Annotated in this window: 50 protein-coding genes and 2 pseudogenes (2 of these 52 running past the window's edge); 25 read left to right on the forward strand and 27 right to left on the reverse strand. The window is 37.1% G+C overall.

The window, feature by feature from the left end:
- Window positions 1-590 carry the 5' portion of a D-Ala-D-Ala carboxypeptidase family metallohydrolase gene (locus PCI70_RS01105; protein ID WP_269913508.1) on the reverse strand. It extends 13 nt beyond the left edge of the window, so 590 of the gene's 603 nt are visible here — the first part of the coding sequence; the start codon lies at window positions 588-590; its stop codon lies beyond the left edge, outside the window.
- A 115-nt stretch (window positions 591-705) separates the two neighbouring features.
- Between PCI70_RS01105 and prfA the strand changes: the two genes are divergently transcribed.
- The 4 genes from prfA to PCI70_RS01125 all read left to right on the forward strand — a co-directional run bounded on the left by prfA (window position 706) and on the right by PCI70_RS01125 (window position 5,067).
- Entirely contained in the window at window positions 706-1,794 is a 1,089-nt protein-coding gene (prfA, locus tag PCI70_RS01110) for a peptide chain release factor 1 (protein WP_269913509.1), read from the forward strand.
- Window positions 1,794-2,606: a peptide chain release factor N(5)-glutamine methyltransferase gene (gene prmC / locus PCI70_RS01115; protein WP_269913510.1), complete on the forward strand. Its 813-nt coding sequence runs from the start codon at window positions 1,794-1,796 to the stop codon at window positions 2,604-2,606. The genes prfA and prmC overlap by 1 nt, the downstream gene beginning before the upstream one ends.
- A 142-nt stretch (window positions 2,607-2,748) precedes the next feature.
- Window positions 2,749-4,065, forward strand: a complete 1,317-nt coding sequence (locus PCI70_RS01120) for an NCS2 family permease (RefSeq protein ID WP_269913511.1) — start codon at window positions 2,749-2,751, stop codon at window positions 4,063-4,065.
- A gap of 3 nt (window positions 4,066-4,068) precedes the next feature.
- Window positions 4,069-5,067, forward strand: coding sequence for an adenosine deaminase (locus tag PCI70_RS01125; protein ID WP_269913651.1), 999 nt, complete (start codon window positions 4,069-4,071; stop codon window positions 5,065-5,067).
- Between the two features lie 12 nt (window positions 5,068-5,079).
- Here the strand turns inward: PCI70_RS01125 and PCI70_RS01130 are convergent.
- Window positions 5,080-5,585 (reverse strand): annotated as a pseudogene (locus PCI70_RS01130) (cytochrome b).
- 125 nt (window positions 5,586-5,710) lie between these two features.
- Here PCI70_RS01130 and PCI70_RS01135 point away from each other — a divergent pair.
- The gene (locus tag PCI70_RS01135) at window positions 5,711-6,064 is read left to right on the forward strand and encodes a hypothetical protein (RefSeq protein WP_269913512.1); all 354 of its coding nucleotides are present in this window, start codon (window positions 5,711-5,713) and stop codon (window positions 6,062-6,064) included.
- Window positions 6,061-6,630 carry a ribonuclease HII gene (gene rnhB, locus PCI70_RS01140; protein WP_269913513.1) on the forward strand — a complete coding sequence of 190 codons (570 nt, stop codon included), beginning with the start codon at window positions 6,061-6,063 and terminating at the stop codon, window positions 6,628-6,630. Before PCI70_RS01135 ends, rnhB begins: the two co-directional genes overlap by 4 nt.
- Before the next feature lie 14 nt (window positions 6,631-6,644).
- On the opposite strand, the gene csrA is transcribed toward rnhB, so the two are convergent.
- The 5 genes from csrA to alaS form a co-directional block, all read right to left on the reverse strand.
- The gene (gene csrA / locus PCI70_RS01145; protein ID WP_269913514.1) at window positions 6,645-6,887 is read right to left on the reverse strand and encodes a carbon storage regulator CsrA; all 243 of its coding nucleotides are present in this window, start codon (window positions 6,885-6,887) and stop codon (window positions 6,645-6,647) included.
- Between the two features lie 142 nt (window positions 6,888-7,029).
- Window positions 7,030-8,310: an aspartate kinase gene (locus PCI70_RS01150; protein ID WP_269913515.1), complete on the reverse strand. Its 1,281-nt coding sequence runs from the start codon at window positions 8,308-8,310 to the stop codon at window positions 7,030-7,032.
- A 208-nt stretch (window positions 8,311-8,518) separates the two neighbouring features.
- On the reverse strand, window positions 8,519-9,667 hold the full coding sequence (locus tag PCI70_RS01155) for a thiamine pyrophosphate-dependent enzyme (protein WP_269913516.1): 1,149 nt from the start codon (window positions 9,665-9,667) through the stop codon (window positions 8,519-8,521).
- A 48-nt stretch (window positions 9,668-9,715) separates the two neighbouring features.
- Window positions 9,716-10,153, reverse strand: coding sequence for a thiamine pyrophosphate-binding protein (locus PCI70_RS01160; protein ID WP_269913517.1), 438 nt, complete (start codon window positions 10,151-10,153; stop codon window positions 9,716-9,718).
- 122 nt (window positions 10,154-10,275) lie between these two features.
- A complete protein-coding gene (gene alaS / locus PCI70_RS01165; protein WP_269913652.1) occupies window positions 10,276-12,906 on the reverse strand; it encodes an alanine--tRNA ligase in 2,631 nt (876 codons plus the stop codon).
- A 167-nt stretch (window positions 12,907-13,073) separates the two neighbouring features.
- On the opposite strand from alaS, the gene PCI70_RS01170 reads away from it, so the two are divergent.
- Window positions 13,074-14,078, forward strand: a complete 1,005-nt coding sequence (locus tag PCI70_RS01170) for a type I glyceraldehyde-3-phosphate dehydrogenase (RefSeq protein WP_269913518.1) — start codon at window positions 13,074-13,076, stop codon at window positions 14,076-14,078.
- On the opposite strand, the gene PCI70_RS01175 is transcribed toward PCI70_RS01170, so the two are convergent.
- The gene (locus tag PCI70_RS01175; RefSeq protein ID WP_442865126.1) at window positions 14,075-14,365 is read right to left on the reverse strand and encodes an AzlD family protein; all 291 of its coding nucleotides are present in this window, start codon (window positions 14,363-14,365) and stop codon (window positions 14,075-14,077) included. The genes PCI70_RS01170 and PCI70_RS01175 overlap by 4 nt on opposite strands.
- Complete coding sequence (locus tag PCI70_RS01180) at window positions 14,362-15,051, reverse strand: AzlC family ABC transporter permease (RefSeq protein ID WP_442865128.1); 690 nt, start codon at window positions 15,049-15,051, stop codon at window positions 14,362-14,364. Before PCI70_RS01180 ends, PCI70_RS01175 begins: the two co-directional genes overlap by 4 nt.
- Before the next feature lie 130 nt (window positions 15,052-15,181).
- On the opposite strand from PCI70_RS01180, the gene PCI70_RS01185 reads away from it, so the two are divergent.
- From PCI70_RS01185 to PCI70_RS01200, 4 genes are all read left to right on the forward strand, one after another.
- Window positions 15,182-15,634, forward strand: a complete 453-nt coding sequence (locus PCI70_RS01185) for an Lrp/AsnC family transcriptional regulator (protein ID WP_269913520.1) — start codon at window positions 15,182-15,184, stop codon at window positions 15,632-15,634.
- 123 nt (window positions 15,635-15,757) lie between these two features.
- On the forward strand, window positions 15,758-16,924 hold the full coding sequence (locus tag PCI70_RS01190) for an ATP phosphoribosyltransferase regulatory subunit (RefSeq protein WP_269913521.1): 1,167 nt from the start codon (window positions 15,758-15,760) through the stop codon (window positions 16,922-16,924).
- Window positions 16,925-16,978: 54 nt separating this feature from the next.
- Window positions 16,979-18,298, forward strand: coding sequence for an adenylosuccinate synthase (locus PCI70_RS01195; protein WP_269913522.1), 1,320 nt, complete (start codon window positions 16,979-16,981; stop codon window positions 18,296-18,298).
- A 114-nt stretch (window positions 18,299-18,412) separates the two neighbouring features.
- Window positions 18,413-19,183 carry a M48 family metallopeptidase gene (locus tag PCI70_RS01200; protein WP_269913523.1) on the forward strand — a complete coding sequence of 257 codons (771 nt, stop codon included), beginning with the start codon at window positions 18,413-18,415 and terminating at the stop codon, window positions 19,181-19,183.
- Between the two features lie 24 nt (window positions 19,184-19,207).
- On the opposite strand, the gene PCI70_RS01205 is transcribed toward PCI70_RS01200, so the two are convergent.
- Together PCI70_RS01205 and crp are read right to left on the reverse strand one after the other, a co-directional pair.
- Window positions 19,208-20,260: an NADP(H)-dependent aldo-keto reductase gene (locus PCI70_RS01205; protein ID WP_269913524.1), complete on the reverse strand. Its 1,053-nt coding sequence runs from the start codon at window positions 20,258-20,260 to the stop codon at window positions 19,208-19,210.
- 51 nt (window positions 20,261-20,311) lie between these two features.
- Entirely contained in the window at window positions 20,312-20,983 is a 672-nt protein-coding gene (crp, locus tag PCI70_RS01210) for a cAMP-activated global transcriptional regulator CRP (RefSeq protein WP_269913525.1), read from the reverse strand.
- A gap of 128 nt (window positions 20,984-21,111) precedes the next feature.
- Here crp and PCI70_RS01215 point away from each other — a divergent pair, with 128 nt between their 5' ends.
- A complete protein-coding gene (locus tag PCI70_RS01215; RefSeq protein ID WP_269913526.1) occupies window positions 21,112-21,531 on the forward strand; it encodes an OsmC family protein in 420 nt (139 codons plus the stop codon).
- On the opposite strand, the gene PCI70_RS01220 is transcribed toward PCI70_RS01215, so the two are convergent.
- The gene (locus tag PCI70_RS01220; RefSeq protein WP_269913527.1) at window positions 21,518-22,306 is read right to left on the reverse strand and encodes a peptidoglycan DD-metalloendopeptidase family protein; all 789 of its coding nucleotides are present in this window, start codon (window positions 22,304-22,306) and stop codon (window positions 21,518-21,520) included. The two genes, PCI70_RS01215 and PCI70_RS01220, sit on opposite strands and share 14 nt — an antisense overlap.
- A 159-nt stretch (window positions 22,307-22,465) precedes the next feature.
- On the opposite strand from PCI70_RS01220, the gene clpB reads away from it, so the two are divergent.
- The 3 genes from clpB to PCI70_RS01235 all read left to right on the forward strand — a co-directional run bounded on the left by clpB (window position 22,466) and on the right by PCI70_RS01235 (window position 26,832).
- Entirely contained in the window at window positions 22,466-25,033 is a 2,568-nt protein-coding gene (gene clpB / locus PCI70_RS01225; RefSeq protein ID WP_269913528.1) for an ATP-dependent chaperone ClpB, read from the forward strand.
- 22 nt (window positions 25,034-25,055) lie between these two features.
- Window positions 25,056-25,451 carry an endonuclease V gene (locus PCI70_RS01230; protein WP_333473515.1) on the forward strand — a complete coding sequence of 132 codons (396 nt, stop codon included), beginning with the start codon at window positions 25,056-25,058 and terminating at the stop codon, window positions 25,449-25,451.
- Window positions 25,452-25,602: 151 nt separating this feature from the next.
- Window positions 25,603-26,832, forward strand: a complete 1,230-nt coding sequence (locus PCI70_RS01235; protein WP_269913529.1) for a DUF945 family protein — start codon at window positions 25,603-25,605, stop codon at window positions 26,830-26,832.
- Window positions 26,833-26,863: 31 nt separating this feature from the next.
- On the opposite strand, the gene rlmKL is transcribed toward PCI70_RS01235, so the two are convergent.
- The gene (rlmKL, locus tag PCI70_RS01240) at window positions 26,864-29,062 is read right to left on the reverse strand and encodes a bifunctional 23S rRNA (guanine(2069)-N(7))-methyltransferase RlmK/23S rRNA (guanine(2445)-N(2))-methyltransferase RlmL (RefSeq protein ID WP_269913530.1); all 2,199 of its coding nucleotides are present in this window, start codon (window positions 29,060-29,062) and stop codon (window positions 26,864-26,866) included.
- Between the two features lie 136 nt (window positions 29,063-29,198).
- On the opposite strand from rlmKL, the gene PCI70_RS01245 reads away from it, so the two are divergent.
- Window positions 29,199-30,179 carry an aspartate carbamoyltransferase catalytic subunit gene (locus PCI70_RS01245; protein ID WP_269913531.1) on the forward strand — a complete coding sequence of 327 codons (981 nt, stop codon included), beginning with the start codon at window positions 29,199-29,201 and terminating at the stop codon, window positions 30,177-30,179.
- Window positions 30,176-31,405 carry a dihydroorotase gene (locus tag PCI70_RS01250; RefSeq protein WP_269913532.1) on the forward strand — a complete coding sequence of 410 codons (1,230 nt, stop codon included), beginning with the start codon at window positions 30,176-30,178 and terminating at the stop codon, window positions 31,403-31,405. The genes PCI70_RS01245 and PCI70_RS01250 overlap by 4 nt, the downstream gene beginning before the upstream one ends.
- Here PCI70_RS01250 and PCI70_RS01255 read toward each other — a convergent pair.
- Together PCI70_RS01255 and PCI70_RS01260 are read right to left on the reverse strand one after the other, a co-directional pair.
- On the reverse strand, window positions 31,402-32,268 hold the full coding sequence (locus tag PCI70_RS01255; protein ID WP_269913533.1) for a GIY-YIG nuclease family protein: 867 nt from the start codon (window positions 32,266-32,268) through the stop codon (window positions 31,402-31,404). The two genes, PCI70_RS01250 and PCI70_RS01255, sit on opposite strands and share 4 nt — an antisense overlap.
- Window positions 32,269-32,329: 61 nt before the next feature.
- Window positions 32,330-34,729 (reverse strand): annotated as a pseudogene (locus PCI70_RS01260) (AAA family ATPase); the annotation flags it as partial.
- Between the two features lie 137 nt (window positions 34,730-34,866).
- Here PCI70_RS01260 and PCI70_RS01265 point away from each other — a divergent pair.
- From PCI70_RS01265 to rpmE, 3 genes are all read left to right on the forward strand, one after another.
- Window positions 34,867-36,786, forward strand: a complete 1,920-nt coding sequence (locus tag PCI70_RS01265; RefSeq protein ID WP_269913534.1) for an AmpG family muropeptide MFS transporter — start codon at window positions 34,867-34,869, stop codon at window positions 36,784-36,786.
- 3 nt (window positions 36,787-36,789) lie between these two features.
- Complete coding sequence (gene gloA, locus PCI70_RS01270; protein WP_269913535.1) at window positions 36,790-37,188, forward strand: lactoylglutathione lyase; 399 nt, start codon at window positions 36,790-36,792, stop codon at window positions 37,186-37,188.
- 194 nt (window positions 37,189-37,382) lie between these two features.
- A complete protein-coding gene (gene rpmE / locus PCI70_RS01275; protein ID WP_269913536.1) occupies window positions 37,383-37,607 on the forward strand; it encodes a 50S ribosomal protein L31 in 225 nt (74 codons plus the stop codon).
- A gap of 38 nt (window positions 37,608-37,645) precedes the next feature.
- Here the strand turns inward: rpmE and PCI70_RS01280 are convergent, their stop codons facing one another.
- Genes PCI70_RS01280 through epmB form a run of 3 tightly spaced genes read right to left on the reverse strand, consistent with a single transcriptional unit; the run spans window position 37,646 to window position 42,443 of the window.
- On the reverse strand, window positions 37,646-39,691 hold the full coding sequence (locus PCI70_RS01280; protein ID WP_269913537.1) for an EAL domain-containing protein: 2,046 nt from the start codon (window positions 39,689-39,691) through the stop codon (window positions 37,646-37,648).
- On the reverse strand, window positions 39,688-41,415 hold the full coding sequence (locus PCI70_RS01285; RefSeq protein WP_269913538.1) for a GTPase: 1,728 nt from the start codon (window positions 41,413-41,415) through the stop codon (window positions 39,688-39,690). The genes PCI70_RS01280 and PCI70_RS01285 overlap by 4 nt, the downstream gene beginning before the upstream one ends.
- A gap of 11 nt (window positions 41,416-41,426) precedes the next feature.
- On the reverse strand, window positions 41,427-42,443 hold the full coding sequence (gene epmB / locus PCI70_RS01290) for an EF-P beta-lysylation protein EpmB (RefSeq protein WP_269913539.1): 1,017 nt from the start codon (window positions 42,441-42,443) through the stop codon (window positions 41,427-41,429).
- A 70-nt stretch (window positions 42,444-42,513) separates the two neighbouring features.
- Here epmB and efp point away from each other — a divergent pair, with 70 nt between their 5' ends.
- Complete coding sequence (gene efp / locus PCI70_RS01295; RefSeq protein WP_269913540.1) at window positions 42,514-43,083, forward strand: elongation factor P; 570 nt, start codon at window positions 42,514-42,516, stop codon at window positions 43,081-43,083.
- 25 nt (window positions 43,084-43,108) lie between these two features.
- Here efp and thiM read toward each other — a convergent pair whose 3' ends face one another.
- A complete protein-coding gene (thiM, locus tag PCI70_RS01300) occupies window positions 43,109-43,909 on the reverse strand; it encodes a hydroxyethylthiazole kinase (protein WP_269913541.1) in 801 nt (266 codons plus the stop codon).
- 9 nt (window positions 43,910-43,918) lie between these two features.
- Complete coding sequence (locus PCI70_RS01305) at window positions 43,919-45,076, reverse strand: hypothetical protein (protein WP_269913542.1); 1,158 nt, start codon at window positions 45,074-45,076, stop codon at window positions 43,919-43,921.
- Window positions 45,077-45,150: 74 nt separating this feature from the next.
- Here PCI70_RS01305 and pepN point away from each other — a divergent pair, with 74 nt between their 5' ends.
- Window positions 45,151-47,679 (forward strand): aminopeptidase N, encoded by a 2,529-nt coding sequence (gene pepN, locus PCI70_RS01310; protein ID WP_269913543.1) that lies wholly within the window; start codon window positions 45,151-45,153, stop codon window positions 47,677-47,679.
- A 47-nt stretch (window positions 47,680-47,726) separates the two neighbouring features.
- Window positions 47,727-48,248, forward strand: coding sequence for a DUF4385 domain-containing protein (locus tag PCI70_RS01315; RefSeq protein ID WP_269913544.1), 522 nt, complete (start codon window positions 47,727-47,729; stop codon window positions 48,246-48,248).
- Between the two features lie 80 nt (window positions 48,249-48,328).
- Here PCI70_RS01315 and PCI70_RS12115 read toward each other — a convergent pair whose 3' ends face one another.
- The 4 genes from PCI70_RS12115 to PCI70_RS01330 form a co-directional block, all read right to left on the reverse strand.
- Window positions 48,329-48,466 carry a hypothetical protein gene (locus tag PCI70_RS12115; RefSeq protein ID WP_333473512.1) on the reverse strand — a complete coding sequence of 46 codons (138 nt, stop codon included), beginning with the start codon at window positions 48,464-48,466 and terminating at the stop codon, window positions 48,329-48,331.
- The gene (locus tag PCI70_RS12120; protein ID WP_333473513.1) at window positions 48,463-48,738 is read right to left on the reverse strand and encodes an SOS response-associated peptidase family protein; all 276 of its coding nucleotides are present in this window, start codon (window positions 48,736-48,738) and stop codon (window positions 48,463-48,465) included. Before PCI70_RS12120 ends, PCI70_RS12115 begins: the two co-directional genes overlap by 4 nt.
- Window positions 48,738-49,718, reverse strand: a complete 981-nt coding sequence (gene tal / locus PCI70_RS01325) for a transaldolase (RefSeq protein ID WP_269913545.1) — start codon at window positions 49,716-49,718, stop codon at window positions 48,738-48,740. Before tal ends, PCI70_RS12120 begins: the two co-directional genes overlap by 1 nt.
- 61 nt (window positions 49,719-49,779) lie before the next feature.
- Window positions 49,780-50,670 carry a LysR family transcriptional regulator gene (locus tag PCI70_RS01330; protein ID WP_269913546.1) on the reverse strand — a complete coding sequence of 297 codons (891 nt, stop codon included), beginning with the start codon at window positions 50,668-50,670 and terminating at the stop codon, window positions 49,780-49,782.
- Between the two features lie 98 nt (window positions 50,671-50,768).
- Between PCI70_RS01330 and aceI the strand changes: the two genes are divergently transcribed.
- Window positions 50,769-51,206 carry a chlorhexidine efflux PACE transporter AceI gene (gene aceI, locus PCI70_RS01335; protein WP_269913547.1) on the forward strand — a complete coding sequence of 146 codons (438 nt, stop codon included), beginning with the start codon at window positions 50,769-50,771 and terminating at the stop codon, window positions 51,204-51,206.
- A 253-nt stretch (window positions 51,207-51,459) separates the two neighbouring features.
- Here aceI and ahpC read toward each other — a convergent pair whose 3' ends face one another.
- Window positions 51,460-52,023 (reverse strand): alkyl hydroperoxide reductase subunit C, encoded by a 564-nt coding sequence (gene ahpC / locus PCI70_RS01340; protein WP_269913548.1) that lies wholly within the window; start codon window positions 52,021-52,023, stop codon window positions 51,460-51,462.
- A gap of 274 nt (window positions 52,024-52,297) precedes the next feature.
- On the opposite strand from ahpC, the gene hrpA reads away from it, so the two are divergent.
- On the forward strand, window positions 52,298-56,104 hold the full coding sequence (gene hrpA / locus PCI70_RS01345; RefSeq protein WP_442865133.1) for an ATP-dependent RNA helicase HrpA: 3,807 nt from the start codon (window positions 52,298-52,300) through the stop codon (window positions 56,102-56,104).
- A 28-nt stretch (window positions 56,105-56,132) separates the two neighbouring features.
- Here the strand turns inward: hrpA and proP (PCI70_RS01350) are convergent, their stop codons facing one another.
- Window positions 56,133-57,587 (reverse strand): glycine betaine/L-proline transporter ProP, encoded by a 1,455-nt coding sequence (gene proP / locus PCI70_RS01350; RefSeq protein WP_269913550.1) that lies wholly within the window; start codon window positions 57,585-57,587, stop codon window positions 56,133-56,135.
- Window positions 57,588-57,657: 70 nt separating this feature from the next.
- On the reverse strand, window positions 57,658-57,671 hold the 3' end of the coding sequence (gene proP, locus PCI70_RS01355) for a glycine betaine/L-proline transporter ProP (protein ID WP_269913551.1). 1,471 nt of this gene lie beyond the right edge of the window; the window shows 14 of its 1,485 coding nt (coding positions 1,472-1,485); its start codon lies off the right edge, out of view; it ends in the stop codon at window positions 57,658-57,660.

The raw sequence follows: 57,671 nt of genomic DNA on the forward strand, positions 1-57,671 counted from the left end.
TTAGAGCACATCGATGACGGAGCTTTATGATTTGCGCCCCAAGTACGATAGCCTTGTGTATCAATATGAATTTGCCCTGTTGGATAAACGCCTAAACCCATATTGTATTGCTGACCATATTTTTTCCAAAAGTGGCATAACTTAACTTTAGTGGTATAAATTTTTGCTCGATCTAGTAATGTTGGATTTTCTTTTCCAATTCTAAAATCAATTGCGGCATTAGTTACATGGCTCGACATTCTTGCACCGCCTGCACAACGGTTTAAAAAAGGTGAACGGTAGCTTGAGGTCACTTCAACAGCAGGAATAACGCGTTGTAATTTGAGTTGTTGCATCAGTTTGTAGGTTGGAATGGCATTTTTCCAAACCGATTTATGAGGCACATCAAATTCGGTGTAGTGACAACGTTGCCAATCCCGTGCAGAGCGAAGCATTTGAGCATCGGGTGCAGGAAATTGAGTGTTATTTTGTTTTAAAAACGCTTTATATTGATTAACACGGGTTTGATTGCTTTTTAACCATACATCATAAGATGAAGCATAAGCACAAGAACAGATGAGTCCAAATAGGGTAAAAATTCGAATAAGCATAATTGTGGTAAAGTAAAAAAGCTAAAGATGTTATAATATAACAGTGAGGATGCAACCTACTTTATGTAACGGCTTATGCTAAAATGATGGGTAATTATTAGTTTGAGATTAAAAAATGAAAGAATCGTTACGTTTACGATTAGATCAGCTATGTGATCGCCATGAAGAATTAACCGCATTATTGGCAGATATCGAGGTGATCTCTGATAACAAGCGTTTTCGTAAGTTGTCACTTGAACATAATGATTTAACAGAAATTACAGATGTATGGAAAAGCTATACACAGGCTGAAGAAGACATTCAGACCGCAGAAGTGATGCTAAGCGATGCTGATTTTAAAGAAATGGCGCAAGAAGAAATTAAAGAGAATAAAGCGTTAATAGAACAGTTAGAAGATAAACTTAACATTTTAATGATTCCAAAAGATCCAAATGATGCCAATGCTGCTTACTTAGAAGTTCGTGCAGGTACAGGTGGAGATGAAGCTGCGATTTTTTCGGGTGATTTATTTAGAATGTATAGTAAATATGCTGAAACACAAGGATGGCGTGTTGAAATTCTTTCTGAAAATGAAGGTGAGCATGGGGGCTATAAAGAAGTCATTTGCCGTATTAATGGCGAAGGCGTTTATGGTCGCTTAAAATTTGAAAGTGGTGCGCATCGTGTGCAACGTGTACCTGCAACTGAATCGCAAGGGCGTGTACATACATCAGCATGTACTGTTGCAATTTTACCTGAGGTCGATGTAGATACAACAGTTGAAATTAATGCATCTGATTTACGTATTGATACGTACCGTGCATCGGGCGCGGGTGGTCAGCATATTAACAAAACTGACTCAGCTGTGCGTATTACTCACTTACCAACAGGTGTGGTGGTTGAGTGTCAAGATGAGCGTTCACAGCATAAAAACAAAGCTAAAGCGTTGGCACTACTTGCATCACGTTTAGAAAATGCAAAACGCCAAGCGCAAGAAAATGCAACGTCCGAGATGCGCCGTGATTTAGTCGGTTCGGGTGATCGTTCAGAACGTATTCGTACTTATAACTATCCGCAAGGTCGCATGACTGACCACCGTATTAACTTAACTTTATATAAGTTAGATGCAGTGATGGAAGGGGATTTGACAGAACTGCTTGATAGCTTGCATCGTGAATACCAAGCAGATCAGCTTGCGTTACTTGCACAGGAAAATGGCGGTTAATGAACGTTGCAGAAGCACTTCAGTATTGGGGTGAAGCAGATAGCTACGAACGTCAAGAATCTTTATGGTTGCTTGAGCACTTACTAGGTTGTTCTGTTCTTGAGCTAAAATTTAAGACAAAGCAATCTTTAACAGCAGAGCAAGAATGTTTGTTTTTAGATGGGCTTAATCGTTTAAAGAACAACGAACCGTTGGCTTATATTACAGGTTCACAGCCATTTTGGACGTTAGATCTTAAAGTCACCACCGATACATTGGTGCCACGACCCGATACCGAAATTTTAGTTGAGACAGTACTTGGTTTACCACTTGGTGACATCTCAATGCTTGATTTAGGTACGGGAACAGGCGCAATTGCATTGGCACTTGCAAGTGAGCGACCAAATTGGCAAGTTCTTGCAACAGATATTTATGAGCCAACTTTGCAGGTGGCTCAATTTAATGCCCAAAAACATGGTTTAACACAGGTAATGTTCGCTTGTAGTGCATGGTTTAGTCAACTTGATGCGCAAAAGTTTGACTTGATTGTGTCAAATCCGCCGTATATAGATCCTATTGATGATCATTTAAGTCATTTGGTCACAGAGCCACAACGTGCTTTAACCAGTGACGATAATGGTTTGGCAGATATTAAAGAGATTATTACTCAAAGCCCAAATTGGTTAAAATCACAGGGGTGGTTAGTACTTGAGCATGGTTATGATCAAGGGTTGCAAGTTCAAGCATTACTAACCAAAGTAGGATTTTCAAAAGTTAAAACTATACAAGATTATGGAAAAAATGACCGAGTAACTTTAGGGCAGTTAAATTAAGTTGATGTATCAGTTGGTGTTTCTGTTATACTTTTGTTCTTGCTAAAAAAAGCTGCTTTTGCAGCTTTTTTTGATCTGTATTTCTCCAAATGGCATTAAATTTGCTAATTCTGGAGCAAGTAAAATCTAGATAGAGGCTATTATGGCGACTCCTCAACCCTCATTATTAGAGCGTCTTTTTCAGCTAAGTGACAATAAGACTTCTGTAAAAACAGAAGCAGTTGCAGGCTTAACAACGTTTCTAACGATGTGTTACATCATTATTGTAAACCCACTTATTTTGTCTGCAACAGGCATGGATCATGGTGCGGTCTTTGTTTCTACATGTATTGCAGCAGCAGTGGGATGTTTAGTGATGGGGCTTGTCGCTAACTATCCAATTGCACTTGCACCTGGAATGGGACTAAATGCTTATTTTGCTTATTCGGTTTGTATTGGCATGCATGTGCCATGGGAAACTGCTTTAGCTGCTGTGTTCATGTCGGGTATTGTATTTATTCTCATTAGTTTGGTGCGTATTCGAGAGCTGATTGTTAATTCAATTCCAATGTCACTGAAATTTGCAATTGGTGGCGGTATTGGCTTATTTTTGGCATTAGTAGCACTCAAAAATGCGGGTATTATTGCGCCAAACCCTGCAACAACAATGGGCTTAGGTGATTTAAAAGATCCAAAAGCACTTTTAGCAATGCTTGGCTTTTTAATGATTGTCGTAATGCATCATTTACGTGTACGTGGCGCAATTATCATTAGTATATTGGTGGTAACGGCTATTGCTACTTTCATGGGTTTAAATGAATTTAAAGGGGTAGTGGGAGCAATTCCATCTATTACACCAACACTATTTAAAATGGACTTTTCAGGTCTGTTTACAGCAGGTATGGTTGGCGTTATTTTTGTTTTTTTCCTTGTCGATTTATTTGATTCAACAGGCACGCTTGTGGGCGTTGCACATCGTGCTGGTATTATCAAAGATGATGGACACATTCCACGTCTTAAAAAAGTATTGATGGCAGACTCAACTGCAATTGTTGCAGGTGCTGCTTTAGGTACATCATCAACAACACCATATATTGAATCAGCATCTGGTGTTGCTGCAGGCGGACGTACAGGACTCACAGCAGTCTTTGTTGCAATTTGCTTTTTAGGTTGCTTGTTCTTATTTCCATTAGCACAATCTGTACCTGGGTTTGCCACTGCTCCTGCGTTATTGTTTGTGGGCGTTTTGATGATTCAAGGAATCACCAAAATTGAATGGAATGATATTACAGAAGCTGTCCCTGCATTTTTAACAATTGTATTTATGCCATTTGCATATTCAATTGCAGATGGTATTGCAATGGGCTTTATTAGTTATGCACTAATTAAATTATTTACAGGTAAAGCAAAAACTGTCCCTTGGATGGCATGGATTATTGCATGTTTATGGGTATTAAAATTTGCATTATTTGGGGGTTAAATGATGAATCAACTTGAACTTATTCGTGCTTTACCAAAAGCAGAATTACATGTGCATATTGAAGGAACATTTGAGCCCGAGCTTATGTTTGCAATTGCACAGCGTAATAATATAGAAATTCCGTATAAATCAGTTGCCGAAGTCAAACAAGCGTATAATTTCCAGAACTTACAGTCTTTTTTAGATATTTATTATGCTGGTGCAAAAGTTTTAATTCATGAACAAGACTTTTATGATTTGACATGGGCATATTTAGAAAAATGTCATGAAGACCATGTGGTACATACTGAGATTTTCTTTGACCCACAAACGCATACAGACCGTGGCATTGCATTTAAAACAGTACTCGATGGTATTTTGCGCGCATGTCAAGATGCAAAAGAAAAGTTAAGTATCTCTTCTCATTTGATTATGTGTTTTTTACGTCATTTAAGCGAAGAAGAGGCATTTAAAACATTAGAGCAAGCATTACCATACAAAGATCAAATTATTGGAATTGGCTTGGATTCAAGTGAAGTGGGGAATCCACCTGCTAAATTTGAACGTGTATTTGCAAAAGCGCGTGAAGCAGGATTTTTAATTGTCGCTCATGCAGGTGAAGAAGGACCTGCAGAATATGTGTGGCAAGCCTTAGATTTGTTAAAAGTAAACCGTATTGATCATGGGGTAAGTTCAGAGCAAGATCCTGTATTAATGCAACGTTTAGCAAAAGAGCGTATGCCTTTAACAGTATGCCCATTAAGTAATTTAAAGCTTTGCGTTGTTGATGATATGCAACAACACAACATTAAACGTTTGCTTGAGCAAGGGTTGTGCGTAACAGTAAATTCAGATGATCCATCTTATTTTGGTGGATATATGAATGATAACTTTGTTGCCATTTATAATGCGCTCAATTTAAGTGCAGATGATCTCAAAAAACTTGCGATTAATTCTTTTGAAGCTTCTTTTATTGATGAAAAAGAAAAGAAAAAATGGATCGATCAAATCAACGCACTGTAAAGTGCGTTTTTTTTAAAGCATTTTTTTCAATATATTATCTTTGTCAAAAAAATGGTGTTTGAGTGCAGCAAGTATATGTAATAAAACGAGAGCACCTGTAATCCATGCAAAATAAATATGAAAAGGTTTGAAGAATTTAACTAAGTCTTGATTTTTATTAATGAGTTGAGGCAAATTAAATAAATACATAACAGGTGCAGGATGCCCTGCTGTCCAACTAAATAAACAACCAGACAAAGGTAGTAAAATTAAAACGAGATATAGTAAAAAGTGAACAATATTAACAATCTTTTTTCTGAATGTGGAAATGGGCGAATGTAACGCCAAGTAATGCGAAAGATAAAAAGGAAAATAATCAGCGTTGCAATATTTTTATGTAATGTGATTACATCACCTTTAAAGTTTCCATCGACTGCATAAGTTAAAAAATTACCGCTATAAAAACCAATTAACCAAGCCAAAATAAAGATAAATGCTGTGCTCCAATGTAAAAAGCGCGTCAATTTAGGATGTTTCATAAATACATAAAAAAAGTGTTATATACGTCAAATTATAAAAATAAAATATCCATTTGCCAGCTATAAAAATGAGACACTGTGTTTTAAACATGGCAAAATATTAAGCTAGTGAAAGAAGGTGAAATATGAAAAAAATTTTATTAATTGCAATGGGGCTTGGTTTGACAGGCTGTGTGGCAGATGGTAGCTCACAAACTCAACAATTAGGTATGAGTGCAGTAAAAATTGCTGTAAATGCAAAATGCAATTATGAGTTAAATCAGTCAAGTGCATGGCAAACAGCAAGTAAACTAATGACGCAAGAAAAACAACAAACACTACAAAATAATATTTGTGGGTGTGTAAGTGATAAAGCACCACAAAGTGTAACCGCTGTTGATTTGGCAAATGCAGCATTTGATCCAAATTTACGTACAAAAGTAGTCGCAACGGCTGTAGATAAAACAATTAGCCAATGTATGACAGAAGTACTTAAATGATTGCAGGTGTTGATGAGGCAGGACGTGGTCCTTTAGTTGGTTCAGTTGTGGCTGCTGCAGTGATCCTAGATCCTGATCGTCCTATTTTAGGGTTAAATGATTCTAAAAAGTTAACTGAAAAAAAGCGTGAAATGCTCTTTTTAGAAATTAAAGAAAAAGCGTTAGCATGGTCTATTGCAGAAGCAAACTATCAAGAAATTGATGAATTGAATATTTTACAAGCGACTTTTTTAGCAATGAAACGTGCAGTAGAAGGTTTGAAAGTAACTCCACTTAATGTCATTGTAGATGGCAATCAAATCCCAAAAGGAATTGAAATTGCATGTGAGGCAATTATTGGTGGAGATGCAACCCATCCTGAAATTAGTGCAGCGAGTATTTTAGCAAAAGTAACGCGTGATCGTCAGATGGTTGAATTGGATGCAAAATATCCACAATATGGTTTTGCCAAACATAAAGGTTACCCAACAAAAGCCCATTTTGCTGCAATAGAAGCATTTGGGGTGATTGATGCACACCGTAAAAGTTATAAACCCATACAACATGCATTAAAAAGCGACCATTAAGGTCGCTTTTTAAATTAACGATTAAACTTTTCTTGATCAAAAAAAGCGGGTTGAAAATCTTGATCAATCTGTTGTAAATGCTCGTGCATTGCACGCTCATGTTGAATACGTTGGTAAATTTCTTCACGATGTACAGAAACTTCTTTTGGAGCGTTAACACCAATGCGTACTTGGTTGCCTTTGACACCTAGTACCGTCACACTGACTTGATCCCCAATCATTAAAGTTTCTCCGACACGTCGAGTCAGAATCAGCATGTTTATCTCCTTGCTAAACGCTAAACCTGCGAGGAATACTTGTAAAATATTGCGCTAATATAGCAGAGCCACCATATATAAAATAGGGTGACTTGAAAATTTATAGTTAATCCATATAGAAAATATGGATTTTATGTCTAAATTATGCGCGAGCGCTACTAATACCTTGTTCGCGGTCTAATCCAAATGTAGTATGCAATGAACGTACAGCAAGTTCTAAATAGTTTTCATCGATAAGTACAGAAATTTTAATCTCTGATGTAGAAATCATTAAAATGTTGATGCCTTCTGATGCCAAAGATGTAAACATTTTGCTTGCCACACCTGCATGTGAACGCATGCCTACACCAACAATTGAAACTTTAACAATATCGTTGCGAACCGTAACTTCACGTGCATTGATGGCTTTTGCAGTTGTATCTAAAATTTCTTTTGCACGCACAAAGTCGGTACGATTTACAGTAAATGTGAAATCTGTTGTACCATCTTCTTCGATATTTTGAATAATCATATCGACTTCAATATTTGCTGCACTGATTGGTGCTAAGATTTTAGAAGCAATACCAGGTTCATCAGGTACACCTAAAATAGTCAATTTTGCTTCGTCACGATTAAAAGCGATACCTGAAATGATTGGCTGTTCCATATTTTCTTCTGCCTCAGTGGTAATAAGTGTGCCTACATTTTGTTTAAAGTTTTCGTCAAATGCACCATCGTTGTCATTATCAAAACTTGAAAGAACACGCAATGGAACTTGATATTTACCTGCAAACTCCACAGAGCGAATTTGTAAAACTTTAGAACCCAATGATGCCATTTCAAGCATTTCTTCAAATGAGATACGATCAATTTTCTTTGCTTTAGGTGCAACACGTGGATCAGTGGTATAAACCCCATCAACATCTGTATAAATTTGGCATTCATCCGCTTTTAAAGCGGCTGCAAGCGCCACACCTGTCGTATCTGAACCACCACGACCAAGCGTTGTAATATTACCATCAGCATCAATCCCTTGGAAACCTGCAACAACAATTACTCGTCCTGCATCTAGGTCTTCAGATATATTATGTGTATCAATTTCTTCAATACGTGCTTTGGTAAAAGAACTATCCGTTTTAATACAAACTTGACGACCTGTATAAGACTTTGCATCTACACCCAAAGAGTGCAACGCCATAGCTAACATAGAAATAGTTACTTGTTCACCTGTAGACACCATCTGATCAAGTTCACGTGGTGCAGGTGTTTCGGTAATGGCTTTAGCAAGACTTAACAGTCGATTGGTTTCGCCGCTCATTGCTGATACAGCCACAACAACCTTGTGACCATGATCGTGCCAACGTTTTACACGACGAGCAACATTTAAAATGCGCTCGGGTGTTCCCATTGATGTCCCACCATATTTTTGAACAATTAATGCCATTCCGCTTAAACCCTTATTACTATAGAGATAGACAGTAGTGCAGATTTTTGTTTTCCTTATTATGTACATCGCAATGTACATAAGTGAAAAGTACTAAATCCATTAGCAAGCCATAAACTTTGTACTGAGTATATAGCAAGCTAAAAAGTTGAACAATCGTAAAAAGAAACGAATGCTTTTAAATTTATCTCGTTATAAATCATAATGCTTAATTACGATCACCATAATCATAAAGGTTTGCAAGTTTACCAAAACCCTCTAAAGTTTCTGGCATATCAAGCGGATCGAATATAACTTCAACTAAGATAAGATGGTCATGTTTTTTGATATCAATTAAGCAATCTTTTAATTCTGATAAATGAGTTATTTTATACTTTTTGATTGTAGTTTGCGGGTTAAATACATCCGGAAGGTTTAAATACTGCCAATTCTCAATATTATTATAAGAAGAGTGAGTACCTAAAATAGCACGTTCGATAGTGTAGCCTTTATTATTAATAATAAAGATAATAGGTTTAAAATTGAACCGCAATATTGTAGATAGCTCTTGAACCGTTAATTGTAGTGAGCCATCACCAATGAATAGTATTTGGCGTTTTTGTGGTGCAGCAAAAAGCGTTCCTAAAAGTGCAGGCAATGTATAACCGATTGATCCCCAAAGTGGCTGCGATATATATGTAATCTTTTTATCTAAGTTTAAAGTTGTAAGGGCAATATTTGAAGTTCCCATTTCACCTAAAATAATATCTTGATTTTGAATAAATTTTGCAATAACAGGCCAAAAATTTTTATGCTGTAAAACATTTGAAGTAGATACTTCAGGATTAATAGATTCATGTAATGAAATTGGTGCTTTTGGATAAATTTGAATATGCTCAAAAACCTTTTTAAAGCTTAAGTTATAAAAATGCTGATTATTAATATATGTATGATCTTCAAATAAATTAATAAAATTATTTTTAGGAGTGGGGATGGAAAAAAACTGTGTCGTAATATCAGAAAACTTTGCCCCTATTCCTATAATTAGATCAGCCTCTTTAATAAGCTTTAAAGATCTAGTAGAGCCAAAAACACCATGGCAGTTAGCCGTATTTTCATTCATTAAAAATTTTGCAGTTGACATACAAATAAATGGAATATAAGTGTCTTTAAAAAACTGTTCTAAAATAGGGATCAATTTCCAGCGTTCTATTGCTTTATCTAAGATAAAAACAGGTTTTTTAGCTGTATTCACTAAAGCTTGTAAGTGTTCGGTAAAATCTTTATTTTTCTGTGAAAATGTATCTTCAGGATAAAACTTAAGAGAACTATTATCATATTCAACACTATGATTGATAATATCGGATGGAATTTGCAATAAAACAGGTTTTTTCGAAGTTATACAAATTTTAAAGAGTCGATCAATTTATTCAACTGCATTTTGTGGGGTGATATATGCCTGATCAATTGTAAACTCAGATAAACACTTGGATATATTTTTATAATTTCCATCTACTAACGTATGGTGCAGTAGTGCATGATTTTGTATGGCATGCAATGGAGGAACTCCCGATATATGAATGAGAGAAACATCTTCAGCATAGGCACCTGCAATACCATTGATTGCACTTAAATCACCAACCCCATACGTTGTAATTACAGCACCAACCCCATTTATTCTTGCATATCCATCTGCTGCATAACTTGCATTTAATTCATTACAGTTACCAATAAATTGTAAAGTCTCATCTTTTTCTAATAATTCTAAAAAATCGAGGTTAAAATCTCCTGCAACACCAAAGAGATGTTTGATATTAATTTCTTTTAAACGTTTTTTTAGAAAATTTCCTATTGTAATTGGCATTTTATTTTCCTTAATTATAAATATAAGGTAAATAATTTATTCTATTGTGTTAGATGGGTAATAAGTATTTTTGTAATCTTAAATAAATATGGCACTAATAAGTGCCATATTTGAAAGTTTTTCTATTTTTGTTCAAGCCAAGCAGGTAGTGCTTGAAGAACAGAGTTAAACTTCTCATTAAGTGGCGCGCCACCTTGTGCTAAATCAGGCTTACCACCACCTTTACCACCAAGTTCGGTTGCTAGGTGTTTAATAATATCGCCCGCTTTTACTTGAGTTATATATTGTTTTGCAACAGAAGCAAGAAGGCTTACTTTTTCACCTTCTACACCTGCAAGTACAATCACAGCATCTTCTAGTTTAGATTTAACGCTGTCATGTAAGTGACGAAGCGATTTTGCATCTACATTTTGAACAATTGCAACTAAAGTTTGACGTTCTTTAATTTCTACAACTTGGTTCATAAGTTCAGAGGCTTGGAAATTCGCTAACTTTTGATTAAGTTGTTCAATTTGTTTTTGCAATACAGTTGTATGCTCAACAGTTGCTTGTACTTTATCAAATGTTTGATCTTTCTGTGCTTTTAAAATGCTATTAATTTGATAAATTGTTGAGTCAGCTTTTTGGGCAGTTTCAATCGCTTTTTGACCTGTTACTGCTTCAATACGGCGTACGCCTGCAGCCACACCGCCTTCGGAAGTGATTTTGAATAAGCCAATATCACCTGTACGATTAACATGGATACCACCGCACAACTCAATAGAGAAGTTCTTGTCATCAATAATTGAGCCCATGCTAAGAACACGTACTTCATCGCCATATTTTTCGCCAAATAACATCATTGCACCTTTTTCTTTGGCACTTTCAATGTCTAAAAGCTCGGTGCTTACAGCAGTATTAGCAATTACCTCTAGGTTTACAAGGCGTTCAATTTCTTGGAGTTGTTCAAAGCTAACAGGTTGTTCATTTGCAAAGTCAAAACGTAATACGTCTGATGCAACAAGAGACCCTTTTTGTTGTACGTGATTACCTAAAACCTGACGTAACGCGGCATGTAAAAGATGTGTTGCAGAATGGTTGCGCGCAGTAGCTGCACGTAAATTTGCGTCTACATGTGCATTTACATGTTGCTGAACTTCTAAGCGACCAACAGTGACAATACCTTGATGTACAAATGCGTTACCTGATTTTTTAGTATCTTGAACTTCAAAAATACCTGTATCATTTTTAAATGTACCTGTATCGCCAATCTGGCCGCCACTTTCTGCATAAAAAGGTGTTTGATTAAGTACAATTAAGGCTTCTTCACCTTCATTAATTGTCTCAACTTGTTCGCCATCTTTATAGATTGCAATAATCTGACCTTGACCTTGAGTTGCATCGTAGCCATCAAACTGTGTCGTACTGTCTACTTTAACAATACTGTTATAGTCGATATTAAATTTACCTGCATCGCGCGCACGTTGACGCTGTGCTGCCATTTCAGTTTCAAAACCTGCTTCGTCAATAGTAAGTTCACGTTCGCGTGCAATATCAGCTGTTAAGTCAGCAGGGAAGCCGTACGTATCGTAAAGTTTAAATACAACTTCACCCGGAATAACGTTAGTTTTAAGTTGAGCTAATTCAGTTTCTAACACTTTTAAACCTTGCTCAAGGGTTTTAGCAAATTGCTCTTCTTCTTTGAGTAGTGCTGCTTCAATACGTTCGCGGTTTTCAATGAGTTGTGGATAAGCGTTACCCATCACATCAATAAGAGGTTGTAACATTTTGTGGAAGAAACTTCCTGTTGCCCCAAGCTTGTTACCATGACGCACAGCACGACGGATAATACGACGTAATACGTAACCACGTCCTTCATTGCTTGGTGTAACACCATCGGCAATTAAGAACGAGCATGAACGAGCATGATCGGCAACAACGCGTAAAGACGGCTGTCCTTGATCTTCGATACCTACAATTTGTGCTGCTGCTTTAATGAGGTGTTGGAATAAATCAATATCGTAGTTTGAGTTAACGTGTTGTAAAACAGCAGAAATACGCTCTAACCCCATACCTGTATCTACAGAAGGCGCAGGAAGTGGATGTAGTTCGCCATCAGCAGTACGGTTAAACTGCATGAATACGTTGTTCCAAATTTCGATGAAACGGTCACCATCTTCTTCAGGGGTACCTGGTAAACCACCCCAAATGTGCTCGCCGTGATCATAGAAAATTTCTGAACATGGCCCACAAGGACCTGTATCGCCCATTGCCCAGAAGTTGTCTGATGCGTATTTTTCGCCTTTGTTATCGCCAATGCGAATAATACGGTCTGGCGTTAAACCAATATCTTTGTGCCAAATATCAAATGCTTCATCATCTGTATGATAAATCGTCACATACAAACGGTTTTTATCTAAACCTAAAACGTCCGTTAAAAATTCCCATGCAAAATGAATGGCGTCTTTTTTAAAATAATCGCCAAATGAGAAATTACCAAGCATTTCAAAGAAAGTGTGGTGACGCGCAGTATAGCCAACGTTGTCTAAATCGTTATGTTTACCGCCTGCACGTACGCATTTTTGTGATGACGTGGCACGTGTGTAAGCGCGTTTATCTAAGCCCAAAAAGCAGTCTTTAAACTGGTTCATACCTGCATTATTAAAGAGTAATGTGGGGTCGTTTGCAGGCACGAGAGAACTCGAGGCTACACGCGTATGACCTTTGGTTTCAAAGAAATGCAAAAAGGCTTCACGAATTTCAGCTGATGTCATAAAACGTGTACTCACTAACAAGTCACTCCAAAATATATGTATAAGAATAACCATAAATTATAGCGAAAAATTAGGTTTAGACCAATGTTAGTTTTAAGATGAGCCAGTAGTGAGCATTAAAGCTGAATCGTGTATGATCGGGTTTTATTTAAATAAAGGGAATAATCATGCAACAAATCGCAATTAATGGGTTTGGACGAATAGGGCGTAATGTCGTTCGTGCATGGTTTGAAAACCCAAAACCATTTTCGATTGTTGCTATTAATGACATTGCTGATATTGAAACCCTACGCCATTTATTTTTATACGATTCTACACATGGGCGTTTTGATGGTACGGCAGATATTATTTATGAAAAAGAGCATACATATTTAAATATAAAAACTAAAAATCACGAAATGCAAGTTGAGTTTTTTCAAGAAGCTAACCCTGAACAACTTGCATGGCAACACATTGATGTGGTGCTTGAATGTACAGGTTTATTCCGTTCTTATGATGATGCGTCTAAGCATTTAACGGCAGGTGCAAAACGTGTCATTGTAGGGGCTGCCCCATTTGATCGGGTTGATGCCGCAATTGTGTATGGTGTTAATCATCATGAAGTCAAAGCGACAGATAAAATTATTTCAAGTGTTTCTTGTACAACACAAGCGTTAGTACCGTTAGTTAAAGTCATTGAAGAACATTTTGGAATAGAAAGTGCATTAATGACAGAAGTACATGCGGTGACTGCCGACCAAATGGTGCTTGATCATGCTCATCGTGATTTACGCCGTGCGCGCGCATCGGGTTATAACATTATTCCCACGACTTCAAGTGCATTAGGTGCACTCAAACAAGTAATGCCACAAATGGAGAACCGTATCAATGGTTATTCTATTCGTGTACCAACGATTAATGTTGCTGCTATTGATTTAACTTTTGTATCTCAAACTGAATTAACTGCAGAACAGATTAATCGGGTGTTCAAGCAAGCTGCACTACATTCTGAAATTATGGATACAACAGAAGAATACTTGGTTTCAAGTGATTTTAATCATTCACCTTATTCACTTATTGTTGATTTAACACAAACAATGGTGGTTGGACGTCAAGCAAAAGTTTATGCGTGGTACGACAATGAGTGGGGCTATGCAAATCGTTTATTAGATTTATGTGCCTCTTTTAATTAAGGAAGCATATAACGTAAAATTGCAGTTGCAAACATGCTGATAAAAACGGTGGGCAATAGCGAAAAACGTGATGCTGCAATAAGCGTAATGATAATTGCACAGAGATCAGCAGGGTTGTCTTTGACAAAATAAGGTGCAATCACCGAAATTAAAATACAACCCGGCACAACCTCTAAGATTTGTGTTTGTTTAGGCGTAAGTGTTTTATTTTTAAGGCAAGCATAACCTAAAACACGCGTTAAATACGTGGTAAGTGCAATACAAAAAATGGCTAAAATAGTACTCATTCTTCTGATGCTCCTAAAAATACAGCAAAAGCAATACCCGAAAGCGCACCAATAGGAACGTACCACCCTTGTGGTAAGTATAAATAAGCAAGTGCGGCGGTAATTAAACTGATCAGCCATGGTCGAGCCGCTTGTATGCCTTGCCACATTCCCCGTAATAAAACTAAAAATACCGCAGGAAATGCCATATCAAAACCAAAACGATTGATATCTCCTAAAATGGGACCAATATAACCGCCAAGGGTGGTAAACGTGAGCCAAACAATATACAGCGCAAAACATACACCTGCATAAAAACGTAAATTAAAGCCCTGCTGTTTAGCATCTTGCAATCCTGCTGCCCAACTTTCATCACACATAAAAAATAACGCGGTATAGGCTTTTTTATTGGGTAAGTGTTTTAAGTGAGGTACTAAACTTGCACCCATCAATAAATGCCGACTATTCACTAAAAAGGTAATAAAAATAAGCATAAGAAATTGTGGCGGATTGCTCCACATTTCTAAAATGGCAAACTCTGAGCCTCCTGCAAAATTAAGCCCTGTGAGTAGTGGAAGCTCAATTAAATTAAAACCTTTTTGAGTGGCTTGTGTACCTAAGACCAAAGCAAAAGGAATAATACCAACCAACATAGGTACAGAGACTTTTAAGCCACGAATAAAATCTTGATGGGTGGACATTGGCATACAATAGAACAAAAGTAAAAACGCTATTTTATGGTAACTCAAGGAGTGAAAGGCACTAAAATTCACTTTTATTTGCTTTAAATTGGCATGCAATTCTACAATATAGAAGAAAGACAGCATGGGGTGCCAAATGGATCATATTGATAAGAAAATTTTGCAAGTATTACAACAACATGGCAAGTTACCCAATAATGAACTTGCAGAACAGGTTGGGTTATCGCCATCGCCGTGTTTACGCCGTGTTAAGCATTTAGAAGATGAAGGTATCATTCAAAAATATGTAGCATTAGTTGATCCATTAAGCGTGAATTTAGGGCTAACGGTATTTGCAAGGATTTGGTTACGTGGGCAAGACGAAAAAACTGTGAATGAATTTGTTGAGGCGGTAACAGCCTTTTCTGAGGTAGTAGAATGCCAACTCATTGCAGGTGAGTGTGATTTCTTTTTGCGAATTGTTGTTGAGGATTTAGAAGCTTATCGTAAATTTCAGATTCAACATTTAAGTAAAATATCAGGAATTCAAAATGTTAAAACCGAAATTCCTTTGCAACAAATTAAGCAAACCACTGCTTTACCACTGTAAATAAAATTTGTTTAAAACACAGGTGCATGGTAAAAAGTATCATGCTACACTTAGATAAATCGGGTGTGTTCCCGATTTTTTTATGCGAGTTAATTCGCTTTGACCAGATTTTAGGTTTGAGACATGCCAATATCAGAGACATGGTTGCTACCTGATGGGGTGGCAGATGTATTACCAGAACAAGCACATATTATTGAGTCACTTCGTCGACATTCTCTCGATTTCCTCGCATCACGCGGATATCAATTGGTATACACACCATTTATCGAATATATTGAATCTCTTTCATCATTGTCTGAAGCTAATCAAGATTTAGACCTTGTTAGCTTTAAAGTAATTGATCAATTATCGGGTCGTTTACTTGGTGTGCGTGCGGATATTACACCACAAGTGGCACGGATTGATGCCCATGTTCATCCTGTTGATGGCGTGGCGCGTTATTGTTATGCAGGCACAGTTTTGCATACTAAACCACAAAACTTTAGTTCGTCTCGTACTCCATTACAATTGGGTGCAGAACTTTACGGACATGACAGCATTGAAGCTGATGTAGAAATGATTGATGTGATGTTAGGATTGCTTGAAAATGCAGGTGAACTTGAGCATACACATTTAGATTTAGGACATGTCGGCTTATTTAGAAGTTTAGTTAAGCATGCAGGTTTAGATAAGAATACAGAACGTACATTACATGATTTATATCAGCGTAAAGCGTTACCTGAACTTGAAGAACTAACAAAAACTATTGCAAGTGGACAAGACTTTTATGCGCTTGGTCGCTATGCAGGTGATTTAGATGCGTTACAAACGCATTTAAGTGCAGATATTTTAAACGATAAAACATTTAAAAAAGCATTTGATGATTTAAAACAAACCGTACATGCCATTCAAAGCCGTTGGAATGGTTTGCATATTGGTATTGATGTGGTTGAGTTACGTAGTTATCACTACCATACCGGCTTAATGTATGCCGTATATGCACCAAACCGTGCAGCACCACTTGCACAAGGTGGGCGTTACGATGGTATTGGACAACATTTTGGGCGTGCACGTCCTGCGACAGGTTTTAGTTGTGATTTATATGCTTTATGTGCAGGACAGTTTGCAGAAATTCAAACTGTGGTTGCACCTAAAGGATTGGAACAAACACTCATAGAGGCAATTACAGCCGCACGCCAACAAGGCTTACGTGTTGTACAGCTTTTAGGTGACGATGATTTAAGCTCTGTGCCTTTAGCAACCCACCAAATGGTAAATGCGAATGGGCAATGGGTGATTGAATCTGTTTAAGTGCAAACTTAAGCAGATTTTTTTATTTTAACAGCATGATGTGATGAGGCTATTATGGGCAAGAATGTTGTGGTACTGGGTACCCAATGGGGCGACGAAGGTAAAGGAAAAATCGTTGACCTGCTCACTGATCAGGCGGCTGCGGTTGTTCGCTATCAAGGTGGACACAATGCAGGGCATACGCTTGTTGTAGGTGGTAAAAAAACGGTCTTACATCTTATTCCATCGGGTATTTTGCGTGAAAACGTATTGTGCTTAATTGGTAATGGTGTTGTGCTTTCGCCTGCTGCCTTAATTAAAGAAATGGATATTCTAGAAAAAGAAGATGTGCCTGTTAAAGATCGCCTTCGTATTTCGCCAAACTGTCCATTAATTTTACCAAACCATATTGCGCTTGACCAAGCGCGTGAACTTAAACGTGGCAATGCAAAAATTGGTACAACAGGGCGTGGTATTGGGCCAGCGTATGAAGATAAAGTGGCACGCCGTGCAATCCGCGTTGCAGATTTAATTCGTGGTGGCGAAGCATTAGAGCAACAATTACACGAAATGTTAGAGTTACATAACTTTCAGTTAACGCAATTTTATGGTGTAGAAGCTATTGCGTTTGATGATGTGATGGCACTGTGTAATGAATGGCGTGAAGTTTTACGTCCACTTGTGATTGATGTCACTGAAACATTGCATGAGTTCCGTAAAGCGGGCAAACCAATTATGTTTGAAGGTGCGCAAGGTTCTTTACTTGATATTGACCATGGTACTTATCCATATGTAACCAGTTCTAATACTACAGCAGGTGGCGTGAGTTCGGGTTCTGGTTTGGGGCCTTTACACTTAGATTATGTGCTTGGTATTACAAAAGCGTATACCACGCGTGTGGGCAGTGGACCATTCCCAACTGAGCTTGTATATGACGCTGCAAATGATACAGGTGATGCTGTAGGTAAACACTTAGGTGTTGTAGGTAATGAGTTTGGTGCTTCAACAGGTCGTCAGCGCCGTTGTGGTTGGTTTGATGCTGTTATTTTGCGCCGTTCGGTAGAAGTAAACTCATTAAGTGGTATTTGCCTAACAAAACTTGATGTTTTAGACGGCTTAAAAGAAGTTAAAATTTGTGTGGGCTATGAGGATGCAGATTCAGGCTGTGTTGGCTCATCAGATGCTATTTCTTTTGAACACTTAAAACCAATTTACGAAACTTTACCAGGTTGGGAAGGGACGACATTTGGTTTAACTCGTATTGATCAACTTCCAAAAAATGCCTTGGCTTATGTTAAGCGTTTAGAGGAGCTAGTAGGTTGTCCTGTTGATATTATTTCAACGGGTCCAGACCGTGATGAGACGATTATTTTACGTCATCCGTTCTCGGCATAAGCCTAATAAAACCGCAGTTTAGACTGCGGTTTTTTATAAACAAAATTATAATATCTCTTTGTTTTGAATTTATATATGATTTTCCCATAAATTAAGCATGATGGGATTAAAATCATGAAGTTACATCTTATTGTAATGATGTGTATAGTGGGTTTAAGTGGCTGTACCACAATTGCAGATATGTCAGGTGCAGATTCTGCAACATTAAATGCAACATCGGCACAAAGTTTTAGTAAAATGCGCCAAGATGCCCAGCAAAAAGGTACATTAGATACGTCTTCAAGTACTTATAATCGTATTAATAGCGTTCTTGTACGTATGGAACCTTATGCCAATCAAATTAATCAAACAGGACAAGCATTTCAATGGCAGCTTGCTGTTATTAAATCTGATACAGTAAATGCTTATGTTGCGCCTGGTGGTAAGGTTGTCTTTTATACAGGTATTGTCAACAAACTCAACCTCACTAATGATGAGATTGCGGCAGTAATGGGACATGAAATGACCCATGCATTAGAAGAGCATTCAAAAAATAAACTTGGTGCAGATGCGCTAACCAATCTTGCAGTAGGTATTGGTAAGTCTTATGCAGGTAATAACATTGGACAATTTGGTTCTGCGGCAATTGACTTAGGTAAGCAAGTGGGTGTTGGATTACCTTATTCGCGTAATCTAGAAACACGTGCAGATTATGGTGGTTTAATGTTAATGGCAAAAGCAGGATATAATCCACAAGCTGCATTAACGTTGTGGCAAAAAATGAATAGTTTAGAGGGAGCAGGTGGTCCTGTGTTTTTATCAACACATCCATCAAATGGACAACGCATAGAAGCAATGCGTAAGAACTTGCCTGCTGCTATGGCAATATATAATAGTCGGAAATAAAAAAAGGGGGTACCTCCCCTTTTTTTATGGTGCAGGATTAGGCTGTTGAATGTGCACTTGTTCAATTTCAGCTAAAATTTCATGGCTTAGCTGAATTGAAAATGCGCCAATATTTTCTTTAAGTTGTTCTAAATTGGTTGCACCAATAATTGTACTGGTGACAAAGAACTGTTGCTTAATAAAAGCTAAAGCCAACTGCGTGAGAGTGAGCCCGTGTTTTTGTGCAATTTGTGCATATTGCTCAGTTGCCCAATCACATTGAGGGTTGGTGTATCGTGTAAAGCGCGAAAATTTCGTGATACGTCCATTTTGAGGACGTGCCCCATGACGATACTTCCCTGTAAGCATACCAAATGCAAGCGGTGAATAAGCCAAAAGCCCAATATTTTCGTATTTAGAAATTTCTGCCATGCCTACTTCATAGCTACGATTTAGTAGACTATATGGGTTTTGTACAGTTACAAATTTACTCAGATTAAGTTTTTCTGCAACCTGTAAAAACTTCATTGTTGCCCAAGGCGTCTCGTTAGATAGTCCAATATAACGAATTCTTCCTTTTTTAATTTCTTGTTCTAAAGTTAATAAAGTATCTTCAAAGCGTGTCGCATGATGGTTTTCTGCGGTTGCCATCTCATTATTATAGCCTAAGTGACCAAAGAAATTGGTTGTGCGTTCTGGCCAATGGAGTTGATATAAATCAATATAATCTGTTTGCAAGCGTTCTAGTGAGCCATCAATGGCTTGTGAAATATAGTGTTGATTAAAACGTGTTTGCCCATCACGGATATGACCACCACCAAAAGCAGGACCTGCAATTTTAGAAGCTAAAAAGACGTTATTGCGTCCACCGTATTGTTTAAACCACTCACCTATAATACGCTCTGTTGCCCCTTGTGTTTCGGATTTGGGTGGCACAGGATACATTTCGGCAGTATCCCAAAAGTTGACACCTTGTTCTAGGGCATAATGAAGTTGCTGAAATGCTTCAGGCATGGTGTTTTGTTCACCAAAGGTCATTGTACCTAAACAAATTTCTGGAACCTCAATATCTGTATTAGATAAACGATTGTATTTCATATAGATCTCCAGAGTTAAAAAAAGCAAATCAAAGGATTTGCTTTGGAAAATTTATTCTTTTGTACTTTCTAGGGCACTATCGTAAATTAAAATTGCTTTTCCTTCGGTATAAATCATACCTTGTTCTTCTAAAGATTTTAATACACGTCCTACCATCTCTCGGGAACAGCCCACAATACGTCCAATCTCTTGGCGTGTAATTCTAATTTGGCGTCCATTTGGAAGTAACATCGCTTCGGGGTGATTTGCTAAATCAATTAAACAACGTGCAATACGACCTGTAACATCAATAAATGCCAAGTCTGTCATTTTACGAGTTGTATTTTTTAAACGACGCGCGAGTTGTGCAAATACTGCGTAATTTAAATCAGGGTATTCTTTACTCAGCTCAATAAAGTTTTCATATGAAATTTCAGCAATTTCACTGATTTCACGTGTACGTACTTCTGCAGTACGATGAGGTTCTGTTTCAAATAAACCCATTTCGCCAAAAAAGTCACCTGCATTTAGATAGGCAACTACAATTTCACGTTCTTCATCTTCACGTAAAATAACAGAAACTGAACCCTTTAAAATTAAATACAGCGATTTAGATTCGCTTCCAGCTTCAATAATCGTTTTACGTTTTTGATGACGGTTGATATAGGCACGTTTAAGTAAAGCTTTAACCGATTCTGGTAGCTGGTGAGGGGCGAGGGCATCACTTGCAAAGGGGAAAGGCATGTTGTGTATTCCAAAGTATAAAAAAGAAAAGACAGATCAATCTGCCTTTTAGTATGGAAATATCCAAAAAATTTGTGTTAGTGTACAACGCATCAGGTAATTTATAATATTTTTTTTAGGTAGTTGCAATGAAATCAACTGTTCAATGGCTAGAGAATGTTGCATTTGAAGGTAAAACCGAAAGTGGACATCGTATTATGATGGATGGCTCACCTGCATTTGGTGGTGAAAACCGCGGTGCGCGTCCCATGGAGCTCATTTTAACAGGCTTAGGTGGTTGTGCATCGTTTGATATTGTGACTATTTTAAAAAAAGCACGCCAAGATATTCAAGACGTACAATGTGAATTACAAGCAGAGCGTTCTGATGGTATTCCATCTGTTTTTACTAAAATCCATTTACACTTTATTGTAAAAGGAACAAATATCAAAGAAAAACAGGTAGCAAAAGCGGTTGAGCTTTCGGCAGAAAAATATTGCTCTGCAAGTAAAATGCTGTCTGACGGTGGTGTAATCATTACACACGATTTTGAAATTATCGAGCAATAAATAATTGTGGGTCTACACGGGCATCGTTTAGACTCATTCCCCAATGTAAATGTGGCCCTGTCACACGTCCTGTTTTACCCACTTTTGCAATTGCTTCGCCCTGTTTGACGGTTTGTCCTGCTTGTACATCAATTTCGCTTAAATGACATAGCATGGTAATTAAGCCTTGCCCATGATCTATAAATACCGTTTTACCATTAAAAAAGTAATCGCCTGTTTTAACAACTGTACCATCAGCAGGTGCAATGACAGTTTGTCCAACAGGAGCAGGAATATCTAAGCCCGAATGAGGCGCGCGTTCTTCTTCATTAAAAAAGCGTTTTCGTCCAAAAGAATTGCTAAATTTTCCTTTTGTTGGCGCAATAAATTGAGGCAATGTGTTGCTTGGCGTAAATGATGTATAAATTTGATGTTGTTCTTGTGCTTCAGTTTTGTAGCGTTCTAACTGTATAGAAGATGGTTGCACATAACTTTGGTTTTGTAGTTTGATGTGCTGTTCTGCATAAGCATAAGGTTGAACATGAATAGGCACAGATTGTGTGTCTATTTGAGCATATGTTGTGCCAACGGGTGTAGAAAGTGGAATACCCACCACTGCATATTTTTGATTTTGCTCCTGCGTAATTAAAACAGATTGATGATTATAGCTTACCTGTTGTACGTTACTTGGTAGAGGGAGTACAGCAATGCCACCTGCACGCAGTGATTGTTGAGGAAGTTGGGCGTAGGTTGTTGTGCAAAAACAACAGAGTAATAAAATTTTTTTCATAAACATAATTCTAGCTTGAAAACTCAATTTTTGCACAAATATCTATATAGTGCTATATCCAATTTTAAAAGATAAACTACTGAAAAATATTAATTAAATTTCTTGAAAAAAATAATTTGTCCCTCATTTATAAGTTAAGAGAAAACATTGTGAGGAATAAAAATAATGCGATTTGAAAAATTCACAAAAGGCTTAACCAATGCACTTTCATCGGCACAATCTTTGGCAATGGGTAAAGATCACACGGCAATAGAGCCTATCCATATTTTAGCCACATTGCTTAATGAACCTGCAAATTTAAGTCTGTTACAACAAGCAGGGGCAAACTTACCTCAGCTTAAACAACAGTTAGAGCAAGCATTAAAAGATGCACCTACACTGAGTAATCCAACAGGTGATATTAATCTAAGTGCGGAATCTGCAAAAGTTTTAAATTTAGCAGACCGTTATGCTCAAAAAGTAGGTGATGAGTTTGTATCAACAGATTGGGTGATGTTGGCACTGAGTGAGTCGGGTGCGACTAAAAAATTATTAGACAGTGCGGTAAATTTACGCCAAGTCATCGAAAAAATTAGAGGTAACGACAAAGTTATGACAGACAATTATGAAGATCAACGCGACTCTTTAAATAAATACACCATTAATTTAACTGAACGTGCTTTATCAGGAAAACTTGACCCTGTGATTGGGCGTGATGATGAAATCCGTCGTACAGTTCAAGTGTTGTCACGTCGTACTAAAAATAACCCTGTATTGATTGGTGAGCCGGGGGTAGGTAAAACTGCCATTGTAGAAGGTTTGGCACAACGCATCGTAAATGGAGAAGTGCCTGATAGCTTAAAAGGCAAACAAGTCCTTTCGCTCGATTTGGGTGCTTTACTTGCAGGAGCCAAGTATCGTGGTGAGTTTGAAGAGCGTTTAAAAGCGGTTTTAAATGATCTTGCAAAACAAGATGGTCAGATCATTTTGTTTATTGACGAATTGCATACCCTTGTAGGTGCAGGTAAAACTGATGGTGCAATGGATGCAGGAAATATGCTTAAACCTGCACTTGCCCGCGGTGAGTTACGCTGTGTGGGTGCAACCACTTTAGATGAATATCGTCAATTTATTGAAAAAGATGCTGCACTTGAACGCCGTTTCCAAAAAGTATTGGTGGATGAGCCAAGTGTAGAAGATACAATTGCAATTTTACGTGGTTTAAAAGAGCGTTACGAAGTGCATCATGGTGTAAAAATTCTAGATTCTGCCATTATCTCGGCGGCTAAAATGTCACATCGTTACATCACAGACCGTCAACTACCTGATAAAGCCATTGATTTAATTGATGAAGCAGCATCTCGTATTAAGATGGAAATTGACTCTAAACCTGAAGCATTAGATCGTTTAGATCGCCGTATTATTCAGCTTAAAATGCAATTAGAAGCGGTGAAAAAAGACGAAGATAACGGCAGTAAAGGCGAAGTAACGTATCTTCAAAATCAGATTGACGAGTTACAGCGTGAATATGATGATTTAGAAGAAGTATGGCGCAAAGAAAAAACCTTGGTTGAAGGTACAAAACAAGCACAGGTCAAATTAGACCAAGCTCGTATTGCGTTAGAAAAAGCACAGCGTGAAGGAAATTGGGAAGAAGCAAGCCGTTTGCAATATGGCGATATTCCTGAGCTTGAAAAAGCACTCAATCAAGATGAAGTTGCTGAAGAGAACGAAGAACCAAAATTGATTCGTACTAAAGTGACGGAAAACGAAATTGCAGAAGTGGTGAGTGCGGCAACGGGTATTCCTGTGGCAAAAATGCTACAAGGTGAGCGTGAAAAACTTTTACAAATGGAAAGTTTTTTGCATAACCGTGTTGTTGGGCAAGATGAAGCCGTTATTGCTGTGTCTAATGCCGTACGCCGTTCGCGAGCAGGGTTGTCCGACCCTAACCGCCCAAGTGGTTCATTCTTGTTTTTAGGACCAACAGGTGTAGGTAAAACCGAACTTACAAAAGCTTTGGCAAACTTTTTGTTTGATAGCGATGATGCCATGATTCGTATTGATATGAGCGAATTTATGGAAAAACATTCTGTGAGCCGTTTAGTAGGTGCACCTCCAGGATATGTAGGTTATGAAGAAGGCGGTGTGCTAACAGAAGCGGTACGCCGTAAACCATACAGTGTTATTTTGTTTGATGAGGTAGAAAAAGCACATCCTGATGTGTTTAATATCTTATTACAAGTGCTTGATGATGGACGTCTAACAGATTCACAAGGGCGTATTATTGATTTTAAAAATACGGTTATTGTGATGACATCTAACTTAGGTTCACAAGATGTCCGTGAATTGGGTGAAGATGCCCCTGAAGATGATGTACGTACAGTGGTGATGAATGCAGTAAGTCAGCATTTTAGACCTGAATTTATTAACCGTATTGATGAGTTGGTGATTTTTCATTCACTTAAAAAAGCACAAATTCGAGGTATTGCCGATATTCAACTTGCGCGTTTACGTCATCGTTTAGAAGACCGAGAAATTGGTTTACAGATAGATGATAGTGCACTCGACATCTTAATTGATGCAGGATTTGACCCAATTTATGGGGCAAGACCACTCAAACGTGCAATTCAGCAACAGGTTGAAAATAGCCTTGCACAAAAAATCTTGGCAACGGATTTTCAAGCAGGGGATACCATTTTGATTAAAGGCGAAGATGGACAACTGGTGTTTGATAAACTGAAGTTAAATTAATTTATAATGCCCATATCTTAGGATATGGGTTTTTTATGTTGGATATTTTGATAATAAAGATTTAGCAGTAGGTATTGTTTTTGAAAATGTAGAGAGTCAAAAACCTGTTCAGATTTATACTAAAATTATTGATGATATTGCGCTTTATGAGCCGGGTGCTTTTTACAAACGTGAGCTGCCATGTATTTTATCTTTGTTTGAGACCATTTTAGAACCTAGCACAACGGTTGTTGTTGATGGATATGTACATTTGGGGGCTGATCAGAAAGATGGTCTAGGGATGTACCTATACAAACAGGTTCATTTACCTGTAATTGGGGTAGAAAAAAATTACTTTAAAGAAACTCCTAAAGAATGTGAGTTATATCGTGGTACAAGCCAAAAACCTATTTATGTGACAGCTGTGGGATATCCATAAAATCAAGCAAAGAAAATGTATGGTAAAAATAGAATTCCTGATTTGTTAAAATTAGCTGATCGCTATAGCCGTAATCAATCATTATGTTTTTGAAAAATAAAATATTAAAGCGTATAGTATTTGTAAAATTTAGATGATGAGTAAACGGAAAATGTCAGGTAATAACAAGAAAGTGATAGGAATTGTGGCAGGTGTGTTGGTTGTTGGGGGTGTTGTTGGCGGTAATGTTTATGCAGATAAAGAGCTAAAAGCAATCTACAGCATGGATAAACAAGATGGTAAAAAAATTAAATTTAAAAAAGTAGATTATAACGTTGGTACTTTTTCGGGTGATATTATTTGGGAAGCAGAAATTACGGTTGACCCATGTCATCCCGAGCAAAATATTGTAATTAAGGGTAATGATCATGTAACGCGTGGTTTGACAGGTTATGATATTCATTCAAAAATTGATGTAGATGATAACAAAATTAAGCAACTGTTTGATAATAAGCCTGTAGCTACAGTTGATACCCATATTAATTGGTTTGGACAAGCAGATGTACAAGCCAAAAGTCCAAGTTTTATTAAAAACCAAGACCAATTTAAAGTTGATTGGGCAGGGATTGATTTAGCATTTAAAGCCAAAAAAGAAAATGACGATCTTTTCTTTAAAGATATTGTATTAAATATTCCAAATTTGACTGTACAAGAAGGTAATAAACAGTCAATGATCCAAAATATTGTTTATAAAGTAGATCAAAGTTATGCCAATAAATTGATTGCAAGTACATCGGAACTAAGCATTGGATCAATTCAAGCAAATTGGGGTGATCGTTTAGAGCTTAATCAACTCAAATATGCAGGTAATGTTTCTGATAAAAATAATAAATTTTCAGGTACTCAAAAATTTTCTATTCAAGATGCAACATTTGGACAGTATAGGTTAAATAAATTTTTACTCAATACAGAAATTACAGATATTGCGAAAGCAGATGCACAAAAAGCATTTGTTGATATTAATCATTTACAAGAAACGTGTATGTCTGAACAAGACCGTTTAAGTCAATTAGTTAAAGCGGTAAGTCCTTTATTGGAAAAGGGCTTCAAATTTAACTCTAAGCAAAATGTGCTCGAAGTAAATAATCAAAAAGTAACCTTTGATTTTGATGGAACACTGAAGCCAAGTACGTATCCAACAGATTTTGAACAGATGATACGTACAGTGCCACAAAATCTAACGTTTAATTACAGTGCAGAAGTGGATAAAGGCTTTATGCGTTTGATCCGCCCTGAATTGACAGAAAATGATGTCAAACAAATCGCAGATGCTTATCATGCAAAAGTAACCGATCATACATTGGCGTTATCAGGTAAATTTGAAAACGGTAAACTACAATAAAAAAACCGAGGCGATTGCCTCGGTTCTTCTTTTAAACACCGAAATGTTTAATTTTCCAAGAGCGATGGATTTTTTGATTACGTTTGTAATCTAAGCCAATCGTTTCTTGGGTGATTTCTTCAATGTCAAACATGGCTTCAATTTCTTCATCTAACTCAAAACCACGGTAGTTGTTAGAGAAGTAAAGTGTACCGTCTGAACTTAAGCGGTTCATTGCACGTTTAAGCAACGAGATGTGATCACGTTGTACATCAAATGTGCCATAAAACTTTTTAGAGTTTGAGAATGTTGGTGGGTCGATAAAAATAAGGTCGTATGTTTCGTGCCCATCTTTTAACCATTCAAAACAGTCACTTGCAAAGAACATATGTTGTTCATCTGCATGGTCAATCGTTAAACCATTCAGTACAAAATTTTCTTTAGACCAATTGAGATAAGTATTTGATAAATCAACGCTCGTTGTACTTGCTGCACCACCAAGTGCGGCGTGTAAACTTGCTGTAGATGTATAGCTATACAGGTTAAGGAAATGTTTGCCTTTAGCTTCTTGTGCAATACGTAAACGCATCTGACGATGGTCTAAGAACAAGCCTGTATCTAAATAGTCGGTTAAATTGACTAAAATTTTAGCTTTACCTTCACGTACAATAAAGCGTTTAGAGGCTGTACTTTGTTTTTCGTACTGATTTTTACCCGCTTGCTTAGCACGCGTTTTGATAAAGATAGCATCGCGATTTAAACCTGTTACAGCACGAATTACTGCTAGCGCTAAGTTAAATCGTTTTTTTGCTTTTTCAGGGTCAATTTGTTTAGGTGGTGCATATTCTTGTACATGTAAACGATCGCCGTATAAATCAACTGCTACGTTAAAGTCAGGTAAATCTGCATCGTACAAACGTAAGCAATAAATATTTTCTTTGACTGCCCATTTTTTGAGTGCCGTCATATTTTTTTGCAAGCGGTTTGCAAAGTCTTGTGCACCTTCAATTTCGACAGGTTGTGCTTGCCAATTTACTAAAAACGGTTGTGCACTTGCAGATGGCTTAACATGACCAAAACGGACATAAATTGGCAGTTTACCATTCATTAAACGAAGCGTTTGAGGCTCTGCAAACGCTAAAACATCGGCTTGTTCAACTTGCGATGCAATCACGGCAGCATATTGATTTGGGAAATAGTCTTGTAAAAGTGCTGAAATCCCTTGATATAACGCACGGTTAGATGCTTTTTCACCTAAACGCTCACCATACGGTGGGTTGGTGACAATAAAAGCATTCCCACGTTCAGGAAAATCGCCCCAATCGGCAAGTGTGCGTTCTTCTAGCTGAATATGGTCTAAAACACACTCAAATCCTGCGGCAATGATATTTTGACGCGTGGCTTTAATGGCATCCCAATCGGCATCAAAGGCATAAAACTGTGGCAGTGGCTGTTCTAATGCTTGTGCATGACGCTCAGCAGCTTCCGCTTTAATGCTCATCCACAATTCATGGTCGTGTCCATGCCAACCGTTAAAGCCAAAACGACGCACTAAACCTGGCGCACGGTCGGTTAAAATCATTAAAGATTCGATAATAAATGTACCCGAACCACACATTGGGTCAAGTACCATATCAGGTTGGCGATTTTTTAAATCTGCTTTGTGCAAAATGGCTGCAGCAAGGTTTTCTTTAATCGGTGCATCGGTCATGAAGCGACGGTAGCCACGTTTATGCAGTGAATCACCTGATAAATCTAAGCAGTACGTATGCGACGTTTTACCTGCTTGAACGTACATGGTAATTTCAGGTTGTTTTGTGTCGATACTTGGACGGCGCCCCACCGCTTCCATAAAGCTATCGACCACGCCATCTTTGACACGTAAAGTTGCAAATTGGCTGTTTACTTTAATGTCACGGTCGATATGAATACGAATGGCAAATGTACTTTGTGGTGCAAAAATTAAAGACCAATCAAAGTTTACGGCACCTTCGTAAAGTTCTTCTGCCACGTCACGAGCATCAAATGTATGGTCAAGTACGTGTTCGTGTATAGGCAATACCACGCGTGATGCCAAACGTGACCACATGCAAATACGGTAAGCTGTTTCTAATGTCCCTTTGAAAATTAAGCGTCCAGCTTTACGCTCTACATTCGTTGCACCAAGCTGAGCGATTTCTTCTTCGAGTAAGAGCTCTAAGCCATCGGCACAAGTAACCCAATATGTAGACAAACGTTGCGATGAATTCATGCAAACTTCCAAACCAAACAAGCAAAGAGCGATTTTAACGTATTTTTGCCTGTCTGTGCGTGCGTTTTTTCCCATCAATGTGCTTGAGATTTTCCGCTACAATAGGTCAACTTAAGGCTAGACAAAGGAATTTTTGATGCATCTTGCGCAATTGCATACTCCGAGCCAAATTCAGCTGAACCCCAAGGGGCAGTTGAAGCATTTTTTGACCATAGAAGGTCTTTCAAAACAAACTCTCACTCAAATTTTAGATACAGCGCAAAGCTTTATTGATGAAAATGGACAACTGATTACCTCGCCACTATTAGAAGGTAAAACAGTGATGAATCTATTTTTCGAAAATTCAACCCGTACACGTACGACTTTTGAAGCAGCAGCAAAACGTTTATCTGCCAATGTTCTAAATATTGATATTGCACGCTCGAGTACATCTAAAGGCGAAACACTGCGCGATACGCTGTGGAACTTACAGGCGATGGCGGCAGATATTTTTGTGGTACGTCATTCATCTTCAGGTGCGGCACATTTTATTGCCAAAGATGTGTGCCCAAATGTTGCGATCATTAATGCAGGCGATGGACGTCATGCACATCCTACCCAAGCTATGTTGGATATGTTGACTATCCGCCGTGAAACCAAAAAGGATTTTAAAGATTTAAGTATTGCCATTATTGGGGATATTAAACACTCACGCGTGGCACGTTCTGATATTGCAGCATTACAAACATTGGGTTGTACTGATGTGCGTGTGATTGCACCAAATACGTTATTGCCATTTGGTTTTGAAGAGTTTGGTGTGCGTTTATTTAATAATATGGATGAAGGCATTAAAGACTGTGATGTGATTATCACATTACGCATCCAAAACGAACGCATTGATTCGCCAGCACTTGCTTCACAGCTTGAATTTCATAAGATGTATGGTTTAACCGAAGAACGTTTAAAATTGGCTAAACCAAGTTGTATTGTGATGCACCCAGGACCAATGAACCGTGGTGTTGAAATTGCGTCAAGTATTGCCGATGGGGCACAATCAGTTATTTTAAAACAAGTGACAAATGGGATTGCCGTACGTATGGCAGTGCTCGCGCTAAGTATGCAAGGACAAACAGCATGAAAATTAAAATAGAAAATGTTCGCTTACTTGATCCGACTACACAAACAGATGCAATCCAAACTGTCTTTTTGGACGGTAACCACCGTGTTGAACATTTAGAACATGTTGATCAAACTATTGATGGTGCAGGTAAATGGTTGATGCCAACCATGTTTGATTTATGTGCACGCTTGCGTGAACCAGGTCAACAGCAACATGGTACGTTAAGTTCAGAAGGCAATGCAGCACGTCAAAATGGTATTTTGCATGTGGTTACGCCGCCAGACTCTAAACCCATTGTGCAAGATAACGGTGCACTCATTCATGGTTTAGTTGAAAAAGCATGGCTAGATGGAAAAATTCATCTGCATATTATTGGGGCACAAACTCAAGGCTTACAAGGTAAACAACCTGCAAATATGGCAGGGCTCAAAAAAGGCGGCTGTTTGGCAGTTTCAAATGCCAATGCACCTTTTGAAGATGATGATGTGGTGATTCGCACATTAGAATATGCAGCAGGATTAGGCTTAACTGTTATTTTTTACCCTGAAGAAGCCACCATTGCCAAAGATGGTTGTGTGCATGAGGGGTTTGTCGCATCGCGTCAGGGTTTACCTATGATTTCGCCACTTGCAGAAACCACTGCAATTGCAAAATATTTGTTAATAGTAGAAGCAACAGGGGTAAAAGCACATTTTAGCTTGTTATCTTGTGGTGCATCGGTTGAGCTCATTCGGATTGCAAAAGATAAAGGTCTACCTGTAAGTGCAGATGTTGCTATGCATCAATTACATTTAACAGATGAACTAATCGATGGTTTTAATTCGCTTGCGCATGTGCGTCCGCCGTTACGTGGCTTAAAAGATCAGCAAAAACTCCGTGAAGGCTTAGCCCAAGGGGTTATTGATGCAATTTGTACGCATCATGAGCCTTTAAATGAATCTGCAAAATTGGCACCATTTGCAGAAACAGAGTCGGGTATTAGTGCATTTGATACTTATGTTACTTTAGGTTTAAGTTTAGTGGAGCAAGAAGCCTTAACCGCATTAGAGTGGGTAGAAAAAGTAACCCTTGCACCTGCCAAATTGGTTGATCTTGAACGAAAATGGCAGGCAGAAGCAGGTTGGGTAGTGATTGATCCAACACTTGAATGGCAACTTACTAAAAATACAATGTTGTCTAAAGGCAAAAATACGCCATTAATTGGACAAACTCTTAAAGGGAAAGTTGAGCAGGTGTTTAGTTAGTTAGATTTGCCCTGAGTGTTCAGGGCAGATTCTTCCCAATCTGCAAATGTTTGATTTGTTTCTACATGTTTCCATGCTGTACGACCGTTACTAGAATATCCTAAAATGACAGTACTTGCAGCAGAAGGCTTGCTGAAGTGATAATCTTTGGTAAAAATATATGTTTCGGGATCAATTATTTTTTCTGCAATTAATTTAGGTCTTAAATTTTTCAAATAACAACAATTTGGATCTTTTACATCTTTTCGGACTTGACTACCTTTTAAAACATAAAAATCACCCTTGATTATTTTAGCGGTTGCATAAACCTCTTTTGTTTTTATTATAAATTTTGCTAAATCATCAGTAGGTGGAGTAATTTTTGATACCTCTAAAAAATGGTAGCCTAAGATAGGTAAAATAATTTTTATTTGTTCTAAAAAGTATCCCATATCCACCTTGTCTGATTCAGGTAATTTATCGTATATGTGTGTCGTGGCATTTATAAGCTGACATTGACTATTAGATAAAACAATTTGAATAAGTCGACTTTCTAAATACTTAATATGTGTTTTTGTTAGGTTCTGATCTTTGCCTGTCACGATACAAGCTTTATTCCAAAACTTTTTATTTTCATGTTGCTTTAGGCGATATCCAATATTATCAGATTCTCCAATATATACTTTAGGATATAAAGGGTCTTCCTCATCATTGATTAGAAAATAAATGCCAGTACGATTGGCTTCTTTTCTCTGTATTAAAGAACTAATTTGGTTACGAGGTATAGATACAATATGACCTGTCCAATTTGTAATTTCAGCAGTTAAAATTCCGTTTAGCGTACCATCAGTTAAAAAGAGTTTAACGCTTTTACCATATGACATATTTTGAATAAAAAGTGTGGTTTTATATAATTATAAAACCACATTGTTCTTATGCAGAAGCTTCCTCAGTCTTTTTCTTCTTCTTTTTTTTCTTTTTCGGTTTCTCCTCTACTAATTCACCATCTTCTATAGCTTGCCAATATTCAAGCTGTGCCATCACTGCAGCATAAATAGAGTCTTTGGTATAGCGTCCTTTTTTGTCTAGTTCTCCAACAGGTCGCTTCATCAAAATCTCTAAAGCTTGGTCAATGGTATCAATGGCATGTACATGGAATTGTTGATTTGCTACGGCATCAATTACATCTTGGCGTAACATTAAATGTTGCATATTTTGACGCGGAATAATTACGCCTTGTTTACCTGTTAAACCTTGTAATTTACACGCATCAAAAAAGCCCTCAATTTTGGCATTGACACCACCAATCGGTTGTACTTGCCCAAGTTGGTTCATAGAACCTGTAATTGCCCATGACTGATCTATAGGCAGTTGGCTAATGGCAGAAATCAGTGCAGAAAGTTCTGCCACAGTGGCACTATCACCATCTACCTGACCGTAGCTTTGCTCAAAAGCAAGTGCGGCAGAGAAGTGTAAAATTTGTTCACGTCCAAAATGAGCTTTTAAAAAGCTCGACATCAACAATACGCCTTTGGCATGTAACGACCCACCAAGTTCTACACTGCGTTCGATATCTAAAATATCGCCACCACCTTGATAAACCGATGCTGTTAAGCGAGAAGGCAAACCAAATTCAACATCTGCATAATGAATAACAGATAATGCATTAATTTGTCCTAAACGCTCGCCTTGTGTTTCGATAAGCTGTGTACCACGTGTGATATCTTGCCAATACAAATCACGCAAATAGCCTAAGCGATATTGACGATGTTGTAATGCCATTGCTATATGCTCGGCAGTAACGATGGTTTGTTCTGCTTGTAGGGCATGATGATGTGATTCTCGGATAAGATCGCCTAAAGTAGAAGCGTGTAAAGATAATGAACTTTGGTCTTCTGCCTGACGGCTAGAGTCTGTGAGTAAAGCAGCTAAAGCACTACGGTCAAAAGGTAAGAGTTTATCGACCTGTACGTAATCGGCAATGAGTTGCATATAAGCATGTTCATTTTGCGCGTTACGTTGCAAGGTATCGGTAAAATCTGCACGGATTTTAAACATACTGCCGAGCTCGGGCTCAACATCTAAAATTTCGTAATAAACCTCAGGTTCTGCCAACAACACCACTTTTACATTTAAAGGAATGGCTTCAGGTTCAATTGAAATACTACCTGTCAGGGTAAGCATATGTTCTAGCGATGATAGTTTAAGTTGACCTGATTTTAAGGCACGTTTAAGTCCTTGCCATGCATAGGGTTGCTCAAGTAGCTGTTCTGCTTCGAGCATTAAAAAACCACCATTAGCACGGTGTAATGCACCTGAACGAATTAAACTAAAATCGGTAGTAATGGTTCCATTTTGAGTGAGCTGTTCTACATGTCCAAGCAAGTTGTAATGGGTTGGAAAATCTTCAAAGATAACAGGCGCACCACTATTTGGTGTGTGCGTTGCAACAACATTCGCTTGAAAACGTGCAGGAATACGGCTAAACACAGTAGGAGAAAAATCGTCTTCTGCTTGGTCTAAAATTAACTCAACATTATCAATAATATCTTTGGCATAAAGCTTAAGATATTTTTCTAATCCTTTTACATCAGGGTATTTTTTTAAAATAGTTTGAATTTTAGGTAAAACGACTTGCTCAGTAATTTCTTGATTTAGCTTAATAATCTCATCGCGCGCATGGTCTTCTAAACTACCCAAATGATTACCCAAGCGTTGGAGTTTTTTCTCCATATAACGCATGTCTTGTGTAATTTGGATTTGTTTTTCTTGGTCAAGTGCATTCACTTCATCTTGAGTGAGTTCTTGATCTTGACTAAAAGGCACAAAGCAATGTTGTTCTTGGCGAGACACAAGTTTTAAATTGAGTTCTGCACCTTCTTTAGTAAGTTCTAAAAGTGCATCTTGTTGTTCTTGTCCTGTGGCTTGTCTAATTTTTTCAATACGTGTGTGATAGGTTTCTGCACTAAAACGGCGGTCCAGTTGTTTTAAAACAGTTTGCCATGTTTGATGTAGTTGTTTTTGGAATTTTAAGCCTTGTCCCGCTTCAAAATATAAAGCAATAGGCTGACGGGTATTTTCAAAATTATTAACATAAACCCAATCTGGTGGGGTTGGCATTGTTTTGGCGTGTTGAATCAGTAAACGTTTAATCATAGTACGTTTACCCAATCCTGCTGTACCAACGGCAAAGATATTGTAGCCTGAATAAGGTAGACGAATCCCTGCTTCAACGGCAGCTTTGGCACGGTCTTGCCCTAAAAAGTTATTTAATGGCTTAATACGGCGTGTTGATGCAGGAATAGTTTGGAGTTTTATATTGTGTGTTAAATGTTCGGTAGTAAGTTCTTGGTTCACTATAAAAAATCCAAATAGAAACTGCGTTAAAGGTATATGGTATTGAACAAAAAGTACAAGAAAAAGTTGAAAGATCAGACTGAAAACGGTTGAATAGCAACTTTAAAATAGAAACGACCCGTGTAATGACAACAAATTGGATACAGGCTTTTCGGGCATTTTTAGATCGCCGTGCTTTGGTCATGTTTTGTTTGGGATTTTCCGCAGGTATTCCCATCCTTTTGATCTTCTCAAGTTTATCGCTCTGGTTGGGTGAGGCAGGCGTCAGTAAAAGTGCAGTCACATTTTTTAGTTGGGCAGCATTGGGATATTCTTTTAAATTTGTATGGGCACCTTTGGTCGATGAGCTACCTATTCCATTTTTAACTCAAAAATTAGGGCGTCGCCGTTCTTGGTTATTGGTTGCACAATGTTTAATTATGCTCGCCATTATTATTATGGCATGTTCAGATCCTGCATCAGGGCAATTGGTACAAATGGCAATTGGTGCAGTATTGCTCGGTTTTTCTGCTGCTACTCAAGATATTGTGATTGATGCATACCGAATTGAACTTGCGGATACAAATATGCAAACTGTTTTGGCATCTACCTACAATGCAGGTTATCGCTTAGGGATGATCATTGCAGGGGCAGGGGCACTTTTTTTAGCAGCATCTTTAGGCACAGCCAAAGGCAATTATATTTATAGTGCTTGGCAAAATACCTACTTTGCAATGGCAGCAGTCATGTTGATTGGAGTTATCACCACATTGGTTATTCGTGAACCTCAAACCAAGCGAACCCCAAGTCATTATCAGCGTAAAGACTATTTTAGATTAGTGTGCGTTTTTTTTGCTACGGTTTTAGGTTTTATAGGTAGCTATCTTATTATTGCCTTACCATCAGTTGAGGGTAACTTTTTCTCATTTTGTTTAGAAGCAATTCGCTTTTTAATCTCAGGTGGTGTAGCAGGACTAATTGGATATGTTCTGGTCAAAGTAGGTTTTGTATCTAAAAAAATGGCAGTGGAAACATGGGTGTTGCCGATACAAGACTTTTTTAAACGTTATGGTGTCAAGCTTGCATTATTATTGTTGCTTTTAATTGGGTTTTATCGAATTTCTGACATTATTGCAGGCGTTATTTCTAATGTGTTCTATCAAGATTTAAACTTTACCAAAGAGGAAATTGCCAAAGCTGTTAAAGTGTATGGCGTTATTTTTTCTTTGTTAGGTGGGTTTTTAGGTGGACTACTTGCCCAACGCTTTAACATCATGAAATTGATGTTTATTGGTGCAATTTTAGCAAGTTCAACTAACCTTATTTTTATTGGGCTGATTAAGTCGGGTGAGCCACTTAGCCCTGTTACATTAGAAATTGGTCAACAGAAAATTACCGTGCAACCTGATGATGCAGGTTATTTTACAATTCCAAAAACGAATGAGCAGATTAATATAACTACAGAGATTGGACAGAAATCATCACATATAACCCTACAAGCACTTTCACCTGTACGTGTTTTTCCAATTTATGCCCAAGAGCATACAGTTATTAATGGTCAAGTAGACCTACAAAAAATAGATGAGCTACATGTAGAGCAAAACAATCAAATTATTCCAATTAAAATTGATGAGCATGGATTTTTTTCAGGTACGGTTTCAGCAAAATTTCCTGCTACATTAGTAGGCAATGGGTTTAAGAAAGACTTGCAATATATACATCAAGACCCATCTATTCAGATAGAAGCATACCAAGGTAAGGTCATTAAATCTTATAGCTCGGGTTGGTTATATTTTGCCATTGTGGTGGATAATTTGGCTTCAGGGCTTGCTGGAGCGGCATTTATTGCCTTTTTATCAAGTCTGACAAGCGTATCATTTACAGCAGTGCAATATGCCATTTTTAGCTCACTCATGACCTTAACTCCTAAAATTTTAGGTGGTTACTCAGGCACCATCGTTACTCATATTGGGTATCCAAAATTCTTCCTTATGACAACATTGTTGGGAATTCCAATTTTGATACTTATTATATGGGTAGCAAAACTTCTAAAACAAAAGGATTAAATTATGCGTATGCTACATACGATGTTACGTGTAGGTAACTTAGAGAAATCTTTAGCATTTTATACCGATGTTTTAGGTATGAAATTATTGCGCCGACGTGATTTTGAAACAGGGCGTTTTACCCTTGCTTTTGTAGGTTATGGCGAAGAAGAAACGCACACTGTACTTGAGCTAACACATAATTGGGATGAATCATCTTACGACTTAGGTAATGCCTATGGACATATTGCTGTTGGTGTAGAAGATGCATATCAAGCATGTGAACAGATTAAAGCAAAAGGCGGTAAGGTAGTGCGTGAAGCAGGACCGATGAAAGGTGGACAAACCGTTATTGCTTTTGTTGAAGATCCTGATGGCTACAAAATAGAATTGATTCAGCAAGATCAAGATGCACGTGTCTAAAAAAAGAGTCGCCATACTACGTATTTTAAAGTAAAATAGAAGGACTTGTTGAGCCTAGCCCTAACTACTTATGTTTCGGTGGGCCAAGAGAATGGTCTGTTGTGGTGTTAATCTGCATTTTATGCATTCCTCGTAAAGAGAGTGATTAATTGCGACGACAGCTTAAGCCTTTCTTTAATTAGGAGTCATCGACCATGCGCGCCGATATTCACCCAAAATACGAAAAATTAGTTGCTACTTGTTCATGCGGTAACGTAATTGAAACTAAATCTGCTTTAGGTAAAGAAACAATTTACTTAGACGTATGTTCAGCTTGCCATCCATTCTACACTGGTAAACAAAAGAGTGTGGATACAGGTGGTCGTATCGACAAATTCAAACAACGTTTTGCTGGTATGTCACGTTCTATCAAACGTTAATACGATGCAAAATAAAAAACGGGCTTTATGCCCGTTTTTTAATTTACATCAATAAGATGATCTAGTTTCTTTTGAAAGTATTCACCTTGTAAATAACGTGCATCAACATTCCAAGCATTAGCAAACGTATTCATATCATCTAATTGAGATAAAATGAAATCTGCGCCATATATGTCTTGATACTGTTGAATTTTTTCTTGTAATGTTAGTAACGTCTTTTCAGAATTTAACATTTTGGTAAGTTGACCATCTAAATAACATAGGTCAGGTTTAATTTGATTGAGTAAGATAATATGTTCTTTATTCTGCCCAAAGTGACGTAAGGAAATTGCGACACGTTGTGATTGTAATGTTGCAAAAGTTGAAGTTGGTTGAACCCCATTTGCACTAAATTGTAAAATTAAAGCATCTTTATGAGCATTACTCATAATAGAAAGAAGCTTAGTTATGAGGTTAACAAATTGTGGGTCATCTAAAATAGCACTATTTAGATTAATTAATAATTTGGCAGTAGGATATTGAATAATAAAATTATTAAGTTGTTTGCAAGCTTCTACTAAAATCCATCGATCAAGCTTGATTGAAAGTTCTGGATCATTTGTTAAGTCTTCAGCATCACAAATATTGATCCACTCATTCTCATGAATAATTCCACTCGTAACTTCGTAAATATAAAGATTCGTATCTTGTTTATCGTATAGCTGCTGGTATTTAAGATGTACACTATTCTTTTCTAATGCCTGTGCAAAATAATGAGGTTCATACTGAATTTCAGGTATGACGCTCTGTTTAGCTTCAATTTCTGGTTGATCTTCTTCAAAAAGTGTAAATTCAATGGTTTCTACTTCATCAAAAACGGCATTTTGAGGTTCGGCTTCAATAGGGTGAGATAGTGCTTGTGCAAATAAAAAATCGAACTCTTCTTGGTTTTGAATAATATCTATTAATGGGCAAGCGCCAATATCAAATTCTAGAGCATAATTTTGATCGCTTACTTTTAAAAGCTGAGACTTTGTTAGAGGAAATAAACTCATAATTTTAGAGTTTAAGCGATCATTACTCGAACTTTGACATAAACTCACATAGGTTGAGGGTGTCAACTTAATGACTGTATTATGAATTTGTTCTTCGATAAATGCTTGGACTGCCTCTAAATAATTTGCCATTTGTTTTTGGTTAAATTGTTGAGTTGTCTCATCAAATGAGCGAAGTTTGAAAACAATTAAAGCATTTACACTTGCAGGTTCATTAATTAATTTACGATTAATAGGTTCGTAGTAGTGTTTAACCACTTGTTCGACTGTTTGTTGAGTTTCAATATTAAGTTGAACAGCATCTTCTGTACTTGGAAAAAATTCAATTTTAAGGGTTTTAGTATTTGGAAAAATAGAGTTATGTGAATGAATATCGAAACGTGCTTGATCAAAATTTTGGTTTAAAATACGTTTAAAACGTTGTTTAAAATCAATAATATCCTCAGGTTGGAGTACATCAAGTAAAGGTAATCCAATAATATCTTCTTCACTGAGACCAAATAAATTTAAATATTCTTCATTTGCTTCTAAATGAATGCCTTCTTGAATAATTGCTGTCGCAGTATGGTTTTCTTGTGTTTGATTTTTAACTTGTGCATCAACGAGCTCAAGTTCTTTTAGTAGTTGTTGTTGATTTTGTAAGACACGGCTATAGGAAAGAGTTCTAATTAAACCAATATAAAAACGATCTGGATAATCTAAATTAAATAAATCATAAATCCCACGATTAATATATGATAAATATTGAGAAGGGTCATAATCTTGTGGGTTAAGTAATAAAAGTGGAGTTTGAGCTTGTGGTGAAGCATGCATGAGAGTTAGAGCTTGCTCTACTTTCAAATCATATGCTCGACCAAACAGCACAACATCCCAGTTTGTTTTTAGTTGTTTCTCAAAGCTTTTTAAATCATCAAGTAAGTGTGCACTAACAGAGTAACCTTTAGACGTAAGTAATTGAACAATCTGATTATATCGAATTTGATTATCATCTATAATTAACAGGCGTACTTTGGTCTGTTTTAATTTATTTGATAAGAAGGTATTTCTCATTTTAAACTTTCCCATAAATCCTGTTTTTTGATTGTTTCAGCATGTTGCTCAATAAACTGATTGACTATTGTACTATCTTCTTCGTTTAAAAATTCAAAATCAAGTTGTGTAAAACTTTGGCTAATCATTCTAGCTTTTGTAAAGTAAACTTTGACTTGACTTTGTTGGATGCGCAAGAAAACATTTTGGTGTTCTTTACACATTTGTGAGCCTGGCACAATGAGAGATAAAGTTATTTCATTTAATATACTATTTTTCATCAAAAGTGCAGGATGGTAGTTTTTGTGATGTGTTGAAATTTGGATGGCACAAGGCGTTAATTCTTGGGATAAAATTTCTACTCCAAATTCAATATGTTTATTTGGCATTTGCTTTAACCAGCGAACTGTACCACCTCTCCATGGACTTTTATTATTTTCTTGAATTAGTAAAAATTCGCCTGTTCTTAGCTGTGCAGGAGGGCTACCTTGCCAACGCATACGATAGCCATTAATGCTAATATCTAAAATTTTACATGAGTAAATATGTTTAGTTTCTTGAACTATACTGTGTTGAGAGGTTTTAACTTCGCTATTCCATGTCGAGAGTAATTTTGAGTTCGCCTGAAATTTAATTTTTGTTGTGAGTGCAAGTGTATCTTCAAACTTTTGAGTATGAGATAAGTAGTAGTGTGCGCTTTGTAAGCCAAAAGTGAGTTGGATAGTTGAGCTAAATGTATAACGCTCATAGCGACGCTCTGGTGTGTTATTTAAAAGATTTTGTACATGAAAAATTAAAGAAGGGCTTAAAAAAGCACGTTCTACTTTAGAAAGAGCACGATGCTGAGGCAGATTAATAAGATTAATATGTTCAAGAAGCCCTTGTGTTTCAATAAAAAAATCTTGCTGTGTTTTATTGAGATGTAGATTGTTTAAAACAGGTGGAAAATCTTTTTTTATATTCAAAAAGTAACGTGATAAGGCACTTTCTTGTGAATTAAGATGAATTAAATCGATCCACTGAAATGAACATTGATAAAGTGCATGAATCTCGATAGGTCTAACCTGATGTGTATTTAGCAAATCGAGTAAATTAATTTGTTTATAAACTTTACAAATACAATTTAAACTCTGTGCCATTTTAATAATTTGCGAAATATCATCTAAATCAAATTTATGTTCATAGGCAATATTGTATAAATGATGTGCTGTACGCCATTGTCCAATAAAAGCGTTGCGATATAATACAAGTTGTTGATATTTAAGAAAACTAAACTGCTCTAATGCTAAAAATGAACTTAAAAGACGAGTTTTAATTAGATTTTTTTTATGTCTAAATGAAAATAATGAAAACTCGTTATCTACTAATTCGTTATGTGTTGAAAATGCAATATGACTGTAAATACGAGCGATATAGCATCGAAACTGTTGTGCTAAATCAATAACATTTTCATTATGGCCAGCAAGATCTTGATGCGCTAAATTTTTTTCTAATACCCCTAAAACTTGCTCTAAATAAGGGTGTAATATATACATTAGCTCGAATCTAAAAGTTTCTACACACTTCAAGAAAAAAATTTCTTCTAAGGCATCAAAAAGTGCTTTTGAAGTATCGCCTAATTGAATAGAAGATAAACTAGACAACCATTTATCAAAACCTTTTAAAGTAGTATCGCAAAAAGACAGCTGATCTAATGATAATTCGATAGGTGCTGTAAAAAAATCTGATGAAATATTGGTAGCCATAAGTCCCCACACTATGCCACTGTGACCCCATATAAGGGAGTTTTATTTTTCTCACCTGCAATTTCTCGAACCAGCTTTGGTACAAGATAACCAGGTAGTCTAGCTAAGATATCTGTATAAATTTGTTCAATGATTGCATTGTCTAAATCAAAATGGTGTGCACCTTTTACTTTATCTAAAACATGTAAGTAATAGGGCATCACACGCGCCTCAAATAGACGTTTGCTGAGGTTAACTAAAACATCTGCATTATCATTTACACCTTTTAGAAAAACAGCCTGATTAAGAACTGTAATATGCTGATCAGCAAGATTTTTTAATTGAGATACAGTGAAATCATCAAGTTCATTGGCATGGTTGGAGTGTATCACTATAACGATACGTAACCTACTATTTTTTAATAAAGTGAGAAGTTCATCATCTAATCGTGTCGGAATGACAACAGGTACACGCGTATGAATTCTTAGAGTTTGAAGTTGTTCAATTGATTCTAAGCGTTTAATCCAAGTTTCTAATTTTTGATTACTAATAGTAAGCGGGTCACCACCACTTAAAATAATCTCGTTAATTTGGGGGTGTTGTAAAATATAGTTTTGAATATTTTCCCAATCATGATTCTTAGGTAGGTTCTCTTGATAAGGAAAGTGCCTTCTAAAACAATAACGACAATGAACAGCACATGCGCCAGTCAGTGTTAGTAAAAAACGTGATTCGTATTTATGTAATATTCCTGGTAAATGATTGGCTTGTTCTTCACCTAATGGATCTGTCACAAAATCTGCATGTTCTTCTAATTCTAAATGGTGGGGTAAAACTTGAAGTAAAAGTGGATCTTTTGGGTTAGATATGTCCATTTTTTCAACAAATGCACGAGGGATACGCAATTTAAACTGTTCAGAAGCTAAGATTGCCCCTGATAATAGGTCATCTTGAGAAAGATTAAGAATGTTAAGCAGTTCTTGAGGATCTGTAATTAAGTCACTGAGTTGACTTTTCCAGTTTTGCTCACGATACAAATAGTTTATCATGCCAGTTGTAAAAAATAATGCTAGTCTAGCATTATTTGATTTCTGTTAGTAAGTTTGGAGTGTGCCATTCATGGCGAATTATTCTACGAATGAATTTAAGCAAGGCTTAAAAGTCATGCTTGATGGTAACCCATGTTCAATCATGGAAAATGAATACGTAAAACCTGGTAAAGGTCAAGCGTTTAACCGTGTTAAGTTACGTAACTTAAAAACGGGCAAAGTATTAGAAAAAACATTTAAATCGAATGAAACATTAGAAAGTGCAGATATTGTAGAAGTAGAAATGGACTACTTATACAATGATGGTGAAATGTGGAATTTCATGGATCCTACATCATTTGAACAACTTGCAGCAGATAAAGTTGCAATGGGTGATGCGGCAAAATGGCTTAAAGATGACTCGAACGAAACATGTACAATCATGTTATTCAATGGCGTTCCTTTAAATGTAAGTGCACCAAATTTTGTTGTTTTACAAATTGTAGAAACAGATCCAGGTGTAAAAGGTGATACAGCGGGTAGTGGTGGTAAACCGGCAAAACTTGAAACAGGTGCGGTTGTACGTGTTCCATTGTTTGTTCAGCAAGAAGAAAAAGTTCGTGTAGATACGCGTACAGGTGAATACCTAGAACGCGCATAAGCGATATGAAAAAGGATAGTGTTTACTATCCTTTTTTTTCAATTTTAATATGTTGTTGTATTTTTTCTACTGTTAAGCTAAATAACTCATCTAAAAAAGCCACATTAAAACTACCAATTTGTTGTGATTTTTCAAAAGCCAATTTACCTGCAATAGCAAAGTGTATATGTGCTGTAATGGTTGCTATTTTTGTAGGTGCAACAGCGCAATATGCAGCAATAAGTGCACCTAAAGCGCAACCTGTTGCCGTGACTTTAGGTTGTAATTTCGAGCCACCGAATATCTGAATAATTTCATCTTGTGTAATAATAAAATCAGTTTCTCCAGAAATGGCAACGCATTCTGTACAAGTAAGCAAATTTTGAGCCTGTTGATAAACTTGGTCGCTTTGTAAAGTGCTATCCACACCTTTGGTTTGTACTTGTTGCCCTGCAAGTGCACTAATTTCAGAAGCATTTCCACGGATAACAGTAGGTTTAAATTTTAATAAATCATTAGTGATATCACTACGCCATTTTAAAATATTGCCGTATCCCACAGGATCTAATATCCAAGGTACATTTGCTTTTTGTGCTGTTTTTGCAGAGATCTGCATGGCTTGCATTTGCTCGGTTGTAGGTGTGCCTAAATTAACACTCAGTGCACTGCTAATTTGAGTGAAACTTTCTGCTTCAAATGGGTTGTCAATCATGGCAGGTGATGCACCACAAGCAAGAAGTACATTTGCGACATAATTACTCGCAACTTTATTAGTAATACACTGTACCAACGGTGTCTGCTGTTGTAATTTTTGCCATGTCAGTATCACTTGTTCTGTTAAATTCATATTGATCTCTTAGCGTGTAAAATAGTGGTCTTGATGTTTACATTTTCGACAAACCAATGAGACATAATCATTTGCATCATAATCCACATCAAGTTCGTTAGAGCCACAGTTCATACAGCGCTTATCTGAATAAAAATGAAGACGTGGTTCTATTTTGCGCCATAAATGCCAAATGGGTTGACTAAAAATTCGCTCATCATGTTGTAAAAATTTAAAATATAAAATTTCTCCCATTTTGTTAAAACGTAGATCATGAGGTCTTTGAAAATTTGGCGTTTCCCATTTTTGAGCAATGGCACGTTCTCGGTATTGAATGAGTGTTTTTTTAAGCCGATGTGTATTTACAAAACCATCATTTTTTGTCTCAAGCGCATTTTGTTTATGCAAATAACCAAGGGCTGTATGCACAAGATGAAAAATTTGTTCAACTGCCAAGTGATCAAGAAGGCGATAGCAAAGTTGTCTTAATGAACCATGCCCCGAAATCTGTACATTCCATTGGCGGCAAGTTGCTTGCATAAACTGCACAATTTCTTGATACAACAATAAGTAAAGGGTGTCTTTAACTTCATCACTTTGTTTGAAGGGAATACCTTGCGTCAAATTTTCAAAAAACCAAGCACGTAGTTGTAAGGTGACGCTAAAAAGACTTGGTTCGGTATAACCATCTAAACGCACATTTAGGTAGTAAGGTGAGTAATCTTGTGAGGTATCACTAGGTATTAAAATATAATCTTTTTCAAGTTGCTGAATGAGCTGCTTTTGAAATTGAATATTAGGTGAAATAGGGGCATATTGAATTTTTTGCCAATCAATATATTCATCATGTTGCGTGGCTTCGCCAATTTTGTCATCTAAAAGTGCAAGTAAAAAAAGCTTTTGTAAAAATGTAAGGCGTTCTAAAGGCTTTGTTTCGATATCCTTTTTCTTAAATTTTCGGATTTCTTGTAGCCGTGTCTCTTTGACTTGTTTTTTACGTTTTTGTTTACATGCTTCGCAGTGGCACGTCATATTGTTGTTTATAAAAATACGATGCTCACAATGGCTACATTCATGGAAGTTAAGCTCGGTATCATCAATGAGTTGAGCATCTACCCAATACATGGCTGCACGACAAAGCGGACATAATGTACTGCCATCTAACTGTTTTTGTAGAATTTGAAGCATTCTCTTCCTTAATCAATTGAAAATCTAAGATTTGAGCCAATATAAACAACATGGAACTTAATGAGGACATTTAAATGTCACAAGAAACTGTATATTTAAAAGATTATAAAAAACCTTCTTTTTTGGTCGATTCTGTTTATCTAGATATCCAAGTTCATCAAGATCATACCATTGTTGATGCTGTGCTTGAAATGACACGTCAAACTGCAGGTGAGCTTGTATTATTGGGGCGTGATTTAGAATTAAAACATATCACATTAAATGGTACGTTATTAAATGAGCAAGACTATCAGCTTGATAGCGAACAGCTTGTGATTCATAACGCGCCTGAACAGATCAAACTACAAACGCAAGTAGTGATTCATCCTGAAACGAACACTATGCTAGAAGGGTTATATCAGGCAGGTGATTTATTTGTAACCCAAAATGAACCTGAGGGTTTCCGTAAAATTACCTTTTATCCAGACCGTCCTGATGTATTATCTGTATTTACCACACGTGTAGAGGCAGATAAAAAATATCCTGTTTTATTGGCAAACGGTAACTTGCTAGAAAAAGGCGATTTGGATAATGGTCGTCATTATGCCATTTGGCAAGATCCAACTAAAAAACCAAGTTATTTATTTGCATGTGTGATTGGGGACTTAGCTGTTCTTAAAGATCGTTATGTAACGTCTGAAGGGCGTGATGTAGCGCTTGAGATTTATGCAATTGAAAAAGACATTCCAAAATGTAAAATTGCTATGCAAGCGCTTAAACATTCGATGCGTTGGGATGAAGAGCACTACGGGCGTCCATACGATCTTGATAACTATATGATTGTGGCAGTCAGCCAATTTAATATGGGGGCAATGGAAAACAAAGGGTTAAACATTTTTAATACCTCTTGTGTGTTGGCTGATGAAGAATACACCACAGATGCAGCAATTATGCGTGTTCAATCTGTAATTGCACATGAATATTTCCACAATTGGACGGGTAACCGTATTACATGCCGTGATTGGTTCCAATTGTGTTTAAAAGAAGGCTTAACGGTTTTCCGTGATCAATCTTTTTCTGAAGATTTACAATCTGCTGCCGTACAGCGTATTGATGATGTGTCGGTACTTAAAGCACATCAATTCCCTGAAGATGCAGGACCATTATCGCACCCACCACGCCCAGACCATTTTGTTGAGATTAATAATTTCTATACGGCAACAGTGTACGAAAAAGGTGCAGAAATTAACCGTATGATGGCAACATTATTAGGTAAAGAAAAATATCGTTTAGGTACAGACGAATATTTTAGCCGCCATGATGGACAAGCCGTAACAGTAGAAGATTGGATTAACGCACTTTCGGCAGGTTCGGGCACAGACTTGAGTGCATTTTTACGTTGGTATAATCAACCAGGTACGCCAAAACTTGAGGTGACTAGCGAATATGTTGATGGTAAATATTCACTCACATTTAAACAATCATTAAAAGCGAATAACAAATATCCAAACTTACAGGCGTTGCCAATTCCTGTTGCATTTGCATTGTTTGACCCACTCACAGGGCAAGAAATTAACAGCGATGTATATTTGTTTGACCAAGAACAAGCAACAATTTCGTTTGATGTTGTCCAAAAACCAGTTGTGTCGCTACTGCGTAATTTTTCTGCACCTGTCAATTTAGAGTTTGATTATTCTGATGATGAACTTGCATTTTTAATTGAACACGAAACCAATGGCTTTAACCAATGGCAAGCAACTCAAACTTTGTTAGAGCGTATCTTACTTAAAGACCATGCTGTAACGCCGTACATTAACGCACTTAAACGCACGTTACCGAATATGGTTAAACAAGATCCATTATTGGCTTCTCGTTTATTAGATGTACCAAGTGAAGGGTATTTAGGTAGCCGTATTGATGAAAATTACGAACCTGAGATCATCCAAGAAAAGCGTAACGCACTTTTGTCTGCTTTAGCACGTGAGATGGGCAGTTTTTGGAAAGAAACATACCAAGCATTAGACCCTGCTTTACAAAATGAATTTTCGCAGGCAATGGGTGAGCGTGCACTTAAAAATATTATGCTGACCAATATGGCACGTCAGGGTGATACAGCTGTATTTGATTTAGCGTACCAACAATACCGTAGCACCAATAATATGTCTGAGCGTTTAGGGGCATTTAAGGTGTTAGTATGGAATGATGCACCACAAGCCCAAGAAGTGATTGAAGATTTCTATAATCGCTTTAAGGATGAGCCACTGTCATTAGACCAGTGGTTTATGTTACAAGCTGCACAACCAAACGCAACAGCACAAACCATTCAACAGCTTACACAGCACTCAGATTATGATTTAGGTACACCAAACCGTATTCGTGCGGTAAGTGGGGGCTTAAATAGTAATCCTGTGAATACATGGAGTTTTGGTGTTCAGCATTTTATTGATTTAGCGATGTATCTTGATGAGAAGAATCCAATTGTGGGTTCGCGTCTGTTACAAGTACTTTCACGTTGGTACACCTTAGCTGAACCAAAACGTACAGAAGTCAAAAATGCACTGACACAATTACAGCCTAAGTCTAAAAATGTAAGTGAAACACTCAATAGTATGCTTGCTGTATAACACATAAAACCCACTCCTTTGAGTGGGTTTTTTTATGGAGAACAACAATGACAGCTTCTCGGGTACACTCAAAATCTTTTGATTATTCTTTAGATTTTAAAACAGTCAATTTTAGAGAACATCCTGAACTTTATAAGATTGGTAAAGGTGAACAGGGTGTTTTATTGGTTGAACCTTACAAATCTGAAATTTTGCCATATTGGCGTTTTGCCGATGAAGAAAAAGCAACACAAAGTAGCGAAAAGATTTATGCATTATTTTTAGAATACTTAAAAAATGATGATTTTGTGGGTGCAGACATGGCACGTAAATTTTTACAAATGGGTTACACGCGTGCTCGCCGTTATGCCAACCATAAAGGAGGTAAAAAATATAAAGGTGCTGTACCTGATGATAAAAAAGGATTAAGTGGTGCACATGGTAGAGAAGAACTACCACGTTCTGAAGAAGACCCAGTTAAAGCGAAAGCAGCCAAAATTTTTAAACTAAAATGGGACGAAGCAAAACAAAACTTGGATTATATGAAGCAAATGCAAGAATTTAAAATAAAGTACCCTGTGGAGAAATAGTTTTTAGTCTTGGCATTGGCGCTGTTAAATCAAGAAAGAACTGAGGTGCTTGTTGTGATGCACAGTTTAACCAATACTGTTCAGGGATTTAACAGACCGTTTTGTACTTGCGGTTGATGAAACTGTTGCATAAACGCATGTTTTTGCGCATCTGAACGAACTTGCTCTGATTTTATTTGCGTATTTTCTAAAAACTTCCCATCGTTCAGCTTTGTCATAAAAATATCAGCGGCAATGGGTGCAAACTAATTTTATATATAAAGCTTGGCTTTTGATCAACTGATTCAGTTCGAGCATTATATGTATGTCGTGTGATTTTTAGGTCTTCTGCCCAAGGCGGCACAAGACCAAATTTAACACAGCGCCACTGTATAGATTGCCCATCACTAAATACTAAAGGACAATCATCGCCTGGATAAACATCATCTTTGGTTACAGGTGGGTTTAATCCTAAAACAGGACGCCGTGTCGGCTTAAAATTAGCACACATTAAAGTTTTAAATCACCACTTAAACCAAATGATTGGCGTAAAAGGGTACTTAGTTGCTCTCTTGCTTTGATAAAGCCATCAATTCCACTTTGTAATAATTGAAATGCCATCAAGTCATCTTCTAACTGCGTTTTAAATACAATTTCTTGGATAGCATGGGGCTGTTTAGTACTAGGATTTGGTTGTACGAGTTGTGGCTCAACGTTGTGTTGCTCTTGTTCTAGCTTTTCAAGTAAAGCAGGTGCAACGGTGAGTAAATCACAACCTGCAAGGGCTAAAACTTGCTCTACACTACGAAAACTTGCACCCATAATTTCAGTTTTGATGCCATTGGCTTTATAGTAATCATAGATTGCTTTAACGGAGTTAACCCCTGGGTCTTTTTCAATTGGGTAGCTTTGTACTTGTTCTGCTTTTTTGTACCAATCTAAAATACGCCCTACAAAAGGTGAGACCAAAGTAACTTTTGCATCTGCGCATGCTTTTGCTTGATGTAAGCCAAATAAAAGTGTGAGATTACAGTGTATACCTTCTGCTTCTAATACTTTAGCTGCCTGAATACCTTCCCATGTAGAAGCAATTTTAATTAAGATGCGGTCAGATTCAATACCATAGCCTTTGTAAAGTGCAAGTAACTCTTTTGCTTTTTTAATGGTTGCCTCAGTATCATAAGACAAACTCGCATCGACTTCTGTAGATACACGCCCTTCAATAAGTTTAAGAATTTCTACACCAAATTTTACAGTCAAAATATCAATTGTACGCTCAACTAAAGTATCTGAGGTATAACCTTCTTGTTTTGCTTGTTGATATGCAGCTTCGATAAGTTCACGGCTTTCAGGCTGTTCTGCTGCTGCTGTAATTAAAGATGGGTTAGTAGTAGCATCTTGTGGACGAAATTTTGCAATTGCAGATAAGTCGCTTGTATCTGCAACAATCGTACTATGTGATTTTAATTGAGAAAGGGCAGATTGCGTCATAAGAATTCTTCAAAATGTATAAAGATCATTTAGTTATAACATATCTTTTTGACAAATTTGTTTAAGATGCGCAACTTTTGGTGTGTCTTTGTTCTTTTGCATATCGAATTAAAAACTGACTGGCTAAACCTAATGCTTTTTCTTTACTCCATACTAAATCCACAAAATAATCAAACTTAGCTGTAAACTCTTGAATATCTAAAATTTTGAGTTGATGTACGGTATTTTGTAAAAATTCCATAGGTAAAAGCCCCCAACCGAGTTCTTTTTCAATTAAAGAAATGGCAAGGTGATAATGATCTGTTCGCCAATAGTCATCTGAAAATAAAAGTTCAGGTTTGATATTACGATCTCGACTAGTCACAATGATTTGTCTTTCTTGACGCAGGTCTTCTGTACTCACTTTTGGTTTTTGTGCCAAAGGATGTGATTGACTTAAAACAGGCACTAAACTTTCTTGCAACAATTCAATAAAGCTTTCACGATGGTCTAACATTTCACGCTCAAACATGAGTGCAAATTGTACGGAACCATTCATCAGCATTTTCATGGCATCTTCTTGTGGTGCTGAAAAAATATTAATTTGTAAAGTTGGAAATTCTTTTTCAATTGCTTGGATATAGTTAATCCAATGTGTATGAAGTAGTTCAGAGACCACCACAATATCTAAACTAGATTCTAAACCTTCACTTAATGCATGTGCATGTTGTTTCCATTGGTTAATTTCGACTAACAAATGATTTGTTTTTTCATAAAGTTGTTGGGCTTGTACCGTAGGTTTAGGCTCACGACCTACACGTTCAAAAAGTATTAGGTTTAAATCTAGCTCTAAATTTGAAATAGACATGCTCACAGCAGAAGGAACTTTACCCAAACGCCGTGCAGCTGCTGAAAAAGAACCAGTCTCTATGACTGTTTTAAAAATAATAAGCTGTTCTTGGTTAATATTCATCTATCAATTTTTCTGAAAGAATCTAACTTTATTAGTCAGAATTATAAAAATATAATAAGTTTAATTCAAATATTCAAGGTTTTTTAAAGCGTGAGATCATGTTGATCACAAAAAAAAGATTAATCCATGCCGTTGTATATGAAGCAATTCTATGGGTTTTAATTACTTATGGTATTAGTTACTTTTTTACTTTACCTTTTGAAGAAAGCGGTCTATTGATTTTTATCATGTGTTCGGTTTCTGTTGTTTGGAATATGATATTTAACGTATTGTATGAAAAAGCAGAAAAAAAATATAAATTTAAACGAACAGTTTTTTTCCGTATTTTACACGCAGTAGGTTTTGAAGGTGGTTTAATGATCATTACTGCACCAATGTTTGCTTATGCTTTAAATATGAGCTTACTTGATGCATTTTTACTAGATTTTGCGATTACAAATTGTATTTTTGTTTATACGTTTATTTACCAATGGTGTTATGACAAAATTGATGCACGTTGGATGTTGTATCAACAAAATAAACAAAAATTTAGTTAAATAAAAAGCCACCTTAATGGGTGGTTTTTTAATTTAAAACCATAGTTTTTGAAAATTATACAGATGTTTGGGATATAGCACCCATCACGAACAATCATACAGTACTACTTTTACCAAATAGTTGGCTTATAAAGATAACTAAAAAATTGATTAAGTAGGGTATAGAGTTAAAACAAGGCTTTAGCTTAAGTTTAGAGGTTTTTATACCGCCCATAAAAAAGCCCCTCAAATGAGGGACTTTTTCAAATCTAAATTAGATTTTACCTACTAGGTCGATAGATGGTGCTAAAGTTGCGTCACCTTCTTTCCATTTAGCAGGGCATACTTGTCCTGGGTTGTTGTGTACATATTGAGCTGCTTTGATTTTACGAAGAAGCTCTTGTGCATCACGACCAATACCACCAGCAGTAATTTCTACCAGTTGGATTTTACCTTCTGGATCAACAACAAATGTACCACGATCAGCTAAACCAGCTTCTTCAATGAGTACTTCAAAGTTTTTAGCAAGTGTCCAAGTTGGATCGCCTACCATTGGGTATTCGATTTTCTTAATTTCTTCAGAAGTATCGTGCCATGCTTTATGTGTGAAATGCGTATCTGTAGATACTGCATAAATTTCTACACCTAATTTTTTAAATTCTGCATAGTTGTCTGCAAGATCACCTAATTCTGTTGGGCAAACAAATGTAAAGTCTGCTGGGTAGAAAAAGAATACTGACCATTTGCCTTTTAAATCAGCTTCTGTAACGTCAATGAATTGACCATTTTTATATGCTGTTGCTGCGAAAGGTTTTACTTCTGTATTAATTAAGCTCATCATATTCTCCATGATTGGGTGTTCGATGTTTACGAGATTTAGAATATAAAAAATTTCTTAATAGAGGAAATAGTATTTTTTAATGTTCAAAATCGGAAAAACAAATTACACGTTTATACACGATGTATTTTTTTAAAATGGGGTATGAAACTTATTTTTCAAGAGAACTCCGAAAAATTATTCAGCTTTCTATCAATGATAGAGTCGAGTAAAATAACGCTTTTATATATTTTAGAAAAGGTACTCAGTGCGAACTGATTTAGATACATGTGTTATGGCGCGTGATCGCCATCGTTTAAATCGACTCAATAAACAATCTAAACAATATCAAGAACTTTTTGAAAAGTCGAATCATAAAGTCCGTGCACGTGTAAAACGTCTCCCAAATATAAAACTCAATCAAGACCTGCCTGTCACCCAATATGCAGATCGTTTAATTGAGGCAATTCAGCGTCATCAAATTATTATTGTGGCAGGCGAAACAGGTTCAGGTAAAACGACACAACTTCCTCAAATTGCCATGCTTGCAGGGCGTGGTTTAACGGGTATGATTGGACATACACAGCCACGGCGCCTTGCGGCACGTAGTGTATCGCAACGTATTGCAGAGGAAGTTGGACAAAAACTTGGCGAAGCCATTGGTTTTAAAGTGCGTTTTAATGAACAAGGGTCTCAAGACTCTATTGTTCGTTTAATGACAGATGGTATTTTACTTGCAGAGCTTGCTCATGATCGTTTTTTAACAAAGTACGATACCATTATTATTGATGAAGCACATGAACGCTCACTCAATATTGACTTTGTGATGGGTTACTTAAAACAGCTTGTTAAAAAACGTCCTGATCTTAAAGTCATTATTACTTCTGCAACGTTAGATGTAAATCGCTTTAGCCAATATTTTAATGATGCCCCTATCTTTGAAGTAGAAGGTCGGAGTTATCCTGTAGAAGTACGTTACCGACCTATCTCAGAGATGACAATTGGTGGTAGTGATGATGACGAATTCGATGATTTTGAAGAAAATCTACCGCGTGCAGTCGTAAGCGCCGTTGAAGAGTGTTTTGCTGATGCAGAAAGTTCAGGACATCCTGAACATGCCGATATTTTGGTGTTTGCCAGTACAGAGCAAGAAATTCGTGAGTTACAAGAAACATTGCATAAGTTTGGTCCTCGCCATACCGAAATTTTACCGTTGTATGCACGTTTAGCGTTATCAGAACAACAAAAAATCTTTAATCCGAGTGGGCGCGGTCGTCGTATCATTATTGCTACCAACGTTGCAGAAACGGCTTTAACAGTACCTAATATTCGTTATGTGATTGACAGTGGTTTTGCTCGTATCTCGCGTTACAGTTATCGCTCGCGTGTACAGCGTTTACCGATTGAAGCTATTTCGCAAGCCGCTGCTAACCAGCGTAAAGGGCGTTGTGGGCGTATTGCTGCAGGTGTGTGTATTCGCTTGTACAGTGAAGAGGACTTTTTAAGCCGTCCTGAGTTTACCGAACCTGAAATTAAGCGTACCAATTTAGCTTCTGTGATTTTACAGATGCAAAGTTTAGGTTTAGGTAGTTTAGAAGCGTTTGATTTTATTGAGCCACCTGATCATCGTTTAGTGAATGATGGACGTAAACTTTTAATTGAGTTAGGTGCGTTAAGCGAGAAAAAAAGCGAGCTGACTAAAGTGGGTAAAATGATGGCACATATGCCAATTGACCCACGTTTGGCGCGTATGATTATTGGTGGGGCACATTTTGGTGTTCTTAATGAAGCATTGGTGATTGTGAGTGCGTTAGCCGTACAAGATCCAAGAGAACGCCCTGCTGATAAACAAACCCAAGCAGACCAAAAACACGCTTTATTTAAAGAGGCAGATTCAGACTTTTTATTTTATTTAAAACTTTGGGAAACGTTACAAACAAACCGTAAAGAATTGACAGAAAGCAAACGCCGTCAATTTGCACGTCAGCATTATTTGAGTTGGTTGCGTTTACGTGAATGGGGGCAAACCCACAAGCAATTGGTTGAGCTAGCAGAAGGCTTAAAACTGTCGTTTAACGATAAACCTGCAAATTATGAAAATCTACACCGTGCATTACTTACAGGTTTGCTGTCTTTTATTGCCAATAAAACCGATGAACGTAATGTCTATATGGCAGTACGTCAGCAAAAAGCACGTATTTTCCCTGCAAGTACGTTACACAAAGGCAGTACGTCTTGGGTAATGGCGTTTGAGATGGTAGAAACCTCTCAAGTTTATTTACGTACACTTGCTAAGATAGAGCCTGAGTGGATTTTACTTGCCGCGCGTGACTTATTAAAGTACCACTATTTTGAGCCACATTGGTCTAAAAAATCGGGCTTGGTGAATGCTTATGCACAAATTTCGTTATTTGGTTTAATTGTAGAGCCAAAACGTTTAATTAACTATGAAAAAGTAAACCATACCGAAGCACATGAAATTTTCTTACGAGATGCCCTAACAACAGGAAATCTAGGCATTACACCGCCGTTCTTAAAGCATAATTTACTTAAGTTGCAAGAAGTGGAACGTGTAGAAGATAAATTACGCCGTCGTGATTTGGTGATAGATGAAGAAACTATTTATCAGTTTTATGATAGTAAAGTACCGCAAGAAATTGCGAGCCGACGTACGTTTGAAGATTGGCGCGCTACAGTAGAGCCAACAGATCCACGTTTTTTATATATTGATGATGATGCTTTATGGTTAAATGATCGTCCAACCACGCAACAATTTCCTGATTATTTGCGTAATGGCGAATTGCGTTTAGCAACAAAGTATCGCTTTGATCCAAGTCATGATGAAGACGGTGCAATTGTTAAAATTCCACTACAAGCGTTACCACAAGTGGATGAGAAAATGTGGTCTTGGGGAATTCCGGGATGGCGTTTTGAACTGATTGAAGCATTACTAAAAGCATTACCAAAAGATAAACGCCGTACGATTGTCCCGATTCCTGATACAGCACGAAAACTACTACGAGGTGTAGATGCCACACATCTAAATCAACATATTTTTGAATATTTGGCATTTGCTTTACGTGGTGAACAAATTACACCGAATGATTTTTCTTTTGATCGTATAGATGCTTATCTGGTGCCTTTAATTAAGGTGGTTGATGAAAAGGGAAGACCAATTGAGCAGGGGCGTAGTCTTGATGAGTTAAAATCACGTTGCCGTGTAGATACACATAAACCTGTCAAACAGGAAAAAGGTGAGTTTAGCGTTTTTCCTGAAAATTTTGTGTTTGAAGCATCGCAAAAGGTGACAGGTGTTGTAGTAAAGCAGTATCAAGCTCTCGTACCTGTAAAACCATTTGCACAGCTTGAAACAAAAGATGACGTAGGTGTTGTGATTCAAACGTTTAATGATCAAACCGAAGCAGTCCGTAATCATAAACAAGGGGTGATTCGTTTAATTCACTTACAATTAGGCGATAAAATCCGTCAACTCAAAAAGCAAATCAGTAAGCCGCTTGCATTAGCCTATTCGCCACTCGGTGATAAGCAACAACTTGAGAATATGTTGGTGTATGCAACACTTGATCAAGCAATTAATAGCCTACCAACCAACCAAGACACGTTTCTAAGTTTGCAAAAGCAAGTTCAACAAGAATTTTTAACAGTTGGGCAAACAGTTTTAGCCTTGCTCAGTGATATTTATACGCAGTGGCAACAGATACGTTTACAACTTAAACAGCTTAACGGCAGTGTATTTGGTCGTAGTATTGATGATATTGAAGATCAGCTTGATTTAATGCACTTAAAAGATTTTGTTTATTCAAGACCTTTAAGTGTGTGGCAACACTATGCGCGTTATTTAAAAGCATTGTTGATTCGTTTAGAACGTTTACCGCATAACTTGCAAAAAGATACGCAAGCGATTGATGAAGTTGACCCGTGGATGGATAAACTATTTAAGTTTAAAGCAGACTCAAGGTTAGATGAGTTTTATAGCATGACGGAAGAGTTGAGAATTTCTTTATTTTCGCAACCGATGAAAACCAAAATTCCAATTTCTGCATCACGCTTACAAAAAGCATGGACCAAATTAAATATGTAAAAAAAAGCACCCAAGCGGGTGCTTTTTTTTAGCTCAATTCAGGATGCTGATTAACAAGTTTACGACGCTCTTTTTTAAGGTCATGCATTTCTTGGTCAATCTCATCGACACGTGATTCAATAGAATCATGAAACTCTTCTAAAAGCTCAACGGCTTCGGCTTTACTCGTTGCAATAGGTGTAGCATCAATTAAAGGTTTATTGGCAGTTTCTTTAAAGTAAAAACCTGTAATCACGCCAAATACACCACATACCATTAAATAATAAGCAGGAATCATAAGATTCTGCGTACTTTCTACAAGCGTTGCCGTTAATGTTGGTGTAACACCTGCAATTAAAATTGCAATATTAAATGTAATGGCAAGTGCACTATAACGAACAGCTGTTGGAAATAGCGCAGGTAAGATAGATGCCATAATTCCAATTAACATGGTCATTGGAAGTGATAGCATGATTAAACCAAGCGTAATATAAAAATCACTTCCTGTATTTAAAAACTGATAAGCAGGGTACGACAAGACAATTAATAGTGTACTGCCTGTAAGAATAAATGGTTTGCGTCCCCAACGGTCACTTAAAGCACCTACTATTGGTTGTGTGATTAATAGACCAACCATAACCGCAATAATAATACGAACGCCGTGGTCTTCTGAATAATGTAAGTTATGCGTAAAATAACTTGGTAGATAAGTCAAAAGCATATAATACGCAATATCTGTACAGACCACGATGCCAATACAAACAAGTAAGTTGTAACGATACTTAGAGAAAATCTCTTTAAAACTTACTTTTTTAGTAGCATCACTATTTTTATATTGTTTATAGGCAGGTGTCTCTTCAAGCGCATTACGCAGGTACAAACCAATCAGACCTAAAGGTAAAGCTAAAAAGAAAGGTAAACGCCACCCCCAATCTAAAAAGGCAGTTTCTCCCACAAAAGAATGCAGAAAAGAAACCACGCCTGCACCTACAACAAATCCTGCAATAGAGCCAAAATCTAGCCAACTGCCCATAAAACCACGTTTACGGTCTGGTGAATATTCGGCAACAAAGGTTGCAGCGCCAACATATTCACCACCTACCGAAAAGCCCTGCGCAATTTTAACTACAAGCAGTAAAATAGGTGCCCAAATACCAATAGAAGCATAAGAAGGAATAAGTCCGATACATACGGTACTTAATGTCATTAAAATAATGGTGGCTGCAAGTACCTTTTGACGTCCGTACTTATCACCTAAACGACCAAAAAAAATACCGCCAAGTGGTCTAAAAATAAAAGGAATGGAAAATGTGGCTAATGCTGTAATAATTTGCAAACTTGGATCTGCATTTGGAAAAAAGACTTTACCAAGGGCAAAAGCAACATAGCTATAAACACCAAAATCAAACCATTCAATGCCATTGCCTAAAGCAGCAGCCGTAATTGCTTTTTTGGATTTTGTGTGATCAACGATATTAATATCATCAAGATTAACGGGTTTCATATCTAAACTCTTTAATATGATGGCAAAAAAAATGGGCTATATCGCTATAACCCATAGAGGAAAACTAAAATTACTGAATATCAG

The sequence above is a fragment of the Acinetobacter sp. HY1485 genome (assembly GCF_027568475.1).
GTDB lineage: Bacteria > Pseudomonadota > Gammaproteobacteria > Pseudomonadales > Moraxellaceae > Acinetobacter.

Excerpts from the sequence above, each read along its gene's own strand:
- clpB (WP_269913528.1), top strand. The coding sequence starts at position 22,466 with ATGCGATTTGAAAAATTCACAAAAGGCTTAACCAATGCACTTTCATCG.
- PCI70_RS12115 (WP_333473512.1), bottom strand. The coding sequence starts at position 48,466 with ATGACAAAGCTGAACGATGGGAAGTTTTTAGAAAATACGCAAATAAAA.
- PCI70_RS12120 (WP_333473513.1), bottom strand. The coding sequence starts at position 48,738 with ATGTGTGCTAATTTTAAGCCGACACGGCGTCCTGTTTTAGGATTAAAC.
- PCI70_RS01185 (WP_269913520.1), top strand. The coding sequence starts at position 15,182 with ATGGATCATATTGATAAGAAAATTTTGCAAGTATTACAACAACATGGC.
- PCI70_RS01175 (WP_442865126.1), bottom strand. The coding sequence starts at position 14,365 with ATGAGTACTATTTTAGCCATTTTTTGTATTGCACTTACCACGTATTTA.
- PCI70_RS01245 (WP_269913531.1), top strand. The coding sequence starts at position 29,199 with ATGCATCTTGCGCAATTGCATACTCCGAGCCAAATTCAGCTGAACCCC.
- PCI70_RS01235 (WP_269913529.1), top strand. The coding sequence starts at position 25,603 with ATGTCAGGTAATAACAAGAAAGTGATAGGAATTGTGGCAGGTGTGTTG.
- PCI70_RS01285 (WP_269913538.1), bottom strand. The coding sequence starts at position 41,415 with ATGGCTACCAATATTTCATCAGATTTTTTTACAGCACCTATCGAATTA.
- PCI70_RS01280 (WP_269913537.1), bottom strand. The coding sequence starts at position 39,691 with ATGAGAAATACCTTCTTATCAAATAAATTAAAACAGACCAAAGTACGC.
- rpmE (WP_269913536.1), top strand. The coding sequence starts at position 37,383 with ATGCGCGCCGATATTCACCCAAAATACGAAAAATTAGTTGCTACTTGT.
- hrpA (WP_442865133.1), top strand. The coding sequence starts at position 52,298 with ATGGCGCGTGATCGCCATCGTTTAAATCGACTCAATAAACAATCTAAA.
- PCI70_RS01215 (WP_269913526.1), top strand. The coding sequence starts at position 21,112 with ATGAAATCAACTGTTCAATGGCTAGAGAATGTTGCATTTGAAGGTAAA.
- PCI70_RS01205 (WP_269913524.1), bottom strand. The coding sequence starts at position 20,260 with ATGAAATACAATCGTTTATCTAATACAGATATTGAGGTTCCAGAAATT.
- PCI70_RS01220 (WP_269913527.1), bottom strand. The coding sequence starts at position 22,306 with ATGTTTATGAAAAAAATTTTATTACTCTGTTGTTTTTGCACAACAACC.
- PCI70_RS01180 (WP_442865128.1), bottom strand. The coding sequence starts at position 15,051 with ATGCCAATGTCCACCCATCAAGATTTTATTCGTGGCTTAAAAGTCTCT.
- PCI70_RS01265 (WP_269913534.1), top strand. The coding sequence starts at position 34,867 with ATGACAACAAATTGGATACAGGCTTTTCGGGCATTTTTAGATCGCCGT.
- ahpC (WP_269913548.1), bottom strand. The coding sequence starts at position 52,023 with ATGAGCTTAATTAATACAGAAGTAAAACCTTTCGCAGCAACAGCATAT.
- prfA (WP_269913509.1), top strand. The coding sequence starts at position 706 with ATGAAAGAATCGTTACGTTTACGATTAGATCAGCTATGTGATCGCCAT.
- PCI70_RS01170 (WP_269913518.1), top strand. The coding sequence starts at position 13,074 with ATGCAACAAATCGCAATTAATGGGTTTGGACGAATAGGGCGTAATGTC.
- PCI70_RS01195 (WP_269913522.1), top strand. The coding sequence starts at position 16,979 with ATGGGCAAGAATGTTGTGGTACTGGGTACCCAATGGGGCGACGAAGGT.
- PCI70_RS01150 (WP_269913515.1), bottom strand. The coding sequence starts at position 8,310 with ATGGCATTAATTGTTCAAAAATATGGTGGGACATCAATGGGAACACCC.
- PCI70_RS01305 (WP_269913542.1), bottom strand. The coding sequence starts at position 45,076 with ATGCTTCAAATTCTACAAAAACAGTTAGATGGCAGTACATTATGTCCG.
- tal (WP_269913545.1), bottom strand. The coding sequence starts at position 49,718 with ATGACGCAATCTGCCCTTTCTCAATTAAAATCACATAGTACGATTGTT.
- PCI70_RS01160 (WP_269913517.1), bottom strand. The coding sequence starts at position 10,153 with ATGCCAATTACAATAGGAAATTTTCTAAAAAAACGTTTAAAAGAAATT.
- PCI70_RS01125 (WP_269913651.1), top strand. The coding sequence starts at position 4,069 with ATGAATCAACTTGAACTTATTCGTGCTTTACCAAAAGCAGAATTACAT.
- PCI70_RS01200 (WP_269913523.1), top strand. The coding sequence starts at position 18,413 with ATGAAGTTACATCTTATTGTAATGATGTGTATAGTGGGTTTAAGTGGC.
- PCI70_RS01190 (WP_269913521.1), top strand. The coding sequence starts at position 15,758 with ATGCCAATATCAGAGACATGGTTGCTACCTGATGGGGTGGCAGATGTA.
- gloA (WP_269913535.1), top strand. The coding sequence starts at position 36,790 with ATGCGTATGCTACATACGATGTTACGTGTAGGTAACTTAGAGAAATCT.
- PCI70_RS01135 (WP_269913512.1), top strand. The coding sequence starts at position 5,711 with ATGAAAAAAATTTTATTAATTGCAATGGGGCTTGGTTTGACAGGCTGT.
- alaS (WP_269913652.1), bottom strand. The coding sequence starts at position 12,906 with ATGACATCAGCTGAAATTCGTGAAGCCTTTTTGCATTTCTTTGAAACC.
- aceI (WP_269913547.1), top strand. The coding sequence starts at position 50,769 with ATGTTGATCACAAAAAAAAGATTAATCCATGCCGTTGTATATGAAGCA.
- crp (WP_269913525.1), bottom strand. The coding sequence starts at position 20,983 with ATGCCTTTCCCCTTTGCAAGTGATGCCCTCGCCCCTCACCAGCTACCA.
- PCI70_RS01120 (WP_269913511.1), top strand. The coding sequence starts at position 2,749 with ATGGCGACTCCTCAACCCTCATTATTAGAGCGTCTTTTTCAGCTAAGT.
- pepN (WP_269913543.1), top strand. The coding sequence starts at position 45,151 with ATGTCACAAGAAACTGTATATTTAAAAGATTATAAAAAACCTTCTTTT.
- epmB (WP_269913539.1), bottom strand. The coding sequence starts at position 42,443 with ATGATAAACTATTTGTATCGTGAGCAAAACTGGAAAAGTCAACTCAGT.
- rlmKL (WP_269913530.1), bottom strand. The coding sequence starts at position 29,062 with ATGAATTCATCGCAACGTTTGTCTACATATTGGGTTACTTGTGCCGAT.
- rnhB (WP_269913513.1), top strand. The coding sequence starts at position 6,061 with ATGATTGCAGGTGTTGATGAGGCAGGACGTGGTCCTTTAGTTGGTTCA.
- PCI70_RS01315 (WP_269913544.1), top strand. The coding sequence starts at position 47,727 with ATGACAGCTTCTCGGGTACACTCAAAATCTTTTGATTATTCTTTAGAT.
- csrA (WP_269913514.1), bottom strand. The coding sequence starts at position 6,887 with ATGCTGATTCTGACTCGACGTGTCGGAGAAACTTTAATGATTGGGGAT.
- proP (WP_269913550.1), bottom strand. The coding sequence starts at position 57,587 with ATGAAACCCGTTAATCTTGATGATATTAATATCGTTGATCACACAAAA.
- prmC (WP_269913510.1), top strand. The coding sequence starts at position 1,794 with ATGAACGTTGCAGAAGCACTTCAGTATTGGGGTGAAGCAGATAGCTAC.
- efp (WP_269913540.1), top strand. The coding sequence starts at position 42,514 with ATGGCGAATTATTCTACGAATGAATTTAAGCAAGGCTTAAAAGTCATG.
- PCI70_RS01250 (WP_269913532.1), top strand. The coding sequence starts at position 30,176 with ATGAAAATTAAAATAGAAAATGTTCGCTTACTTGATCCGACTACACAA.
- thiM (WP_269913541.1), bottom strand. The coding sequence starts at position 43,909 with ATGAATTTAACAGAACAAGTGATACTGACATGGCAAAAATTACAACAG.
- PCI70_RS01255 (WP_269913533.1), bottom strand. The coding sequence starts at position 32,268 with ATGTCATATGGTAAAAGCGTTAAACTCTTTTTAACTGATGGTACGCTA.
- PCI70_RS01330 (WP_269913546.1), bottom strand. The coding sequence starts at position 50,670 with ATGAATATTAACCAAGAACAGCTTATTATTTTTAAAACAGTCATAGAG.